63 protein-coding genes, 1 tRNA gene and 2 pseudogenes are annotated in these 40,550 nt (G+C 64.6%); 14 read left to right on the top strand and 52 right to left on the bottom strand.

All coding sequences use genetic code 11. The features are described from left to right. The 50 genes and pseudogenes from DW029_RS09420 to DW029_RS09195 form a co-directional block, all read right to left on the bottom strand. A partial coding sequence (locus DW029_RS09420; RefSeq protein ID WP_118345923.1) for a BppU family phage baseplate upper protein occupies positions 1 to 325 on the bottom strand: 325 nt, incomplete at its 3' end. Between the two features lie 2 nt (positions 326 to 327). Continuing rightward, positions 328 to 720 (bottom strand): hypothetical protein, encoded by a 393-nt coding sequence (locus tag DW029_RS09415; protein ID WP_118345922.1) that lies wholly within the window; start codon positions 718 to 720, stop codon positions 328 to 330. 16 nt (positions 721 to 736) lie between these two features. After that, entirely contained in the window at positions 737 to 2,998 is a 2,262-nt protein-coding gene (locus DW029_RS11725) for a hypothetical protein (protein ID WP_233543850.1), read from the bottom strand. A gap of 118 nt (positions 2,999 to 3,116) precedes the next feature. Continuing rightward, positions 3,117 to 3,767: pseudogene (locus DW029_RS11900) on the bottom strand (phage tail spike protein); the annotation flags it as partial. A gap of 186 nt (positions 3,768 to 3,953) precedes the next feature. Next, on the bottom strand, positions 3,954 to 4,652 hold the full coding sequence (locus DW029_RS09405) for a distal tail protein Dit (protein WP_118345920.1): 699 nt from the start codon (positions 4,650 to 4,652) through the stop codon (positions 3,954 to 3,956). Next, positions 4,649 to 7,000, bottom strand: a complete 2,352-nt coding sequence (locus DW029_RS09400; protein WP_118345919.1) for a hypothetical protein — start codon at positions 6,998 to 7,000, stop codon at positions 4,649 to 4,651. The genes DW029_RS09405 and DW029_RS09400 overlap by 4 nt, the downstream gene beginning before the upstream one ends. Beyond that, positions 6,990 to 7,223 (bottom strand): hypothetical protein, encoded by a 234-nt coding sequence (locus DW029_RS09395; RefSeq protein WP_118345918.1) that lies wholly within the window; start codon positions 7,221 to 7,223, stop codon positions 6,990 to 6,992. The genes DW029_RS09400 and DW029_RS09395 overlap by 11 nt, the downstream gene beginning before the upstream one ends. A gap of 116 nt (positions 7,224 to 7,339) precedes the next feature. Beyond that, complete coding sequence (locus tag DW029_RS09390; RefSeq protein ID WP_118345917.1) at positions 7,340 to 7,633, bottom strand: hypothetical protein; 294 nt, start codon at positions 7,631 to 7,633, stop codon at positions 7,340 to 7,342. Beyond that, a complete protein-coding gene (locus tag DW029_RS09385) occupies positions 7,633 to 8,235 on the bottom strand; it encodes a hypothetical protein (RefSeq protein ID WP_118345916.1) in 603 nt (200 codons plus the stop codon). Before DW029_RS09385 ends, DW029_RS09390 begins: the two co-directional genes overlap by 1 nt. A gap of 9 nt (positions 8,236 to 8,244) precedes the next feature. Beyond that, the gene (locus tag DW029_RS09380) at positions 8,245 to 8,571 is read right to left on the bottom strand and encodes a hypothetical protein (RefSeq protein WP_147351913.1); all 327 of its coding nucleotides are present in this window, start codon (positions 8,569 to 8,571) and stop codon (positions 8,245 to 8,247) included. A gap of 14 nt (positions 8,572 to 8,585) precedes the next feature. Then, on the bottom strand, positions 8,586 to 8,876 hold the full coding sequence (locus DW029_RS09375) for a hypothetical protein (protein WP_118345914.1): 291 nt from the start codon (positions 8,874 to 8,876) through the stop codon (positions 8,586 to 8,588). Further along, positions 8,869 to 9,210: a hypothetical protein gene (locus tag DW029_RS09370; RefSeq protein ID WP_118345913.1), complete on the bottom strand. Its 342-nt coding sequence runs from the start codon at positions 9,208 to 9,210 to the stop codon at positions 8,869 to 8,871. The genes DW029_RS09375 and DW029_RS09370 overlap by 8 nt, the downstream gene beginning before the upstream one ends. Beyond that, positions 9,207 to 9,602, bottom strand: coding sequence for a Gp19/Gp15/Gp42 family protein (locus DW029_RS09365; RefSeq protein ID WP_118345912.1), 396 nt, complete (start codon positions 9,600 to 9,602; stop codon positions 9,207 to 9,209). The genes DW029_RS09370 and DW029_RS09365 overlap by 4 nt, the downstream gene beginning before the upstream one ends. A gap of 2 nt (positions 9,603 to 9,604) precedes the next feature. Further along, a complete protein-coding gene (locus DW029_RS09360; protein ID WP_118345911.1) occupies positions 9,605 to 9,802 on the bottom strand; it encodes a hypothetical protein in 198 nt (65 codons plus the stop codon). 11 nt (positions 9,803 to 9,813) lie between these two features. After that, the gene (locus DW029_RS09355) at positions 9,814 to 10,701 is read right to left on the bottom strand and encodes a phage major capsid protein (protein ID WP_118345910.1); all 888 of its coding nucleotides are present in this window, start codon (positions 10,699 to 10,701) and stop codon (positions 9,814 to 9,816) included. A 25-nt stretch (positions 10,702 to 10,726) separates the two neighbouring features. Next, positions 10,727 to 11,182 carry a hypothetical protein gene (locus DW029_RS09350; protein WP_118345909.1) on the bottom strand — a complete coding sequence of 152 codons (456 nt, stop codon included), beginning with the start codon at positions 11,180 to 11,182 and terminating at the stop codon, positions 10,727 to 10,729. A gap of 180 nt (positions 11,183 to 11,362) precedes the next feature. Next, positions 11,363 to 11,524, bottom strand: coding sequence for a hypothetical protein (locus tag DW029_RS11350; protein ID WP_158572658.1), 162 nt, complete (start codon positions 11,522 to 11,524; stop codon positions 11,363 to 11,365). 10 nt (positions 11,525 to 11,534) lie between these two features. Next, positions 11,535 to 12,623 carry a DUF6883 domain-containing protein gene (locus DW029_RS09345; protein ID WP_147351912.1) on the bottom strand — a complete coding sequence of 363 codons (1,089 nt, stop codon included), beginning with the start codon at positions 12,621 to 12,623 and terminating at the stop codon, positions 11,535 to 11,537. Then, positions 12,595 to 14,016: a phage portal protein gene (locus DW029_RS09340; RefSeq protein WP_158572657.1), complete on the bottom strand. Its 1,422-nt coding sequence runs from the start codon at positions 14,014 to 14,016 to the stop codon at positions 12,595 to 12,597. The genes DW029_RS09345 and DW029_RS09340 overlap by 29 nt, the downstream gene beginning before the upstream one ends. Further along, complete coding sequence (locus DW029_RS09335) at positions 14,016 to 15,440, bottom strand: terminase large subunit (protein ID WP_118345906.1); 1,425 nt, start codon at positions 15,438 to 15,440, stop codon at positions 14,016 to 14,018. Before DW029_RS09335 ends, DW029_RS09340 begins: the two co-directional genes overlap by 1 nt. Further along, positions 15,437 to 15,868, bottom strand: a complete 432-nt coding sequence (locus DW029_RS09330) for a P27 family phage terminase small subunit (protein WP_118345905.1) — start codon at positions 15,866 to 15,868, stop codon at positions 15,437 to 15,439. Before DW029_RS09330 ends, DW029_RS09335 begins: the two co-directional genes overlap by 4 nt. 249 nt (positions 15,869 to 16,117) lie before the next feature. Then, the gene (locus DW029_RS09325; RefSeq protein WP_118345904.1) at positions 16,118 to 16,399 is read right to left on the bottom strand and encodes an HNH endonuclease; all 282 of its coding nucleotides are present in this window, start codon (positions 16,397 to 16,399) and stop codon (positions 16,118 to 16,120) included. Then, positions 16,396 to 16,596 carry a hypothetical protein gene (locus DW029_RS09320; RefSeq protein WP_118345903.1) on the bottom strand — a complete coding sequence of 67 codons (201 nt, stop codon included), beginning with the start codon at positions 16,594 to 16,596 and terminating at the stop codon, positions 16,396 to 16,398. The genes DW029_RS09325 and DW029_RS09320 overlap by 4 nt, the downstream gene beginning before the upstream one ends. After that, positions 16,593 to 16,715, bottom strand: a complete 123-nt coding sequence (locus DW029_RS11815) for a hypothetical protein (RefSeq protein ID WP_255413800.1) — start codon at positions 16,713 to 16,715, stop codon at positions 16,593 to 16,595. The genes DW029_RS09320 and DW029_RS11815 overlap by 4 nt, the downstream gene beginning before the upstream one ends. Positions 16,716 to 16,828: 113 nt before the next feature. Then, complete coding sequence (locus tag DW029_RS09315) at positions 16,829 to 17,113, bottom strand: hypothetical protein (protein ID WP_118345902.1); 285 nt, start codon at positions 17,111 to 17,113, stop codon at positions 16,829 to 16,831. Next, positions 17,113 to 17,334 (bottom strand): hypothetical protein, encoded by a 222-nt coding sequence (locus tag DW029_RS09310; protein WP_118345901.1) that lies wholly within the window; start codon positions 17,332 to 17,334, stop codon positions 17,113 to 17,115. The genes DW029_RS09315 and DW029_RS09310 overlap by 1 nt, the downstream gene beginning before the upstream one ends. Then, complete coding sequence (locus DW029_RS09305) at positions 17,331 to 17,573, bottom strand: helix-turn-helix domain-containing protein (protein ID WP_118345900.1); 243 nt, start codon at positions 17,571 to 17,573, stop codon at positions 17,331 to 17,333. The genes DW029_RS09310 and DW029_RS09305 overlap by 4 nt, the downstream gene beginning before the upstream one ends. A gap of 4 nt (positions 17,574 to 17,577) precedes the next feature. Then, the gene (locus DW029_RS11345; protein ID WP_158572656.1) at positions 17,578 to 17,754 is read right to left on the bottom strand and encodes a hypothetical protein; all 177 of its coding nucleotides are present in this window, start codon (positions 17,752 to 17,754) and stop codon (positions 17,578 to 17,580) included. A gap of 2 nt (positions 17,755 to 17,756) precedes the next feature. Next, positions 17,757 to 18,095, bottom strand: a complete 339-nt coding sequence (locus DW029_RS09300; protein ID WP_118345899.1) for a hypothetical protein — start codon at positions 18,093 to 18,095, stop codon at positions 17,757 to 17,759. Beyond that, positions 18,092 to 18,316, bottom strand: coding sequence for a Lar family restriction alleviation protein (locus DW029_RS11895; protein WP_118345898.1), 225 nt, complete (start codon positions 18,314 to 18,316; stop codon positions 18,092 to 18,094). The genes DW029_RS09300 and DW029_RS11895 overlap by 4 nt, the downstream gene beginning before the upstream one ends. Beyond that, positions 18,316 to 18,753 (bottom strand): hypothetical protein, encoded by a 438-nt coding sequence (locus tag DW029_RS09290; protein ID WP_118345897.1) that lies wholly within the window; start codon positions 18,751 to 18,753, stop codon positions 18,316 to 18,318. Before DW029_RS09290 ends, DW029_RS11895 begins: the two co-directional genes overlap by 1 nt. Beyond that, entirely contained in the window at positions 18,741 to 19,016 is a 276-nt protein-coding gene (locus tag DW029_RS09285) for a hypothetical protein (protein WP_118345896.1), read from the bottom strand. The genes DW029_RS09290 and DW029_RS09285 overlap by 13 nt, the downstream gene beginning before the upstream one ends. After that, positions 19,016 to 19,231, bottom strand: a complete 216-nt coding sequence (locus tag DW029_RS09280; protein ID WP_147351911.1) for a hypothetical protein — start codon at positions 19,229 to 19,231, stop codon at positions 19,016 to 19,018. Before DW029_RS09280 ends, DW029_RS09285 begins: the two co-directional genes overlap by 1 nt. Next, positions 19,228 to 19,458, bottom strand: a complete 231-nt coding sequence (locus DW029_RS09275; RefSeq protein WP_118345894.1) for a hypothetical protein — start codon at positions 19,456 to 19,458, stop codon at positions 19,228 to 19,230. Before DW029_RS09275 ends, DW029_RS09280 begins: the two co-directional genes overlap by 4 nt. After that, positions 19,458 to 19,736, bottom strand: a complete 279-nt coding sequence (locus DW029_RS09270; RefSeq protein ID WP_118345893.1) for a hypothetical protein — start codon at positions 19,734 to 19,736, stop codon at positions 19,458 to 19,460. Before DW029_RS09270 ends, DW029_RS09275 begins: the two co-directional genes overlap by 1 nt. A gap of 213 nt (positions 19,737 to 19,949) precedes the next feature. Beyond that, positions 19,950 to 20,360, bottom strand: a complete 411-nt coding sequence (locus tag DW029_RS09260; protein WP_118345891.1) for a YkgJ family cysteine cluster protein — start codon at positions 20,358 to 20,360, stop codon at positions 19,950 to 19,952. Next, entirely contained in the window at positions 20,353 to 20,553 is a 201-nt protein-coding gene (locus DW029_RS09255; RefSeq protein ID WP_118345890.1) for a hypothetical protein, read from the bottom strand. Before DW029_RS09255 ends, DW029_RS09260 begins: the two co-directional genes overlap by 8 nt. Then, entirely contained in the window at positions 20,544 to 21,008 is a 465-nt protein-coding gene (locus DW029_RS09250; protein ID WP_118345889.1) for a hypothetical protein, read from the bottom strand. Before DW029_RS09250 ends, DW029_RS09255 begins: the two co-directional genes overlap by 10 nt. Then, complete coding sequence (locus tag DW029_RS09245; RefSeq protein ID WP_118345888.1) at positions 21,005 to 21,862, bottom strand: hypothetical protein; 858 nt, start codon at positions 21,860 to 21,862, stop codon at positions 21,005 to 21,007. Before DW029_RS09245 ends, DW029_RS09250 begins: the two co-directional genes overlap by 4 nt. Positions 21,863 to 21,971: 109 nt before the next feature. Continuing rightward, complete coding sequence (gene ssb, locus DW029_RS09240) at positions 21,972 to 22,559, bottom strand: single-stranded DNA-binding protein (protein WP_118345887.1); 588 nt, start codon at positions 22,557 to 22,559, stop codon at positions 21,972 to 21,974. Beyond that, complete coding sequence (locus DW029_RS09235) at positions 22,556 to 22,903, bottom strand: hypothetical protein (protein WP_118205802.1); 348 nt, start codon at positions 22,901 to 22,903, stop codon at positions 22,556 to 22,558. Before DW029_RS09235 ends, ssb begins: the two co-directional genes overlap by 4 nt. Before the next feature lie 3 nt (positions 22,904 to 22,906). Next, positions 22,907 to 23,464: an ERF family protein gene (locus DW029_RS09230; RefSeq protein WP_118205803.1), complete on the bottom strand. Its 558-nt coding sequence runs from the start codon at positions 23,462 to 23,464 to the stop codon at positions 22,907 to 22,909. Then, positions 23,465 to 24,358, bottom strand: coding sequence for a DUF1351 domain-containing protein (locus DW029_RS09225; protein WP_118345886.1), 894 nt, complete (start codon positions 24,356 to 24,358; stop codon positions 23,465 to 23,467). After that, positions 24,358 to 24,570 (bottom strand): hypothetical protein, encoded by a 213-nt coding sequence (locus DW029_RS09220; RefSeq protein WP_118345885.1) that lies wholly within the window; start codon positions 24,568 to 24,570, stop codon positions 24,358 to 24,360. Before DW029_RS09220 ends, DW029_RS09225 begins: the two co-directional genes overlap by 1 nt. A gap of 2 nt (positions 24,571 to 24,572) precedes the next feature. After that, positions 24,573 to 24,941, bottom strand: a complete 369-nt coding sequence (locus tag DW029_RS09215; protein ID WP_118345884.1) for an NERD domain-containing protein — start codon at positions 24,939 to 24,941, stop codon at positions 24,573 to 24,575. Continuing rightward, positions 24,934 to 25,272 carry a hypothetical protein gene (locus tag DW029_RS09210; RefSeq protein ID WP_118345883.1) on the bottom strand — a complete coding sequence of 113 codons (339 nt, stop codon included), beginning with the start codon at positions 25,270 to 25,272 and terminating at the stop codon, positions 24,934 to 24,936. Before DW029_RS09210 ends, DW029_RS09215 begins: the two co-directional genes overlap by 8 nt. Next, positions 25,265 to 25,390, bottom strand: coding sequence for a hypothetical protein (locus DW029_RS11810; RefSeq protein WP_255413799.1), 126 nt, complete (start codon positions 25,388 to 25,390; stop codon positions 25,265 to 25,267). The genes DW029_RS09210 and DW029_RS11810 overlap by 8 nt, the downstream gene beginning before the upstream one ends. A 212-nt stretch (positions 25,391 to 25,602) precedes the next feature. Then, a complete protein-coding gene (locus tag DW029_RS09200; RefSeq protein WP_158572655.1) occupies positions 25,603 to 25,986 on the bottom strand; it encodes a hypothetical protein in 384 nt (127 codons plus the stop codon). Then, positions 25,953 to 26,078 (bottom strand): hypothetical protein, encoded by a 126-nt coding sequence (locus DW029_RS11805; RefSeq protein WP_255413798.1) that lies wholly within the window; start codon positions 26,076 to 26,078, stop codon positions 25,953 to 25,955. Before DW029_RS11805 ends, DW029_RS09200 begins: the two co-directional genes overlap by 34 nt. Next, positions 26,079 to 26,303, bottom strand: coding sequence for a helix-turn-helix domain-containing protein (locus tag DW029_RS09195; protein WP_118345880.1), 225 nt, complete (start codon positions 26,301 to 26,303; stop codon positions 26,079 to 26,081). It abuts the gene before it with no gap. A gap of 134 nt (positions 26,304 to 26,437) precedes the next feature. Here DW029_RS09195 and DW029_RS09190 point away from each other — a divergent pair, with 134 nt between their 5' ends. The 3 genes and pseudogenes from DW029_RS09190 to DW029_RS11890 all read left to right on the top strand — a co-directional run. Further along, positions 26,438 to 26,770 (top strand): helix-turn-helix transcriptional regulator, encoded by a 333-nt coding sequence (locus tag DW029_RS09190; protein ID WP_118345879.1) that lies wholly within the window; start codon positions 26,438 to 26,440, stop codon positions 26,768 to 26,770. A gap of 12 nt (positions 26,771 to 26,782) precedes the next feature. Further along, the gene (locus DW029_RS09185) at positions 26,783 to 27,082 is read left to right on the top strand and encodes a helix-turn-helix domain-containing protein (RefSeq protein WP_233543848.1); all 300 of its coding nucleotides are present in this window, start codon (positions 26,783 to 26,785) and stop codon (positions 27,080 to 27,082) included. A gap of 102 nt (positions 27,083 to 27,184) precedes the next feature. Then, a pseudogene (locus DW029_RS11890) lies at positions 27,185 to 27,925 on the top strand (recombinase family protein); the annotation flags it as partial. Between the two features lie 143 nt (positions 27,926 to 28,068). Here the strand turns inward: DW029_RS11890 and DW029_RS11180 are convergent. Together DW029_RS11180 and DW029_RS09175 are read right to left on the bottom strand one after the other, a co-directional pair. Beyond that, a complete protein-coding gene (locus DW029_RS11180) occupies positions 28,069 to 28,512 on the bottom strand; it encodes a hypothetical protein (protein WP_147351909.1) in 444 nt (147 codons plus the stop codon). 67 nt (positions 28,513 to 28,579) lie between these two features. Beyond that, a tRNA-Arg gene (locus DW029_RS09175) sits at positions 28,580 to 28,656 on the bottom strand. A 204-nt stretch (positions 28,657 to 28,860) separates the two neighbouring features. Between DW029_RS09175 and aroF the strand changes: the two genes are divergently transcribed. From aroF to glf, 11 genes are all read left to right on the top strand, one after another. Continuing rightward, positions 28,861 to 29,883, top strand: coding sequence for a 3-deoxy-7-phosphoheptulonate synthase (gene aroF, locus DW029_RS09170; RefSeq protein ID WP_118345877.1), 1,023 nt, complete (start codon positions 28,861 to 28,863; stop codon positions 29,881 to 29,883). Positions 29,884 to 29,886: 3 nt separating this feature from the next. Then, positions 29,887 to 30,801 (top strand): prephenate dehydrogenase/arogenate dehydrogenase family protein, encoded by a 915-nt coding sequence (locus DW029_RS09165; protein WP_118345876.1) that lies wholly within the window; start codon positions 29,887 to 29,889, stop codon positions 30,799 to 30,801. A 36-nt stretch (positions 30,802 to 30,837) separates the two neighbouring features. Then, positions 30,838 to 31,944, top strand: coding sequence for a 3-dehydroquinate synthase (aroB, locus tag DW029_RS09160; protein WP_118345875.1), 1,107 nt, complete (start codon positions 30,838 to 30,840; stop codon positions 31,942 to 31,944). Beyond that, on the top strand, positions 31,938 to 33,257 hold the full coding sequence (gene aroA, locus DW029_RS09155) for a 3-phosphoshikimate 1-carboxyvinyltransferase (protein ID WP_118345874.1): 1,320 nt from the start codon (positions 31,938 to 31,940) through the stop codon (positions 33,255 to 33,257). Before aroB ends, aroA begins: the two co-directional genes overlap by 7 nt. Position 33,258: 1 nt before the next feature. Further along, positions 33,259 to 34,356, top strand: coding sequence for a chorismate synthase (gene aroC, locus DW029_RS09150; protein WP_118345873.1), 1,098 nt, complete (start codon positions 33,259 to 33,261; stop codon positions 34,354 to 34,356). Positions 34,357 to 34,524: 168 nt separating this feature from the next. Then, positions 34,525 to 35,670, top strand: coding sequence for a prephenate dehydratase (gene pheA / locus DW029_RS09145; protein WP_118345872.1), 1,146 nt, complete (start codon positions 34,525 to 34,527; stop codon positions 35,668 to 35,670). Further along, the gene (locus DW029_RS09140; RefSeq protein ID WP_118345871.1) at positions 35,671 to 36,921 is read left to right on the top strand and encodes a shikimate kinase; all 1,251 of its coding nucleotides are present in this window, start codon (positions 35,671 to 35,673) and stop codon (positions 36,919 to 36,921) included. It begins immediately after the preceding gene. Positions 36,922 to 37,007: 86 nt separating this feature from the next. Then, positions 37,008 to 37,445, top strand: coding sequence for a type II 3-dehydroquinate dehydratase (gene aroQ, locus DW029_RS09135; protein WP_118345870.1), 438 nt, complete (start codon positions 37,008 to 37,010; stop codon positions 37,443 to 37,445). A gap of 130 nt (positions 37,446 to 37,575) precedes the next feature. Further along, complete coding sequence (locus DW029_RS09130) at positions 37,576 to 38,025, top strand: DUF4869 domain-containing protein (RefSeq protein ID WP_118345869.1); 450 nt, start codon at positions 37,576 to 37,578, stop codon at positions 38,023 to 38,025. Then, entirely contained in the window at positions 38,025 to 39,026 is a 1,002-nt protein-coding gene (locus tag DW029_RS09125) for a translation initiation factor 2 (protein ID WP_118345868.1), read from the top strand. The genes DW029_RS09130 and DW029_RS09125 overlap by 1 nt, the downstream gene beginning before the upstream one ends. A 153-nt stretch (positions 39,027 to 39,179) precedes the next feature. Beyond that, a complete protein-coding gene (gene glf, locus DW029_RS09120; RefSeq protein WP_118345867.1) occupies positions 39,180 to 40,304 on the top strand; it encodes a UDP-galactopyranose mutase in 1,125 nt (374 codons plus the stop codon). Positions 40,305 to 40,550 lie beyond the last annotated feature (246 nt).

Below are 40,550 nucleotides of genomic sequence, written 5' to 3'. Positions count from 1 at the left end.
GCAGCATGATTCCTCTCAATTCCGTGTCCGAAATCTTGACACAGGTCATGCCGGCGGCCGAGCACATCGCCTCCGGCAGCGTCATGCGCGCCGAGCCCGAGGCCGCGTCGACTATGTCGAGCGGGTACGGGCCGACGAGCTTGCCGTCCGCCGTCGTTCCGACGAGGCACGCCGTCTTGCCCGAGAGGTCGTACGGCTCGCCGCGGGCCGTCACCGCCACGGACAGGGTGACGTTCCCGCGCTCGCCCCGTCGCAGCGGTGCGATCTCTACGCCCCCGCACGGCTCGGCGCGCTTGCCGACGTCGAGCCTGATGGATTGCTCCATGCCTACTCCCTCCCATCTTCCTCGAGCGCCCTGAGCGCGGCGAGGGCCGACCTGAACGTCTCGACGGGGTCGGCCTGCTGGGCGGCCTCACCGGACTCGTCCGCCGTCGCCGGCTGCGGGTCGATGATCGCTGCCACGGCGTCGAAGACGGCGACCGTGGCCTTCGTGCGCTCATCGACGTACTCGGGTTTCGCCACGGTGAAGTACTGGTTCTGCTGCTTCGGCTCGCTCACGTCGGCGGCCTTCACGAGCCTGCGCTCGCCGTCGTCCATGACGGCGATGAAGACCATGCCGTTCTTCTCGGCCTCCTCGAGGCGGACGGGGTCATAGTCCCCGAGCTGGCCCTCGACGTTGCCGACGGGGTCGTGGATGAGGTAATCGACGATTTGAGACACTTCTTGATCCTTTCCATCAAGTTCCTACGAGGCCGACCGACGTGATCAGCCCGTTTATCACGCCCAGATTGAAGTTGCCGTACGTCCAGCTGATGCTGTTGCCGTTGTCGCGCACGGACGACACTATCTGCTGCGAGATCGTCCCGGTGCGACCGGTGGTGGTCGTGACGCTCGTGCTGGATGTCGCCGCCGTCGAGACGCTCGGGGACGAGATGCGGATGCTGCCCTGCGCCTGCATCTGGATGCCGTAGTAGGTCCTCTTGTCGACGTTGTTGTACGTCGAAGAGGTGAAGTCGATGTAGGCTACCTTGCTGGCGGGCTGCGAGCTCGGGTCTGCGGTCGACCCGCTCGTCGTCGGCCTGTAGCCGGCCATCTGCCCGGTGGAGTTGAGCATCGTGTAGTAGTTGCTGCTGCCGCAGCGGAACGTGCCCGTGGCCGTGACGTTGTTCGCGGTCATGTAGTTGGTCGTCAGCACGCCGGTCTTGAGGTTCCAGCTGTTGCGGCCCTTTGCGTCTGCGATGGTGCCGGCGGACATGTAGCTCGCGTTGATGTAGAGCTTTCCGCTCTCCATGTAGACGCCCTGCGTCGCGCCGTTGTTGGTCAAGCGGTTGAAGATCTCCTGCTGCCCGAGCTGCTCGTCGTAGGCGCTCAGGATGCCGTCGGCATAGTCCTTGGCACCCTTCTGCTCGATTGCGTGCTGCGCTGCCGTCGCGGCGGAGGCGTACTCCTTCACGGCCGTCGAGTAGGCGCTGTAGGCGGTGTCGTACTCGAGCATCGCCGTCTCGAGCTCCCCGGCGGTCTTGCACTTGAGCACGTCGTTGACGCGGTCGCAGTACTCTCCGTACGTGCCCCCCTCGGCAGTCGAGCCGAATGCCGCCGTGTATTTCGGCGTGAGGACTTTAGATACGTACTGCGAATTAAGCGCGCTGTTCGCCTTGAGCGTCCTGTACTGGTCGCCCGCCTCCTCGCGCTCCTTGTCGACGTCCTGCATGGCCTTCTTCACCGCCGCCTTCTCGGCCTCGGTGACGATACCGTCCCTCGTCGCGTCCTTGATCGTGCCGTCGAGGTCCCCGAGCGAGCTCTGCACGTCGTGCGAGGCCTGGCACGCCTTGTTGTACGCGCTTTCGAGCACCGGCGTGGAGTAGCGCACTGAGCCGTCGCCCATGGTGACGCGCTCCATCGACCAGATGAAGTAGCCGTCGCTCCATTCCGGCAGCTGCTCAGACCAGCCATACTCGGGGTTCCATGCGTTAGTCGGCGGCACCGTGTCGCTCATGTTCTTGGCATACAGCTTGACGACCGACTTGATGGCGCTTCCGGCCATCTGGTTCGCCCCGTTGACCGCATTGGCCAGGCATGGCGCGGTATAGCTCACGGTGCCGTCCGTCCACGCGATCTTGCTGCGCGTCCAGATGTACTTGCCCTTGCCCCACGCCGGCTGCTGGGAGCTCCAGCTGCCGTTGACCTGGGCCGTGTTGCTGGTCGACAGGTAGTACTGCTCGAAGATGGCGGTGATGCCCCTGCCCGAGGCGCCCTGTTGGCCGTCCGCCCCGCTGATGCAGACTGGGTCTGAGTACGTCGCGTCGCCCGACTGCATGACGGTCTTCGTGCGCGTCCAGATGTATTTGCCGTCCGCCCAATCCGGGGCATCTGTCCCCCAGCCTGCAGTCGGCGCCATGGTGCGGGATTCGCCCTGCGCGTACTCGACGTCGACGGACTTTATGACGGCGTCAGTTGTTGCGATGTCCTTGCCGCCGAGTTGGGCGCCAGGTGCGAGGTGGAAGTCCCCTGTGTCGAGGTTCCAGTAGTTGCGGCCGGTCCTGTCCTGGATGGTGCCGGCCTTGATGAGGTCGCCCATCAGCGTGCCGACGGTGATCAGGTCGGCGGTGAAGCCGTCGCCGGTGCCGAAGGTGCGCCAGTCCCACGAGCCGTCGGCCTTGCAGCCGGGGGCGATGCGGAAGCCCTGCGAGCACAGCTGCATGGCGCTCCCCTTGCCCGTGGTCGAGCGGCCGCTGGCATCGAGCGGTACGGAGGCGTAGATGGTCCCCTGCTCGAAGCTGGTGAACGTGTAGCTGTTGCCGTTGAGGTTGAACTGGGCGTTGAGCCCGTCGACAACCTGCTGGAGGTATGCGGGCGGCGTCGACGCGGCGACGTCCCAGCCCGATGAGCGCTTGGACAGGCTCGAGACCTTCTGCTGCTGGGCGAGCCAGATGTCGGTCATGGTCTCGGTGATGTTGCCGAGCGTCACGCGCACCGTGCCGGCGAGCTCGTCGGTCACGAGCTTGGTGACGCGGCCGGAGCATCGCAGCGACGGCGACGCCCTCCCAGCCGCGCCCGAACTGGACGAGGTCGACGGCGTCGGCCTCGTAGGTAAGGCCCGGCTCCTTGTGCGCGTCGAGGTAGGCCGTCGTCTCCGACAGGAGCGTGGCGGCGTCCTCGCAGTCCGAGTCCTCGAACTGGCCGAACACGTGCGCTCGGCCGCCCTTTCCGTCCGGGCGGCCGTAGAGCTTGAGCGCTGCGGCGTCCTCGACGTAGTTCTTCCCGTTGTTGATGTCGCCGAACGTCAGCTTGCGGCCGTAGCCGCCGGCATCGGTCTCGACGCCCTTGCCGTAGCCGTAGCAGGCGGTGATGGCGCCGTAGTGCTCGGTGCGAGAGACCGACACCAGGTCCTTCGTGTAGCTGAACCGGCGGTGTCCGCCCTTCTCGCCTCGGTGCGAGCGGATGCAGACCTTGCGGGATACGACCCTGCCGCCGGAGACGGCGATCTCGGTCTCCAGCTCGCCGCCACACTTCAGGATTGACTGGAGCGCCTCGCGCGAGGATGTGTGGTAGAAGGTCAGGCCCGCGTCCACGGTGCCGGGCTGGTCGACGGCGCCCGCCTCCCAGCGCGTCGGCTCCAGGCAGACGTTGAGGGCCTGGAGGAAGCCGTATCCGTGCGGCCGCTTGTCCTCGATGTAATCGCCGTACAGCTCGCAGACCGAGTCGAGCGCGGTGTCCGTATAGATCGTCTCGCCGCCCGCGTGGAGCCCCTTCGGGTCTTGGCACACGTGCTCGTGCGCCTTGCCGAGGCGGTCCGACCACACGAGGCGGTATCCCTGGCGCAGCGGGAACGTCGTGGCGATGTCCACGGAGTCCTCGCCGTTGAGCTCGTCCGTGTGGACGAGGGAGAGCAGCTCGTCGGCGCCGATGGTCGACACGTAGGCGTCCTGCCACGTGTACACGTCAATACGCACCTAGAGCCACCTCTCCTCCCATTCGAGCGTGGCGGTGCCGCCGCTCGTCTTGATGTTCTGTGTCCCGGCCAGGGCGAAGAAGTCGCTCTCGACCGTGACGGGCCAGTCGGCCCCGTTTACCGTGCAGCGCTCCGACCGCATGTCGAGCACGACGGTCTGGGAGCCGCTGAACGGCGCCTCGACCCGGACGTACCGCCCGGTCGTGACGTTCGTCAGCGTCCAGCTGGAGCCCGCTGGCGGCCTACAGGTCACAGTCGGGCGCGCCCTGTAGTTGCCGCCGGCGGACACCGGCCTCTGCGTCGCAGTCACCTGCTCGGTGCGGTGCCGTCCGTACGCCGCCGGGTCTGCACAGTAGAACTCAAGCGTGAGACCCGGCATGTGCGCGTTGCGCGACTGCTCCGAGCCGCCCTTGTACCTGGCCATGACGTAGCGGCCCGGGGCGTCGTCGAGCACCAGCTTCCGCTCGCCGCCGCACAGAGCCGCGGCGATGGCGTCCCTGGCGGCGGCGACATCGGCGACGGTGCCGCCGATGATGTTGCAGTCGACCGAGATCTCGACCGGCTCGAGGCCCGAGTCGCGGACGTGGGCGCCGTCCATGCCGGGCACCGCGGTCTCGTCGAGTCTCACCTTCGGGGCGAGCGGCCTCGTCACCGCGGTCACGGTCAGGTACTCACCAAGGTCGATTCCTCCGAATATCATGCGAGCCCCCTCCCTGCGAGCGTGTGCCTGCCGCGCATGGCCATGGCGGAGGACAGGCGCTCGGAGTCGATGTACACGTTCCCGTCCTTGTCGCGGATCTGCTCGAGGACGGCCAGGATGCCGTCGAGCGCGTCGCCGCGGCCATCCTCCGGACTCGCAGCGGCGTACGACGCGACCGGGGCGACGGTGAGGCCGGTCGAGAGCATCGTCTGCGCGGTGTCCATGGCCGCGCTGATTGCGGAAGCAACGGAACCCGTGCCGGAGCCGATGCCCTGTGCCCAGCCCTGCATGAGGGCCTTGCCCGAGAAGGTTGTGTAGCCGTGGCCGGAGAAGGGGCCGACCTTAGCCGGCGAGAACGGGAAGTACGAGCGAATCTTGGAGACCGCGCCGGACACCGCCGACGTGACGGAGCCGATTGCGGACTCGATGCCGCTCTTGAGGCCGTTGAGGATTGCCTTGCCGGAGCTGACGAGCCACGAGCCGGCACCGGAGAAGAAGCCCACGATCTTGTCCTTGATCCCCGTCACCGTCGTGTATACGGAGTTGATTCCACTGGACGCGGCCGACTTGATGCCCTCCCAGATGGACGAGCAGGCGCTCTTGATGCTCTCCCACATGCTCGACCACGTCGAGCTGATGCCGTTGAGCACGGAGCTGATCACGCCATTCACCTGGTTGATCGCAGACGTCACCGTGAACTTGATCTTGCCCCAGACAACCTCGGCGAGGTCGAAGATAGCGTTCCAGACGGCATCCCAATCGCCGTTGATTGCCGCGGTGACCGTTGTTATAACGGCCTGCACGACGGCCATGGCGACCTGCACCGCGGTGGAGATCGCGGTCATCACTCCGGTGAGCACGCTTTCGATGGCCGGCCAGACGGCATCCCATACGGCCGAGATTATGCCCATCGCCACCTGGATGGCGCCCTGGATGAGCGGCATCGCCGCCAGTACCGCAGACAGCACGGACTGCACGGCGGGCATGGCAATGGCGACGAGCTGCGAGACGGTCGCCACCACGTCCGCGATGGCAGTGACCAGAAAGCCGATGACCGGAGACAGCGCCTGCACGATGCCGAGCACCACCTGGATGCCCGTGGAGAGCACCGGCAGGACCGTCTGCGCGAGGTTGAGCAGCGCCGCGCCGATGGGGGCGATGAGCGGTGCGATAAACTCGATTGCCGCCCTGATGCCGTTGCCGACGGACGTGGCCACGCCCAGGATGGCCTGCAGCGCCGAGCATATCTGCGAGGAGTCGACCTTCGGCAGCTTGATCCCGATGCCCTCGAGCGCCCCGACGGCGATGTTCCACGCCGTGGCGAGAGCCTCGGACACGATTGGCGTGAGCACCGACGCGATGCCGGAGAGCGCCGCGGGGAAGGCCTCGATGATGCCCTGCCCGATCTGCGCGACGCGCGGCGCGATGTTCTTGGCGACCGCGCCGACGGACGTGAGCAGCTGCTCGGTGAGGACCGAGAAGTCCACGTCGTCTCGTCCCAGGCCGGTGAGGAAGTTCTCCCAGGCGGCCTTGGCCATGCCGATGGAGCCGGAGATGGTCGTCGCGGCCTCATTGGAGGTCGTGCCGGTGATGCCCATCTCCTCCTGCACCGTGTGGATGGCCTCGACCACGTCGGCGTAGCTGTCGATGGTGAGGTCGGCGTTCTTGCCCTGGGCCGCGCGCAGCTTGTTGGCGTCCGCGATGAGTCGCTCCATCTCGGACTTCGTGCCGCCGTAGCCGAGCTTCAGGTTGTCGAGCATGGTGTAATTTTGCTTTGCGAAGCCCTGGTAGGCGTTCTGGACGTCAGCCATGTCCGAGCCCATCTTGTTGACGTTGTCCGCCATGTCGCCCATGGCGGTGTTGGCGGACTCGGCGGCCTTGGCCACGTCGCCGCCGCACGAGCTCACGAGCGATGCGGCGAAGCTCGTCGCCTGCTCCATGTACTGGTTGGCAGACATGCCGCACGTCCTGTAGGCTTCGGCCGCGTAGCCCTGCAGCGTGCCGGAGGCCGACCCGAAGAGCGTGTCGACGCCGCCGACCAGCTGCTCGTAGTCGGCATAGGCGGAGAGTGCCGCGCCGCCGATTGCGGTCACGGCGGTCGTGAGCGCACCCATGCCCGCCGCGGCGACGGTGCCCACGCCCCTGGCGACGGTGCCGAGCCCGCCCAGAAGGCCGCTGGAGCGCTTGACCCCGCCGTCCATGCCGGATGCCATCGAGTCGCCGAATGACTTGCCGGCCTTCGATCCGGTGCTTCCAAATTCAGAGCAAATCTTGCCGGCGAAGCCGTCCATGGACGGCATGAGCGTGATGCACGCCGAGCCTACGCTGGTAGCGCCCTTAGTCGCCATCCCGTCCTCCTAACCCTAGAATCTCGTCGATTTCCGCCCTGTTCGCGAGGGCGTTGCGCTGATGCCTCTTGAGCTCGGCGAGCTCGCCGGGCGTCTTCAGCGGCTGCGGCTCCTGCGGGGAGCGGTGCTTCTTGTCGCTCAGGCCCCACGCGAGGCTGCGCAGCTGGTGCTCGATGCGCCAGAGCATGTACATCTCGTTGCTCCACTTGAGCTCGGGGCACATGCGCCTGGCGCACCTGGACTCCTCCGGCAGTTGCTCCCACAGGAGGGCGGCGCGCCGGAGGTCGTCCGGTCCGCCCTCGAGCGGCAGGTCGATGCCGTAGTACTGGCGGAAGTCCGCTACGACTTCTGCGCGGTGCCCTTCGAGCTCGAGGACGAAGCCGGGGAGTTTTTTGCCTTCGCCGCCTCGAACGCGGCCCGCATCAGCGTGCCGGTGGACTCGACGGAGCCGCCGAGGCGCTCCATGTACTCCTCGTCATGTCCGGCAAACACGCGCTCGAATGCATCAAACATGCCGGCGGGCTCTGTCTCGCTCTTGGCGAACTGCTTGTTGGTCTTGTAGGAGGTGAGCTCGTCGTAGTCCGCGGTGAACTCCCCCTCGATGCCCGGAATGGTGAATGTGAGCTCGGTCATTACTTGTCCTCCGCAGTCTCGGCGGCATTGGCTGTCGCGGTCTCGGTGGACTGGATGTAGTCGTAGCAGGTGTTGCCGTTCTCGTCGGTGAGGTACTTGACAGTGATGGCGCGCGCGGCGAGCTCGCCCACGGCGAGGGTGAGGTCGTCCAGCTCGGAGGACTGGGCGAGCGGCACGACCTTGCGCCAGCGGCGTCCGTCCTTCAGGACGAGCTCGAGCACGGCCGGCCACGTCTCGTCGGAGTTGCCGTTGTGCTTGACGGTGATCATGCCGTCCTCGTCGGTGACGTTGTCGGAGCCGTACATGACCTTGAGGGTCGCGGCCTTAATCTCGGCGAACGTGAGCTGCGCGCTCTCGACGCGGGAGGTCTGGGGCGAGGCGATAAGGTCACCGTTCATGTCCTTGATGTCCTCGGAGTCGGTGTCGAGCGTCTCGACGTAGCCGTCCTCGCTGAGGTATCCGAGGCATTTCCACGCCGCGGGCAGCGCGGTCTTGTAGTCGTTCGGCAGCGCCGTCCCCGCGAGGGCGGTGAAGATGTAGCCGCCCTTGACTCCCTTGGCGCTGGAGACGTTGGCGACGTTGTTGGTGTTGCTTTCTGCCATGATTGCTCCTTATTCGCAGATGGTCAGGTTGATGTTCGTCTGGTATCTGGGAGTCCCCGTGTCGGGGTCGTCCCACCGGTAGGTGCCGTCGGGCACGGCGGAGAACACGTTCGGCTCGTCCTCGATGGCGGCGCACGCCCGCTCGACGGCTTCCGCTATCTCGCGTGCGCGCCTGCGGGTCTTCGCCCACGACGTGGCGAGCACTCGCGGCGACTGGATGAAGCGCGTGGCACCCGTGGCGGCGAGGGTGACCTGGACGAACTCGTCGGGTCTCTCGCGCTGAACGTCCAGCACGCACTTGATTCCGGTCGCGTCCATGAGTCGCTTGGCGACCACCCTCTCGATGTCCATCAGTCACCTCCGAAGATTGCCTGCAGGCGGTTGTGCCTGCGCTCGCTTGCGCGCGCGTGCTTGCTCACCGCGTATATGAGTCGGCCCTTCGCGAGCTTTCCGCCGATGGTCTCGGCCCCGTAGCCGTCCCCGCCGTACTTCTGCGGCAGCGATGCGTTGGCGGACGCGACCGCGGCGTCGGCCTTCTGGTCGAGCATGCCCTGCACTCCCCCGCCGTTCATGACCTCGGCGTATCCGCCGCGGTTCCACTTGAAGTCCTTGATCTTGACCTCGCACTTCGCCTTAGCCATCGGTTCGGGTCACCTCGCAGGTGAGGTCCCAGGGGCCGGGCGTGTTGGCCGCGGTGTATCGCTTGGGGTCTCCGACCACCTTGTAGTCGGTGCCGCGCACCGTGACGGTCGCGTCCTTCAGGGACACGTCCGCGCCCTTCGGAAAGCACAGCGTGTAGGCGACCGTCACGCCGTTCGGGCGCGTCGAGTCGAGGTCGGCGGTCGCGCCGGGGCAGACCACGACGTTGTCGACCGCTACCTCGGTCACCGTCTCGCCGGTAGGCTCGCCCAGCTCGTCGAGCGACCGGACCGCATTGCGCACGGTCACGGTCTCGCCGGAGATGAGGCACATCATTCGGCCACTCCTCCCCTCTCCAGAGGCGTGAGCGCCCCGAGCGCCTGACCCGTGAGCCCGAGGCGCCTCAGGTCGCTCTTGCCCAGGTACATCTCGCCGAGCGCCGAGCCGTAGGTCACCGATGCGGTGTAGCCTCCGGCCCCCTGGCTGTACTGCGTGGCGCCCGCCATCGCGGACGGTGCCGAGAGCACGCGGTTGACGAGCAGGCAGCACACGGCGGGGGCGGCGCGGTCGAATGCCGGGCACGCCCCCTCGATGTAGTCGCCGATTCGGTCCTCGTATGCCGCGAGCATCAGGTCGGATGCGTCCTGCAGCAGCACCCCGGTGCGGGCCTCGTCCGCGGGCTCGCCGTAGCGGGCCTTGTAGTCGTCGACGCTGGCGAGCGCGGCCATGGCTACTGGGCCTCCATGATCCCGGCGTCGACGAGGGCCTGCACGACCTTCGCGACGGTCGGGCTGGCGCCGGGGTTGGCGACCTTCTTGGGCAGCACGAGCGCCTCCCCCTCGGGGGACACGAGCGCCACGTGCTGCGGGAGGATGCTGGACGCCTTGCACGCGTCCTCCACGATGAATTTCTGGACTAGCTGAGCCATCTCGGTACCCCCTAGGCGCTCTTGAGGACGGCGAAGGCCTTCGGGTCGAGTACCGCGTATGCCAGGACAGCCTCGGTGCGGTAGGCGATCTGGTTGTAGCCCTTCAGGTCCTGGCCGGTGTTGTCGGGATCGCCGTACTCGATGACCTCGGCGGTGATGTCGCGGACCATGCCCCACTTGATGGCGGAGAAGTCGCCCATGATGGCGGAGACCTTGGTCGGGGTCTTGGCGAGGCGGCCGTTCACGGTGCCGGACACGGCGGCGGGGATGCCGTCGAGGTTGCCGACGTTGAGGGACAGCGGCACCTCGGGGTACAGGCGCTGTCCAGTGGCCGGGACGCGCAGCTTGCGCAACTCGGAGGCGAACTGGCGGCTCATGGCGATGCCGTTGATGCCGTAGTCGAGCAGCGCGTCGGAGAGGGAGTCGATGTCGTCGACCGGGGAGTCGGTCTTGGTGACGCTATGGACGCTCTCGTCCGCGGTCAGGGCGGTGTAGCCGTTGAGCGCGAGGCCGGTCTTGGGGTTGATGGCGTGGTAGAGGATGTAGTCCAGGGCGCGGCCCGCGGCGGCGGTCTGGTCGGCGATGATATTGGAGATGATCTCCAGCTGGTTGTCCTCGTCGGCCCACTTCAGCTCGTCGGAGACGCGCGTGGTCGTGACGATCTTGGCGCGCTTTGCGACCACGGGGTCGGTGGAGATCTCGGAGCCGGACTTCCTGCCGCCCTCGGCGACGACCTCGGCCTCTGCGGTCGGGTTGAACACGAGGTAGGTCGTGTCTGCGAACTTCTGCGGCGTGCTGGGGCTCAGCGTGGCGATGGTGGAGGTGTCCTTCACCTTGCCGATGATGGTGGAGACCACGCTGGACGGCAGCGTGATTTTCTTGGTGTCGTTTGCAGCCATTTCTGTGCCTTTCTTCGGGTTTGGCTTACTTCAGGAGGCGCTTGGCGAAGTCTCGCAGCGCCTCGTCCCCGCCCTTGCCGCCCTTGTCGAAGCTGCCGGGCTTCTCCACTCGCGGCGCGGGCTTTGTCTTGAATGCGGCGAGCATCTTGTCGCACCATGCGGCCATGCTCTCCTCGTCCTCGCCGACGATGAGCTCGGCGGGGACTCCCTTCTCCTGCGCGACCTTGGCGGCGGTCTTGGCTCGCGACTCGGCCTTCTCCTTGGCGTCGAGTCGCTTCTCGAGCTCCGCGATCTTCTCGTCGGCGCTCTTCTTCGCCTCGGTCGCCTCGTTCAGGGCCGTCGCGGCCCCCTTGTTGGCCTTGGCCTGCTTCTCCCACTTGCGGGAGTGCGCCTTCTCGGCCTCGTAGAGCGCCTTGTAGTCGGGCTCCTCCGTCTCGGTCGTCTCGTCGACCTCGGCGGTGCCGGTCTGTTCCTCTGCCATGTCGCGTCCTTTCCCGGACCGTGCGGCCCGTTGGGCAGGCCGTGCGGCCAAACCCGGTAGATGTGCGTTTCGGGGCCGTGCGGCCCCTGTCCCGGGAAGTGTCCGACAGGCGTGAGATTTGGCTTGTTTGGCGTTTTTCGGCATGAAAAAAGCCGCCCGTGGGCGGCTTTGCTGCTGTCGTTAGTCTGTTGGCGTTATGTCTTCGGCCTCGAAGAACTCGTCGTCATACTTATCCGGACCGTCGGGCGTCTCGAACTCGACCAGACAGTCACCGTTCTCGAATATCTCGATGATGTGTCCCCTGCGGCCATCCGGAACGATGACCTCGTCGTACTCCCTCATGACCGCCTCCCTATTCATCGACAAATATCGTCGTCAGTCTCATCTTAACCGCTCCGTCTTCCTTTATCCAGCCGACCTTCACATCGGCGCTCTTCCCGTCCTTGCCCGCCATCCTCATCCTCGTGGTGTACCTGTCCCCGTGAGGGGTAGTGTCCCTGTACTCGGGAGGGTTCGATGCGACGTGCTCATAAACCAGCGCCCCGACGACCGCGGCGTCCCTGTCGGTGTATCCGAGATAGCCCTCGAAGGCCCTCGCCTTGTTCGCGTCGCCGCTCTGCGATAGCGCATACCTCTCGAGTTTGGGCGCTGCTATGCTGTGCGTCTCAACGGAGCGCAAGACCTTCTCATAGTCGATGCGCTTGTCCGCGTACGCTATTTTCAGCACCCTCCTGTCGAACTCCGAGACCGGTTTCCCGTCCGCCCCCCTCATCCCGTCGATCTGCTCGAACTTATTCCACCTGTCGAGCAGCTCGTCGGGGTCGTAGCCCTCGACCTTGGTCTCTCGGCCCCTCTTGTCGAACTGCGGCACGACCTTGCAGCGGCAGTGCGCGTGGAAGTGGTTCCCCTCGCCGGCGGTCTTCGCGCTCTTGTAGACGAAGCCTCGGCTGGCGAGCATGATGCAGAAGGTGCACGTCTCGCCGCCCATTGGCACGCGCGCGTAGCGCAGGCCGTCGCGCTTGGCATTGCGGCGCATGGTCTCGTTGGCGCGGCGGGATACCTGATCGGTCGCCTTCGCGGCGGCGGCGTCGGCGAACTCTACGCCCTTTCCGGCGATGAGCTTGCCCGCCTGGTAGCGCACCTCGTTCTCGATATATTTGGAAACGTCCGAGGTGTCGAGAATGGCCGGCGGCAGCTTCGCCCCCGACGCCTCGGCCATCTCGTCGTAGAGGTCGGCGGCGCATGTAGCGGCCGCGTCCCCGTAGACCGAGACGGCGTATGAGACGGACTCGATGGTGAAGTCGCGCACCCTCTCGACGGATGAGCCGGGGAACCTCTTCATGAATTGGGTCACGCGCCTGTACACCGTGTCGTACGCGGCGTCGCCCAGCTTCTGGATGCGCGCGTCGTACTCACTGAGCGCCTGCCTGGTCAGTACCATCCTCGCCTCCGCCCACCATGGCGTTGACGATCTGGCGCGCCTCCGACTTGCGGGCGTCCGACTCGATGCGCTGGATCTGCTCGTCCGTGTAGTCGAGCATCTCGTAGGCGACCGTTGAGTTGGCGAGCTTCGGGAGCGCCTGCACCTGCTTGAGCAGCGCGTCGGAAAGGCTCACCGTGGACGGGTATGCCGGGCTGAGGAACCGCGGGTTGATCTCGTGGCCCGCGTCGCGCTCGGTGGCGAAGTCGGTGCCGTTCGCCACGGCGAGCGCCATGTAGGCCACGTTGCGCAGCGCCGTGCCGTTGTCGCGGTTGAGGTTCTTCGCGTCGATGACCAGGGGCTCGAGGGACGCGGCGATGGCGTCCGAGGAGGACGGGTTGTCGTTGGACACGCCGAAGAAGCTCACCGGCACGTTGGTCACGGCCGACATCTGGCAGGCGAGCTGGCGCAGGTACTCCGTGAGCGGGGCCATCTGCAGCTGCGCGGACTGCCAGACCGTGGGCTTGTCGCCGTCGGGGTCTTTGGTGATCTCGTTGACCGCGCCCATCGAGGCGTCGTACTTGTTGCCGTCGTTGAGCATCTTCTTGTAGGTGCCCAGCAGCCACGTCTGCGGCAGGGTCGCGGCCTCGGCGGCGACCTCCATGCGGGCGCGCTGGCGGATGGCATCGTCGGTGATGCTCATCACGGAGCGGCTGATGCGCGATGTGCCGAAGGGGCGCTCGAGAGTCGCGCCGTGCGCCATCGGCTCCATGAGGCAGCGCCCCATCGAGTGCTCGCGGTACTCGGCTGCCCACGAGCCGCCGTCGCGCGTGAGCACCACGAGGCTGTCGTCGGTGAGCAGGTGCACCACGGTCGGCACGCGCTCGGTGTCGCCGGGCATCTTCTTGGACTCCGCCACGACGATGCCCGCCCTGATGGCCTTGCGCGCGTCGTCCCAGAGCGCCGCCGCCGCGGTGGCTGGGTACGCCGAGATGACCGGGAAGCCGCCGCCGTCCGTCACGGTCCAGAAGCCGCAGCAGTGCTTCAGCTCCCCGATGAGGTTCTTGCGGTAGAGGCGCTCCAGCTGGTTCGACTCGCAGATGGCGCGGAGCGCCCTGCCGGTCTGCTCGTCGTTGCAGGTGAAGCCGTTGAAGATGGAGCGGTCCGCCAGGGCGTGCACGGCCTTGCGGGGCCAGTCCACGCGCGGGTTGATCTTCTTGGCGAGGCTCGCCGGCATGGCGATGCCGAGGTCCTTAACCGACACGTGCCCGAGGTAGTAGTCCTCGCGCTCGAGGTTGCTGGCGCGGTGCTCGCGCCATACGGTCATGAGCTCGCGGACGAGCGCCGCATCGCCCGGCTCCAAGCCTGCGGCGGATGCTACCTGCCCCGCCAGTTCCATGTTCACTGCTGCCATCAGAAGCTGGCCTCCTGTTCCCTTCGCGGGTCTCGTTTCGTGGTTCTCGCCGCCCATAGGGCGAGAGATGCGGACTCGATGGGGGCGGCGATGGAGTCGGGGCCGTCCGCGAAGCCCCAGCCGTCCCTGCCTATGTCGCGCTTGAGCGACTTGCGCGCCGAGTCGTCGAGCGCCGGCGACTCGATATGCGAGAGCGTGCCCGAATCGACCTCGTCTTTGAGCATTGACGCCGCGGCCTGCACGATTGCCGGGGTTCCCATCTCGAGTGCGCACTTGCTGAAGCCGCCGTCGAGCATCCGCCGCTTGAGCGCGTCCGCTCCGGACTTGCCGTCGATGCAGACGCACGCGATCTCATCTCGGTTGCGCAGGAGCATGTCCGAGATCGCGGCCGTTCCGCCCGAAGCGCCCATCACGTCGTACAGCTCGACGTAGGACGGTCCGTCCCTATCGGCGAGCGCCCAGGACACCGCGGCGCGGGAGCCGTCAACGGAGAACTTCACGCCGAAGGCGAGCTTTCCGCCAGTGGGCGCTGCCTCGCATGCGCACCCGTCCCATTTCTCGGAGGACAGCGCGTAAAGGTACGAGCCACCGGTCTTCGCCCACCATCCGAGGCGCTCGCGCGCGAACACGTCCGGCTGCATCTGCTCGGACTCGCCCTTGACTGCCTCGTAGTTGAGCACGGTGCCCATGGACGGGTTGTACTCGTACCATCTCGACTCATCGTGGACGTCGCCTATCTCATCAGCGCCCCACTCGACCCAGGCCATATCGGACTCGCCGTCGTGGACGCTGTCGTGGAGATCGCGGAACACCGTGCCGACGTTGTCGGGGCATGGCGGCGTTCCGAGGTAGATGGTCTGAGGGTTGTGCATCGCGCTCGCCGAGATTGCGGGCAGGGACGCTGCCTGCTGGGTGTCCGTGAGCTCCTGCGCCTCGTCGTAGATGAGCACGTCGTAGGTCTTGCCTCGCGCCAGCGAGTTGGTGCGGGTGGTGAAGCGGATGAGTCCGCCGTTCTTGAGGCTGATGGCCTGCTGCCCGTTCGTCTTGCGCACGGCGAGCAGGAGGTCGTGCAGCTCGGTCTCGTCCTCGTCCTCGAATGGCTGGGACAGCTCCTTGAACATCTGGTCGGAGGTGTCGCCGTGCTGGCAGGTGTACAGGATCTTCTCGCCGTTGAGCGCGCCGTAGAAGCACCTGGCGCGCACGACCCAGCTCTTTCCGTTCTGGCGCGGGATGGAGATGCCCAGCGTGCGCAGCAGGTACTTGTCGCGCGCGTCGCGGGCGAGCATCGCGTCGAGCAGGTGCGGCTGCCACGGGAGAGGGTCGCCGAAGTAGGCGGTCGCGAGCTCGCAGGCCATCTCGCCGTCGCCGCTGAGGTCCTCCGGGACGTTCGCCTCGTATGTCGGGGTCTGCCTCGGCTCCATCATGCGCCGGCCGCCTTGGCCTTGCGCTCGCGGTCGGCGAACATGAGGCTCAACACCCTAGCGCCGTCGCTCTGTGGACGCGCCTGCGGCACCTGGATGGGCACTGCCTTGCGCGAAAGGCCGAGCAGCTCGTTGAGCGCGCGAATCTCGGCGGTCGCCTGCTTGAGCACGGAAACGGCGGGGTGCGGTCGCTCCATGATGGCATGCCGCCCGTTCTTCGCCTTGATGGGCTTGTAGCCGACTGGGTCGAGCACCTTCACGGACTTGCCCTTGCTCATGGCATCCTCCGCGGCCTTAGCCACGGCGTGCCAGTAGCACAGCAGCGCGAGGTTCGGCGCGTCCTCGTCTGAGAAGCGCCCCGATGCGGTGACGCTCGCCCAGATCTGCGATTGATAGTCGTCGGCTGCGACCGATTCCGGCATCTCCGGCATCACGGCCTCCTTTCTCGTGCCCGCATTGTGCGATGCGGGTGAGATTCGCGGCCTACCCCCGCCCTGGGGTCAAGGGGCGGGGGGAAATCGGCACTTCGGCATGTGGGTGTCCGCACACCCCCGGGGAGGGGCGATACCCCCCCGCCATCGGCGGCTCAGCGCCCCAGAAAAGCAGCGAGGCGCAGCCGTGCCGACGACCGCGCCTCCAGTTAGGCTTCTCAGCCTCGCCTATTCAGTTGTCCCTAACGCTCAGAACAGCCTCGTGCGCCTTATCTCGACTGGCCTCGCGTCGCCCGGCATGTGCTTGCCCTTCCTCTGGTTGCAGACGCGGTGCGCCGCGTCGAGGTTCGCATAGTCCAGCACCGCGCCGCCCCTCGCCCTCGGCACAACGTGGTCGGCCTCGAAGCTCCACGGCGTGCCGGGCGGCAGGCTGTAGTCTATGGGCTGGCCGCATATGTGGCACGGCCTGCCCTCGGCGCGGAGCCTCGCCTTGAGCTTGCGCTCGGCGTTGCCGTTGGAGCTCCACGTCATGCCAGGCGCTTCCTCGCGAGGTAGTCCTTCTTCACCGACCGGGTCGGGGTCTCGTCGGTTCTCCCTATCTTGATGGTGATCGCGAGGGGCGGCAGCACGAACCTCTCGTCGATGTCCCCCGCCACGTCGTCCGCCATGGACTCCAGCAGCGCCGCGGCGTCGCGGAGCTGCTGCGCAACCCTCTCGCCGGCGCTCATGCGACCATCCCCGCGAGCACCCGCCAGCACCACACGACGGCGGCGGCGCACAGCAGCACGAGCGCGGCCATGATGAGGCACCCGATGAGCTTGCCGATCAGCTTGCCGATCTCTTCCATTCAATCCTCCTATCTCACCCGCACGCCATGCGCACGGAAACGATCAAAACCACGGCGAGTGCCCATGCGGGCCTCGCCGCCCACGCCAGCAGCGCCGAGCGCCGCCAACGGCATCAGCCGCAGAACATGTCGCACGCCGCCTCCTGCATGTCCCTCATGTGGTTCGGTATCCAGTCGAGCGCCCACGCGGCGACGAACGCCGGTTCCTCCTCGGCCTCGCCGTCCTCGACGAAGGCGCGGTCGAACTCGAGCCCGCAGACCCCGTAGTCGCAGCAGCACTCGACCATGTGCCTGCACTCGGCGCACTTCGGGCCGCGCTCCCCGAAGTGCCTGTCGATGTCGCCATCGAAGCATCCCGGCGGCAGGTTGTAGTCGCTATTCGGCTCATAGCCCATCATCACATTCGCCTCGCTATCGTCCGTCGTCCGTGTTCCCCCGCGGCAGTCCAAAACCCCTCAAACTGCCACGGATTGATTGAGACTGAGACCTGGCACGGGTCGGGCGGGAACTGGCAGTCCTTCCAGCCGTTCTCGCGGCGCGGGTTGTCTCCGCCGCAAGACTCGGCGGCATAGCACGCCCTGCAGCGCTCGGGAATCTCGCTGCCCTCCACGCCGGTCACCGCCCTTCCGCCTTCTCGTTCGCCCTGTCTTTCGGCCTCACGATGTCCCGCGGGTCTTCGCCCATCGCCTCAGCGAGGTTGAGCAGGAAGTTCATCTTGACCTCCCGGCCCTCCCTGATCGCGTGGCTCAGGCTGCTGAGGTTGACGCCGGCCTCACGCGCCAGCTGCTTGAGCGGGACGTGGTTGTCGACTCTCCAGTGGGCGATTCTGTCTGCGTCCAGAACGTATTCGGTCGCCATCGCGTCACGCCCTCTCGAATCGGTTTTGGTCGAGCCACCAGCTCGGGCACTGCTCGAGGCCCTTCCACACGCGGTAGTGCATCCAGTCCTTCTGGCGGTCGGCGTTGGCGCACCCGTTGAAGCGGTAGTACAGGCATGTTGTGCAGTCCTCGGGCACGTCCTTCTTTTCGATTACGAGCATCTCTACATCCCCTTCCTGCTATTGCGCTTGCCATTCATCGAGATCGCCACCCCGCAGCTATGGCAGTAGTTCGGCACGCCGTACTCGCCGATTTCCGCACCGCATTGAGGACAAAACACGTAGCCCTCCATTGCGTTTGGTATGACGGGTCTATATATCGGACGGTCGATTAGGTCGGCAAGCACATCCACGTCGTATGCATTGGAGAGATCTGGAATATCGGCGCACCCGACTCCAAGAACGTCCAAGATTTCTGAATCTAAAACCCCGATGTTATGGCATCCATCAGTGAGCCTGCGCAGCTCATCGGCTACCTCGCGGCGCTGCTCGTCGGTAATCACTGGTCCCTCCTGTTCCACACGTCAACGGCAACCCTTCTGCACCTATCTTCCGAGCCGGGGAATCTGTACCCGCCGACTATCGGCCCCCTGGCCCCGCAGCTGCCGCACCTGACGAAATAGAACGGGTAGAGCGTTTCCCCGTACTCGCCCCTGCGTGAGCATCTTGTCGCCGCATTGGTGCCGCCGCAGAACGGGCAGGGCTTCAATTTGGTTCCGTCCATCAATCGTCACCACTCAGCTTGCGGATACGGGATACAACGTCTTCGAGCATTTGGTGCGTGCAATTTCTGACGTATTTATTCCAGAACTTGCAGTCGCCGCACATTTCGCCGCCGTGATTCATATAAGCGCACGCCATCGACTGGAAAAAAGACTCATCACCGGCATCACCGTTTTCGACCGCTCTGTCCAGGTCTTCCTCCAACCTCTCCCAGCTGTCGGGCGTAGTGAGGTAAAGGCTGTCTGCCGGGAGCATTCCGTCTTTCTCTCCCGTAATATCCTGGCTGAACACTTTCCACTGCGACCAAAGGCCGTGGACATCGCATCTGTACGTGAAGCTGGTGATGTGCACCTTTTTGCCGTTGGCGTCATACATCGCCTCGGTGTCCAGCGGAATCTCGCGCCCCTCGGCGTCCTTCGGCAACTCTACGCAAGCCATGGCGCGTCCAACCTCCCCCTGTCCCTGTTGCGCTTGAGGCAGCGCAGCATCGCGTTGTCCACGTCCTGCTGCGTGAGGCCCATCCACGCCATCATGTTTGCGCACGCCTGGATGCAGTCGGCGAGCTCGTCGACCACGTCCTCGTCGCAGCGGTTCTGCCACGCACCGAACACCTCGGCGGCCTCCTCGAGCGGCTTGAGCGCCTTGGCCTTCGGCCCGTCGCCGATGTCGAACGTCTGCGTGCAGATCGAATAGTTAGCCATTAGTCCTCCCCGGTCTCGCAGCTCGCGTCGGCCCAGTAGTTGCATACGGCCTCCGCCTGTGTCCTGTGCACGAACTCGGGCCTGCGCTCGCACTCGGACTCGATGCGCTCGGTCCCGTAGACGCTGCGGAACACGGTCGTCCTGACATGGCAGCAGTTGGCGCAGCGCTCCTCCCGGAGCCCGTCCGCGTAAATGTCCGGTCTCTCGCCCTTCACCTGCATATCTCTCCCTTCGATTGGTTGCCGGCGCTCAACGCCGGCCTCACCGTTGGCGCCAGGCCCGCCTTCTTGGCGCACGCCCTGTGGTAGCCGGAGGGCGAGAGCGTGTAGCCCCCGCACTCCGGGCAGACCGACGCGTACCCGCAGCGGGCGCGGGACTCCCACCATTGGCGGTTCCTGCGCTCGCGCAGCTGCTCATCGGTGAATCGCCTCTTGCCGCCCATCACCGGCACCTCCCGATTCTCTTCAGGTACAGGTTGTTGCGGCGCGAGCGGGCGAGGGCGCGACGGCGGCGGCGCTGCCACTTCGAGTCGAGCGCCTTCGCGAGCTTCCTCATGAGACGGCGGGCGTCTCGGAACACGCGGGAGATGCTCTCCCACAGCATCTCGGCGACGGCCTCCGCGGCGTCGCCGATTGCCTCCAGCAACCGCGTCGCCGCCCAGCTAAGCGTCCCTGGGTAGGGCTCCTCGGTCGTCTCGTCGGTCTTCTTGGCCTCGGTCATCGGTATCCTCTCTTCCCGTACCTTCCGTCGTTCACCATGTTCCTGACGTGGCGCCGCATGTCCCGCGTCGCCTGGTCCCCCTCGGGCGGCAGCTTCCGCCCGCTCGCGCACTCGACGCAGTGGACGCGCCATCCGCCGCGGTAGCGCTCGAAGTGCCCGAACCCGGGAGGCGTCCACCTGCCGCACTCGCGGCAGTAGCCGCCGTAGACGTTCCTAGCCATTCCCCTGCTCCATCCTGTAGACATCGCTGGCCATTGATTCCGCGAGCTCGCGCATGTCGGTCACCTCGGCGCACTCCGCGCCGAAGAACATGCCCAGCTCGCCCCTCTTATGCCTGTCGCACCGGTACGCCCGGCAGATCTCGGGCCTCGCGGCGTAGACCGCGCACTCGCGCCCGTCCGTGAGGTACGGGCACAGCAGGTCGTACTCCGCCCTGGGCTCGGCGGGCTCGATTCCGTTCCGGCGCACGTATACCTCGAGGCGCACCCGGTCGAACGGGCTCACGGGCAGGAACCGCGAGCAGCACTCGCCGCAGCCCCTGCAGTCCCCCGTGTAGAGGTCGGTCACCTCGTTGCCCTGGAGCGAGGCGTGGATGGCCGCGGCGACGGCCCTCTCGTCATTCATCGCCGCTCACCCGCAGGGTCTCGTAGTACCGGTTCACGTCGGCGAGCGCCGTTCCGAACGGGTCTCTCCCTGCGGCCCTGCACCTCTCCAGCTCGGCGTCGAGCTCATCTGCCCTGCGCTTCGCCGCGTCGCGCTCGGCGCGTACCCTCTCCAGCTCGGCGAGCACGTACTGCTCGCATGTCCTTATCTCCATGGGCCTGAGCCCTCCCTGATCATCTCGTTGCCGTATCTGTCGGTTATCAGCCAGTAGCCGAACATGTAGAGGTCGGGGCTGTGCGGCGGGTACTCCCTGAGCAGTGTGCCGGACCACCATGCCTCCTCGGCCGCCCCGGTGCGCCATACCCACTCGGCCCTGAGGCCGCCGTCGTGGAACTTCCCGTGGCACCCGGTCGTGCCGGAGCCGCATAGGGCGAACAGCGGGCTGCGCAGCTCCCACACCCCGTTGGGCGTGACGAGCCTGAACGTCTTCCCCCACGACCTGCGGGCGACGTGGTGGCAGTTGGAGGCGCGCCTTCCGCACACCGCGCACCGGGCCTGCGTCGGCTCATATGCCGTGTCGTGCGTGTACCTCGCCCCGAGGTGGGGCTTGCCGTACAGCTCGGCGCGCTCCTTCGGCCATCCCCTCAGCAGGCCCGCGTCGAGGATCATGAGAACCTCCCCTCGCACGCGGCGCGGGCGGCCAGCAGCCTCTGCGCGTCCTGGTACAGCCCGAACTGGTCCCTGCTCGCGGTCGTGCCCCGCGGGGCCTCGACCTTGCCCGGGTCGATGCCCGGGTGCTCGGCGGCCCACCGGCGCTCCTGCTCGGCCAGCGCCTCCTCGGGCGTCCTCGCGGGCCTGAACGTCGCGGCCTCGACCTCCGAGGCGGTCGGCTTGCCCCTCGCACGGTCGTCGGCGTCGATGCGCTTCTGGCGCCTGGACCAGTCGAGTGCCAGGGCGCCCCAGTTGCTCACCGGCTGGCCGTTGCTCTTGACCCAGCCCTGCGACTCGAAAAAGGCCCAGAAGGCGTCCGGGTCGCCGTTCAGGCAGTTGGCGCCGAAGTAACCGCGGGCCTCCTCCAGCGACGGCGGCTCGAACTCGGGCGGCGCGGCTGGGGCATCGCCCTCATCACAGACCAGTTCAGTACAGGACAGGCTAGGGTAGGTTAGGTTAGGGTTTTCACTTTCGGAAACCTGCGTTTCAGGTTTGTCGGAAACTGGTTTCACGTTTGGAAAACCTAGGTTTTCACTTTCGGAAACCTGCGATTCGGGTTTGTCGACAGTCGGTTTCTTGCGTGGTCGGCCGCCCTTCCCGCCCCTGCCGCGCGCGTCCTTAGAGTTGTCGATGGCGTTCTTCATGGCCTTGAACACGCGGCGCAGGTGCTTCGGGAGGTCGGGTTCGACTCCGTGCAGGCCGTACATCATGATCGCGTCGGCGAGCACCGCGCGGTCGCGCATGTCCTCGGTGTCGCTCTCGTCGAAGTCGTCGTAGACCTCGGCGAAGCTGTCGAACACGGTGAATGCCATCAGAACCACCCCCAGAGAAGCGAAGAGAAGAATAGGAAACCCGCGGAGAAGGAGGCGGCGAACAGGGCCGCCTCCCAGTGGTCGCGGATGATGTCGGGTACGCGCCCCATCAGAACGGGATGTCCTCGTCGTACACGTCCAGCTGCTGCTGGGCGGGTGCCGGCTGCGAGGCGGCCTGCGGTGCCTGCTGGGGCCGCTGCGGTGTCGCCTGCGGGGCCTGCTGGTAGGCCTGCTGGGCGTTCCATTGCGGCGCGGGCTGCTGGCGCGCCGGCTGGGGGGTATATGCCTGCGGAGCGGGCTGCGGCGGGTACGCCTGCTGCTGGTAGCCCTGCGGCGCATACTGCGGCGCCTGCTGGCCGTTGGGGTTCTGGCTCATGAGGACGACCTCGTCTGGGATGATCTCGACCTTCGAGCGCCTGCCGCCCCCGTTCTTGTCCTCCCAGGAGCTGTAGCGCAGCTTCCCCTCGATGGCGACCTTCATGCCCTTGCGCAGAATGCGCGAGAGCGCCTCGGCGCGGTTGCCGAACATGGTGCAGTCGATGAAGTTGGGGTAGTCCTCCCACTCCCCCGTCTGCTGGTTGCGGCGGCGGTCGTTGACGGCCACGCCGAAGCCCAGCACCTGCGTGCCGCCCGGCGTGACGCGTAGCTCGGGGTCTCGGGTCAGATTGCCCGACACCACCACTCTGTTGATGCTCATCTGTATGTCTCCTCTCCGCCGCTCGTCCATGTCCTCTGGATGTCGGCGTCTACGGTCTTGATTCGCAGCTTGAGGGCCATGATCGCCTCGCTCGATGCCTTGTAGAGAGCTTCGGCGCAGTCGCGCAGCTGCTTCTTCTCGGCTATCTCCTCGCGCCCCCGGCACAGGTCGCCGATGATGGTCACCGGCGTGCCCTTGGAGCGCTCCTCGAGGATGGCGATGCGCAGGGCCTTGCGGTAGTCGGCCTCGTTCTCGGCGTACTGCTGGCCCGTCCGCCTGAGCGTGTCCAGCTCCGCCATGAGGCGCTCGAACAGCTCCTCGCGCTGCGCGTACATGTCCTGCATGGCCTACAGGACGCGCCACGTCGGCGTGGCGCAGCAGCCGGGGTGCTTCTTGAACTCCTCGTACTGCTCTTTCGACTCGAAGGTGTAGGCCGTGCCGCAGGCCTTGCACTTCGCTGTGAACCCGCCGCTCTCGGGCGGCTCCTTCTCGGGCTTGTCCGAGAGCGCGTCCGGATCGCTCTGCCCGTCGATGGCGAACAGCCCGCAGAGCGCGTACTTGCGCGCGTAGCTCGACGCCATCCCGGTCACCTGCGCGTCGTCGGAGCCGCTCTTGTGCTCCGCCTCGCGGGCGTAGGCCTTGAACTCCCTCGTATCGCCGTGCCCGTCCTCGAAGAACAGCGTGCACGTCGCCTCGACGTAGTAGCGGTCGCCCACCTTGCAGATGCCGTCCTGGAGCGTGAACGCCACGCCAGCCTCCTTGCAGGGCTCCTTGAGCGCGGCGACGATGTCCTCGAACGAGCGGTAGCTGAACTTCCCGAATGCGTTGTAGCGCGCCTTGGGGACTGTCACGGAGCGCTGCACCTTTGCTATCGCCTGGGAGAGCGTCATCTCCTCGTCGGCCATCTAGCACACCCCCTTGCACTTGATGGTGCCGGTGATGCCGCGCTCGCGCAGCGCCGCGGCGAGCAGCTCCATCTGCGAGCGGGTCGCGGACGGGATCTCGACCGTCCACGCGCAGTGCAGCTCGGGGCGCGCCGCGGCGGCGGGTTCCGCCTGGCGCCTCGTCGCGGGACGCGGCGCGGGCTCGGGCTCGACCGCCTCGCGCATGGCGGCGATGCGGGCGTCCTCCTCGTCGGCGGCGCGGGCGGCGTTGAGCGCCGAGCCAAGGTCGAGCGTGCGGAACAGCTCGCGCTCGGCGACCTCGTAGTGGGCCATGGAGTCGCGCTGGGCCTTGAGCGTGTCCCAGTCGCGCGCGACGGCTGAGACCTTGTCCTCGAGGGCCTTCTTGGCCTTCGCCTCGCCGAATGACTTGTTGAGCCATCTGTCGTCGTGCAGGCGCTCGTAGGGCACGACCGGCGAGAGGAGCTCCGCGAACTCCCTGTAGTGGGCCTCGAGTGCGGCCCTCGCGCCCGCCTTGCGCCTCTCCTCCGCCTCGTCGAGCTGCGCCTTGATGCCGTCCGACGCGCCGTCGATGATGGATATGATCTCCTTGCAGCGCTTCTCGAAGGCGGCGAGCGGCTTGTTGTACTCGCGCTTCACGGCCTTTCGGCGCTCCTCTATCTCGGACTTGAGCCCGTTGAGGTAGGAGCGGTCGTGCTTCGCCTCCTTGATGGAGTCGTCCTTGGTCAGGTCGTACTTGGCGCCCTCGTAGTCCGCGACCTTCGCGCGGACGTGGGCCTCCATCGCGTCGAAGTTGGCGCTGATGACGGACGGCGAGTACGTGACGACGAGGTCGGACGCCCCCTGCTCCTCGATGACCTCGGCGACGACCTCCTCGGCCCCGTTCTTCTCGGACATCACTCGGTCACCTCCCCGTCGTGGCTCACGAACAGGATCTGGGGCTGCTTGCTCTGGATGGACAGCCAGACCTCCTCGCCGCTCTTGCGGATGGCGTCGAACGCCGCTCTGTCACAGGTGTCGACCTCGAACTGCAGGACGGCGACGCCGCCCTTCACGGTGGTCTGCTTGAACTTGGCCTCGATCTCCACCGGTATGTTTGTGCTCTCCATTGCTATTCCTCCCTGTCTGCGCCCGCGAGCATCGCCGCGAACGTCTCCAATGTCATGGTCACGAACTGCTCGCCGGGGATAGCGGTCCCGCGGCGCTTCCAGACGACCACGCCGTAGTCGGCCCCGCGGTTCCTGCGCTCGGTCTCCGCCTCGCGCAGCCACTTGGGCAGCTCGTGCCTACCCTGGTAGTCCTTGCACTCGATTGCGATGCCCCGCCCGGCCACCGACACGCCGCGGATGTCGCCCGTGTCCTTGGAACCGGTCTTAACCTGCCTGTCGATGTCGGCCCCCAGCCTCCCGGCCAGGTAGTCGGCGACCAGTCGCTCGAACCTCGTGCCCGCGTCCCTGGCGGTTCTCCTGCTCCTACTCATCGACGAACCCGTCGCTCTTGGAGCGGTGCTTGTTGAATGCGTGCCTCAGGTGCGGGTAGCGCGCCTCCATGATGCGGGCGAGGCTCGGCGCGAGGCCGTTCTTCACGCCGACGTGCAGCTCGTTGCGCACCATGTGGATGAGGTAGTTGATCGAGACGTAGCCCTTGCGGTTGAGGCGGGGGGCCTGCTCGACCATGAAGTCCCACGCCCGCGGGTGCTCGCCTATCCATGTGCGCGCCTCGGCCATGTCCTGCTCGCCGTCCGCGCCGAGGCCGAATATCTCGAGCTGGCTGCTCATCGGCTTCTGGCGGTATCTCTCGTCGTTACGCATTGACGGCCCCCGCAGCGCATGCGGCCTTGGCCGCCTGGACCGCGCCGTCCATCGTCGGGAGGACGAAGACGGTCAGGATCGCCGCGAACAGGACCGCGGCGGCGATGAAGCCGACCATGGCCCCCGCCCTGAACGCATCGGAGTCGAGCTGCTCGCGGGCGGACGGTCGGTATGACTTGGGTGCTATGATGGTCTGAGCCTCATGTCTGGGGCTGTTTCGGCGAGTGCTCACAAGTTGGTAGCTGGGGGCGCTCGCTTCTTTGTATGTGTACATCTTGTGTTCCATTCTGATGTTTCCGCAGGTAGATGCAGGTGTGGCTTTTAGGGTGGCTATTTTGGGACTTTTTTGGCGCGGCTCTTGGCGCTGTAGCACCTCTGCCGCTCGCGGTCGTTCCGCTTGGCCCTCGCCGCCTCCTCGCGCATCGCGTTTGCCTGCTCCCTGAGGTCTGCCACGTGGCCCTCCTTCGTGCACTCCGCGCACCAGCCGTTCGCCTTGTTCAGCGGCTTGAACGTCGTGCGCCCGCACTTGGGACACATCCAGCGCTGGCGGAGCGATATTCCGCATCTGCGCGCCTGCCACTTGACCGCGTCGGTGCTGCGGCCCAGCGCCTTGGCTATCTCCTTGGCTCCGTCGCCGGCGTGCTCCCTCAGGTACCGAATCTCACGTGTCGACCATTGCCTCACTGTCTCTTGCTCCCCTCCTTCCTCTCCCATTCCCGGTACGCCGCCCGAAGCGTCGAGCACATGGTGTCGAGCGCTATCTCGCGCGGGGTCTTGGGCTTCTCATCGTGTTCTTTGGCGTCCATTTAGGCGACCATGCCTTTTGATGTGCGTTCATCCACGAGGCCTGCAAGATAGTCAACAGAGCATCCGTAGAGCTTTGCCAGATTGATGGCGTCTGGCACGAGGGATGGGGAACTTTCGCCTCGTTCCCATTTGCCGATTACGTACTCGGAGCGATGAATCTTCTCGCCAACTTCTTCTCTAGTCAGACCCGCCCGCTTACGCTCGGACACAAGATTGTTGAGCATCATTTCCTCCTTCACACTAGTTTCTTGTGCCTGACTGGCACTATATACAAGTTTCTTGTATCTGTAAACCCTGAAAGTTTGCCATTTGTACAAGTTTCTTGTATGCTGCAACTATCCTAAGTTAGGGGTGAGAAATGAGTCTTAAAGACCTTCGGCAGCGTTCTGGGTTGACGCAAAAAGAGGCCGCGAACGTGTTCGGCCTCAAATACCGGACCTACCAAAACTATGAGCTTGGAAACACTAGCCCAGACATGGACACGGCGGCTGAGTTTGCTCGTTATTTCAAATGCACCATCGGAGAACTGTTTGACCTTGAAGAAGGTGACGGTGAACAAATTGGCGGACCTGATCGCGAGCTTTTGAATCTATTTAACTCAATGAGTAAAGACGGCCAAAATGCCTTAATGGCCACTGCAAAAGGCCTCGCCGAGACTTTTCCATTAGAAAAAGAGAGCGGGGTGCGTTAAGTGCAGACCCGATTGAAGGAAGTTAGGAAGGCAGCAGGCTTTAACCAGCAGACCGCCGCTGAAGAGCTTGGCGTTTCCTTAAGCACCTATAGAAATTGGGAGCAGGGACGCGTGGTCATGAACGGAGGCCAGCTGATTTCCGCAGCGCAAGCCTTCAATACGACCGTTGATTACATCCTTATGGTTGATGCAGACACGCCACTCGTGACGCAGCAGCAGGAGGAGCTTGATTCGATTTTCCAGGACTTAAACGACTCATGCAGAGCCGTCCTTATTGAGGTTGCCAGATCATTGGCTACCCACATGCAATAAAAAAAGAGCCCCGTCGGCAGCGCCTGTACCGCTATAGCCGACGGGGCATCCAACCAGTGCACCCATGCAAACTCAACTTGAAGGAAGGGTGACATCCACATTATGCCAAAGAAGGCAGTGATATACGCGAGATTCTCGTGCAACAGGCAGCGCGAGGCCTCGATCGAGGACCAGCTGCGCGTCTGCCGCGAGTGGTGCGCGCGCGAGGGCTACGAGGTCGCGGCGGAGTACTGCGACCGCGCCGTGTCGGGGCGCACCGACGACCGCCCCGAGTTCCAGCGGATGATAGCCAACGCCGGCGAGAGCGAGATCGTCCTCGTCTACATGATGGACCGCTTCAGCCGCGGCGAGTACGACGCGCCGATATACAAGCGCGAGCTCGCCACGCACGGCGTCAAGCTGGTCTCGGCGCTCGAGCAGATACCCGACAGCCCGGAGGGCATCATCTACGAGAAGCTGCTCGAGGGGCTCGCCGCCTGCGAGTCGAGGAAGACCGCCATCAGGACCAAGCGCGGAATGGAGGGCAACGCCCTCAAGTGCAAGACCAACGGCGTGCGCATCTTCGGATACCGCAGGAACGGGGACGACGAGTACGAGGTCGACGAGGCGCAGGCGGCGTGGGTGCGCGAGGCCTTCGCGCTGAGGCTTAAGCGCATGTCCATGAACGCGATAGCGCGCGAGTTCGCTCGGCGCGGCCTCAGGACGCGCAAGGGCAACCCGTGCGGGCAGGCGATGGTGCAGCAGATGCTGCGCGACCGCAGGTACACGGGAAGGTACGAGTGGGGAGGCATCGTCCGCGAGGGCGGGATGCCGCAGATAGTGGACGAGGTGACGTTCATGGAGGTCCAGGGGATCAAGTGCCGCAAGCAGCGCTCGAGCGAGAACTGGGGCGACTTCGCCCTCGCGGGGACGGCGCTGTGCGCGGAATGCGGCAGGAACCTGCAGGGCGTGAGCGGCAGGGGCCGCAACAACGTGAAGTACGAGTACTACAGCTGCCCGGGGTCGTGCGTCCGCAACATCAGGCGCGAGGAGCTCGAGGGCTCCATAGCCTCGGCGCTGCGCGGGCTGCTGGGCGACCGCGGCGAGGCGCTGCAGATAGCCAACATGGTAGCGGAGCGCGCGGACACGGCCGAGGTGCGGGCTCGCCGCAGGCAGGCCGAGGACTCGCTCATGGCCGCGGAGAGGGGCCTGAGGAACATCCTCAACGCCATCGAGCAGGGCGTGATAGCGCCGGGCGTGAACGAGCGCATAGCCGAGCTCGAGGAGCAGCAGGCGCGCGCGAGGTACGACCTCGAGGCCATCACGGACGAGCGGATAGACCCGGAGCGCTTCGCCGACTTCCTGCAGTGCGGGACGGCGCTCGACGACGCGACGCTGCTGAAGGCATTCGTGTGGCAGGCGGTCGTCTCGGAGGACGAGATACTGGTCACGCTGAACTACGACAAAAAGGGCGAACCCGCCAGATTGGACATCCAGCGGGTTCGAGCAAAATTGGAATGGTGCCCCATGTTGGATTCGAACCAACGGCCTTCTGCTCCGGAGGCAGACGCTCTAATCCCCTGAGCTAATAGGGCCAACGGTTGGCATTATACCCAAGTGCACCACGGGCTATCAAAATAAAAGAAAAAGCTTTGCAATTCCGAGGAAGACGAGCCGCAACGGCCCACTTTAGAAGGCAAAAGCGAGTCAGATAGTATAAACTCTCATGCACCATATATACACGGCTCGCGATGCGGGCCGTTTTTGCAAAAGTTATCCATCGAGGTGAGAGGCACACCATGATTGCAATTTTAAAGCAGAGCGCCAGCGACGAGGCCGTAAGCCATATCGTCAGCTGGATTGAGAAAAAGGGTCTGAAGACCGATGTCTCGCGCGGCGAGAACGAGACGATCATCGGCCTGGTGGGCGATACGACCAAGATCGACCCGTTCCTGCTCGAGTCCATGGATGTCGTCGAGCGCGTGCAGCGCGTCTCCGAGCCTTTTAAGCGCGCCAACCGCAAGTTCCACCCCGAGGACTCCGTCATCGACTGCGGCCACGGCGTCAAGATCGGCGGCGACCAGTTCCAGGTCATCGCCGGTCCCTGCTCCGTCGAGGGCGAGAACCTCATCCGCATCGCACGCCGCGTGAAGGCCGCCGGTGCCACGATGCTGCGCGGTGGCGCCTACAAGCCCCGCACCTCCCCCTACGCCTACCAGGGCATGGGCCCTGCCGGCCTCGACCTGCTGTGCGAGGCGTCTGCCGAGCTCGACATGCCGATCGTCACCGAGATCATGGACCCACGCGACGTGCAGGTCTTCTTGGACAAGAAGATTGACGTCATGCAGATCGGCGCCCGCAACGCCCAGAACTTCCCCCTGCTCAAGGAGGTCGGCAAGACCCAGACTCCGATCTTGCTTAAGCGCGGCATGTCCGGCACGATCGATGAGCTGCTTATGGCAGCCGAGTACATCATGAGCGAGGGCAATGACAACGTCATCCTGTGCGAGCGCGGCATCCGCACCTTCGAGACCCGCACCCGCAACACCTTCGACCTCAACGCCGTGCCGGTGCTGCACCACCTGTCGCACCTGCCCGTCGTCGCCGACCCCAGCCACGCCACCGGTTACACCCGCTACGTTGAGCCCATGGCGCTCGCCGCGACCGCCTGCGGTGCCAACGGCCTGGAGATCGAGGTCCACGACGAGCCGAGCCGAGCCTGGTCCGACGGCGCCCAGGCCCTCACCCCCGATCAGTTCGACGACACCATGCGCCGCATCCGAGCCATCCGCGAAGTTGTCCGCCAAGAGACCATGGAGTAGCCCATGGGCACGGTGAGAAACGCGCGTGTTAACCAGGGCGGCCCCAAGTGCGCCGGTATCGTCGGCCTGGGCCTCATCGGCGGTAGCTTTGCCCGCGGCTATGCACAGGCGGGCGTCCGCGTGCTGGCCTGGGACCCCGATGACGATGTCATGACGGCCGCCAGCATGGGCACTGTCGTCGGAGAGCTCAACGACAAGACACTCGGCGAATGCGACATCATCGTCCTGGCCTGCTACCCCGAGGCCTGCATCGAGTGGCTCGAGGAGCATGCCCAGGCACTCGCCGACGCCACCGACACCGAGGCCATTATGGGCCCCGTGGTGATCGACACGGTGGGCGTCAAGGGCATCGTGTGCGAGCGCGCCTTTGAGCTTGCCCGCGAGCACGGCTTTTACTTTGTGGGCGCGCACCCCATGGCGGGCACGCAGTACTCGGGCTATGCGCACTCCCGCGCCGACCTGTTCCAGGGCGCGCCGCTCGTGCTCGTGCCGCCTGCGGTGGACGATGCACTCAAACTGGAGCTTTTGGGCCAGGTGCGCGAGATGGTGCGCCCCTTGGGCTTTGGCAAGTTCAGCGTGACCAGCGCCGCCGAGCACGACCGCGTCATCGCCTTCACGAGCCAGCTTGCGCACGTGGTATCCAACGCCTACGTCAAGAGCCCGACCGCTCAGGTCCACCACGGCTTTTCGGCCGGCAGCTACCGCGACCTCACCCGCGTGGCGCACCTCAATCCGCAGATGTGGTCCGAGCTCATGATCGACGACGCCGATGCTCTCGCCTTCGAGATCGACCACCTGATCGACTCGCTCGGCGCCTACAGCCGTGCGCTCAAGGACCGCGACCAGCGCTATCTGGAGAATCTCCTTGCCGAGGGCGACCGCATCAAGCGTGTACTCGACGACGAGGCCTCCCACTAGACCACCTATCACGCCAGGTCGAAAGGACCGAAGCTTATGGCGATTACCATCGATATCGACACTGCACGCCCCTACCAGGTGCATGTTGGCACGTTTTTGCTGGAGCAGGCGGGGCCGCTCGTGCGCGCCACCGCCGGCGGCACCAAGGCCGTCATCGTGACGGACACCAACGTCGGCCCGCTCTACCAGATGCCCGTTAAGCAGAGCCTGGAGGCATCAGGCTACGAAGTGAGTATCTGCACCTTCGAGGCCGGCGAGGCACACAAGCGCGCCGAGACCTACGTTGCCATTTTGGAGTTTGTGGCCGAGCACGAGCTTTCGCGCTCCGATGTGATCGTGGCGCTTGGCGGCGGCGTCGTGGGCGACGTTGCCGGCTTTGTGGCCGCCACCTACATGCGAGGCTGCAAGTTTGTGCAGATCCCCACGAGTCTGCTCGCTATGGTGGATTCGTCGGTGGGCGGCAAGACTGCCATCGACCTGGCTGCCGGCAAGAACTTGGCCGGCGCCTTTTGGCAGCCGAGCGTGGTTATCGCCGACGTGGGGTGCCTGGCCACCCTCACGCCCGAGCAGTTCGCCGACGGCTGCGGCGAGGTCGTCAAGCACGCCGTGATCGCCGATCCGGAGCTTTTCGCCGAGCTGGAGAAGACCCCGCTCACGCTGGAGCTGCTCAACCGCGATGTGGCCCGCGTAGCGCTCATCATCGCCCGCAATATCGACATCAAGCGCGCCGTGGTCGTCGCCGACGAGCGCGAAACCAACCAGCGCAAGCTCCTCAACTTTGGACACAGCGCCGGACATGCCGTTGAGGCCTGCGAGCACTTTGAGCTCGGACACGGCAACTGCGTGTCGATCGGCATGGGCATCATCACGCGCGCCGCGGCCCTGCACGGCGTTTGCGATGCTGCACTGCCCGGTCGTATTGAGGAACTCTGCGCCCGCCATGGCCTCAAGACCCGCTGCGACCTAGATGCCGATGCCATCTTTGCCGAGGCGCTCCACGACAAGAAGCGCGCGGGCGACACCATCGACCTGGTGATTCCGCACGGCATTGGCCGCTGCAGCATCGACCGCACGCCGCTTTCCACTTTCCACGATTTAATTGCCGAGGGCCTCGGCCAGAAGGGAGACGCATCCGCATGCTAGCCCGCATCACCCCGTCCCCGCTTAAGGGCACCGTTCCTGCCATCGCGTCCAAGTCGATGGCGCATCGCCTGATCATCTGCGCTGCACTTGCCAACGGCGAGACACACGTCACCTGCAACACCACCTGCGCCGACATCGAGGCCACGGTGCGTTGCCTTACGGCCCTGGGCGCTCACATCGAGACCGTCGAGGACGGCTTCCAGGTCCACCCCACCATGAAGAGTATTGAGTTTGGCCTGCTCAAAGCACTTGCCGGCGGCACGCTCGACTGCGGCGAGAGTGGCTCCACGCTGCGCTTTATGTTGCCCGTCGCCTGCGCGCTGGGCGCAGAAGCAACTTTTGTGGGCCAGGGACGCTTAGGCGCCCGCCCGCTGTCCCCGCTCTCGGACGAGATTATCGCCGCCGGCTGCGACCTGCAGGGCTTGGGCGGTTTTCCGCTCAAGACGAGCGGACGCATGCGCCCGGGCACCTTTGTGCTGCCGGGCAACGTAAGCTCGCAGTATATCTCCGGCCTGCTGTTGGCAGCCCCGTTGCTCGCCCAGCCCTCCTGCGTGCAGGTGACCGGCCTCATTGAGAGCCGCCCCTACATCAACCTGACGATCCAGGCCATGAAGGCCTTTGGCGTCGAGGTCAACGTCGAGCGTATTCCCGCTAGGGACGGCCAGCCCGAAGTCACAAACTTCCGCGTGAGCAGTGGCTCGTATCGCACGCCCGGCAGCGTTGCTGTCGAAGGCGACTGGTCCAACGCTGCCTTTTGGCTGTGTGCCGGCGCCATCGGTACCGACCCCATCACCGTCGAGGGCGTGTCGCTGAGCTCTGCACAGGGCGACCGCAACGTGCTCGCCGCGCTTTCGCGCTTTGGGGCCCGCATCGTGCGCTCAACCAACGCCGCCACCGTGCAGTCCGACAAACTCGCCGGCTTTGAGATGAGCGCCCACGACATTCCCGACCTCGTGCCCGTTATCTCGGCCGTGGCCTCACTGGCACAGGGCCGCACCTTTATCCGCGATTGCGCCCGTCTGCGCATCAAGGAATCCGACCGTCTGGCCACCACCACCCGCGAGCTCACCGCGCTGGGCGCGCAGGTGCGCATTGCCGGCGATGACCTCATCATCAAGGGCGTCGATGCCTTCACCGGCGGCGAGGTCGATTCGCACAACGACCACCGCATCGCCATGATGGCCGCCATCGCCGCGAGCCGCGCCACCGGCGAGGTCGTGATCCACGGCGCCGAGGCCGTCAACAAGTCCTATCCCGATTTCTTTGACCACTACCGCCTGCTGGGCGGCAAGGTCACGCTCGAGGAGGAATAGCATGTCCTCGACCTTTGGCAACGTCTTGCATCTGAGCATTTTCGGCCAGTCGCACTCCCCCGCCATCGGCTGCTCGCTCGATGGCATTCCGGCAGGTATCGCCGTTGACCAGGAGCAGCTGCAAGCGTTTTTGGACCGTCGCGCCCCCGGCCGCGATGAGACCGCGACCAAGCGCCGCGAGGCCGACGCCGCGCACATTATCGCCGGCGTGGTCGATGGGCACACCACCGGTGCGCCTATCGCCGCGATCATCGAGAACACCAACACGCGCTCCAAAGACTACTCCGAGCTGCGCCGTAAGCCCCGCCCGGGCCATGCGGATTTCCCCGCGCGCGTGAAGTACCACAACATGCACGACGTCGCCGGCGGCGGACACTTCTCCGGCCGCTTGACGGCGCCCCTGTGCATCGCCGGCGGCATCGCGCTGCAAGCGCTCGAAGCCCGCGGCATCAAGGTGATGGCGCACGTGGCCCAGATCGGCGGCATCTCCGACCTGCCCATGGACGACATGGTCTATCGCGAGTCCGACCGCAAGGCGATTCTTTCGAACGACCTGCCGTGCATCGACGCGGCGGCTGCCGGCCGCATGCGCGAGGAGATTCTGGCCGCGCGCGATGAGCTCGACAGCATCGGCGGCATCGTGGAGTGCGGCATCTACGGCCTGCCCGCGGGCATCGGCGACCCCATGTTCGACGGTATCGAGAACCGCATCGCGCAGATCGCCTTTGGCATTCCCGCCGTTAAGGGCGTGGAGTTTGGCATGGGCTTTGCCGTCGCCGCCATGCGTGGCAGCGAGAACAACGACCTGTATCGCATCGATGCCGAGACCGGCGAGATCGAGGTTGAGTCCAACAACGCCGGCGGCATCCTGGGTGGCATTTCGACTGGCGCGCCCGTCATGTGGCGTATGGCCGTAAAGCCGACGCCCTCCATCGGCCGCGAGCAGCAGACGGTGGACATGGACGCCATGGAAAATGCCGAGCTCTCGGTCCACGGCCGCCACGATCCCTGCATCGTCCCCCGAGCTGTCCCCGTAGCCGAGGCAGCCGCCGCCCTTGCCATCTGGGACGCGCTCCTAGAAGACGCCGCCCAGCGCTAACCCGCCCACCCCAAGGGTAGTTAATTTGGGACGGGGCTTTTTTAGCTACCCCATGTGCCAGTTGATATTTGCCCTAGCACCCATCGATTCGTCGACAGCCAAAGGGTAGCTAAAAAAGCCCCGTCCCAAATTAACTACCCCAGGCAACGATTTACGAAAGGGGCCTCCATGGACCTTGCCGACATCCGCCAGGCCATCGATGGCATCGACACCACGCTTCTCAGCAGCTTTGTCGAACGCATGGACATTGCCACCGAAGTCGCCAAATCAAAAATCGAGATGGGCAAGGCCGTCTTCGACCCCGCCCGCGAGCGCTCCAAGCTCAACAACCTCGCCAGCCGCGCACCCGAGCGCTACGAGGCCCAGACCATCACCCTGTTCCGCCTCCTCATGAGCATGAGCAAGGCCGAGCAGCAGCGCTACATCAACGAGCTCAAGGGCATCACGGTGTCGCAAAAGGCCCATGCCACTGCCGAGGCCTTCGACACGCCCTTCCCTCAAACGGCCTCCGTCGCCTGCCAGGGCGTCGAGGGCGCCTACAGCCAGATAGCCGCGTGCAAGCTCTTCGACGTGCCCGAGATCGCCTTCTTTGAGACCTTTGAGGGCGTCATGCGCGCCGTGCGCGACGGCTTTTGCGAGTTTGGCGTGCTGCCCATCGAAAACTCCACCGCAGGCTCGGTCAACGCCGTCTACGACTTGCTCGCCCAATTCGATTTCCATATCGTGCGCTCGCTGCGCCTCAAGATCGATCACAACCTGCTCGTCAAACCCGGCACCAAACTCGCCGACGTGCGCGAGGTCTACAGCCACGGCCAAGCCATTGCCCAGTGCGCCGGCTTTATCGAGGGCCACGGCCTGCATGCCACCAAGTACCCCAACACCGCCATGTCGGCCGAGATGGTCGCCAACTCCAAGCGCACCGACGTCGCCGCCATCGCCTCGCGCAGCTGTGCCGCGCTGTATGGCCTCGAGGTACTGGAGCCCAACATCCAGGACTCGGACAACAACTACACACGCTTCGTCGTCATCAGTCGCGAACCGCGCGTCTATCCCGGTGCCAACCGCACCTCGCTCATGATCACTACGGCCAACGAGCCGGGCGCCCTCTACCGCGTGCTTGAGCGATTCTACGCGCTCAACATCAACCTCATCAAGCTCGAGAGCCGTCCCATCCCCGGTCGTGACTTTGAGTTTATGTTCTACTTTGACCTGGACTGCCCCTTTGGCAGCAAGGCCCTCGACGACTTGCTCGATTCGATCGACGACGTGTGCGAGAGCTTCACCTACTTTGGCAGCTACACGGAGGTGCTCTAGATGACCGATACCGCCGCAACCCGCCCCTACGGCGTCCTGGGCCGTGTGCTGGGCCACAGCTACACCCCGACCATCTACAAGGAGCTCGCAGGCCTGGAGTACGTGCGTTTTGAGCGCGAGCCCGAGGACCTCCAGGCCTTTATGACCGGCGACGAATGGGAGGGCACCAACGTGACCATCCCCTACAAGCGCGCCGTCATGGAATACCTGGACGAGTTGAGTCCGCTCGCCGAGCGCATGGGCAACGTCAACACCATCACGCGCCTGCCCGACGGCCGCCTGCGCGGCGACAACACCGACTACTTTGGTTTTCAGTGCCTGGTCGAGGAGCTAGGCGTAGAGGTTGCCGGTAAGAAGGTCCTCGTGCTCGGCGCCACCGGCGGCGCAGGCACCACGGCCAGTGTGGTGCTCGACGACCTGGGCGCCATCGTCGTACCCGTGGGTCGCACGAGCGAGGTCAATTACGACAACATCGCGCAGCAATCCGATGCCGCGCTGCTCGTCAACTGCACGCCCGCCGGCATGTCCCCCCACTGCCCCGACGCTCCCTGCACACTCGAAGGACTCGATGCGCTCGAGGGCGTCATCGACATTGTCTACAACCCCGCCCGTACGGGTCTGATGCTCGAGGCCGAGCGCCGATGCATCCCCTGCATCGGCGGCCTACTCATGCTTGTTGCCCAGGCGGCACAGGCTGTCGAGCGCTACACCGGCCAGGTTACGCCGCGCGAGCGCATCCTGGATGTGACGGAGCGTCTGTCCCGCCGCGAGCAGAACATCGCGCTGATTGGCATGCCGGGTTCGGGCAAGACCCGCGTGGGCGAGCAGATCGCCCAGCTCACGGGCCGCGAGCACATCGACTTGGACACCGCGCTTGAGGAGCGCCTGGGGATGCCCTGCGCCGACTTTATCGTCGAGCGCGGCGAGGCAGCCTTCCGCGAGCAGGAGACGGCGGAGCTGGCCGACATCTCCAAGCGCAGCGGCTTGGTGCTTTCCACGGGCGGCGGCGTGATCACACGCGACGAGAACTACCCGCTGCTGCACCAGAACAGCCAGATTGTGATGCTCAACCGCAAGCTCGAAGAGCTCGCCCATAAGGGTCGCCCCATCACCGCCCGCGATGGCATCGATAAGCTCGCCGAGCAGCGCATGCCGCGCTACCGCGCCTGGGCCGCCTACATCATCGACTCACGCGACTGCGCCGCCAACACCGCCCGCGCCGTCCTCGACACCCTCCCACCCGCTCTCTAACAAAAACCACCACAAAGGGGACAGGCACCTTTGTGGTGGTTTTTCATTCCGCCTTGCCAAATCGACCAACTACAAAGGAAGCAGCCATGAAAGCACTCGTCATCAACGGCCCCAACCTCAACATGCTCGGCATTCGCGAGCCGGGCATCTACGGCAGCGACAACTACGACCGCCTGGTCCAGATCTGCCAGGAGGCAGGCGCCGCGCAGGGCTTTGACGAGGTCGAGGTCTTCCAGTCCAACCACGAGGGCAGCATCGTCGACAAGATCCAAGAGGCCTATGGCAAGGTCGACGGCATCGTCATCAACCCGGCTGCCTACACGCATACGAGCGTGGCGATCCTCGATGCCCTCAAGGCCGTCGCCATCCCCGCCGTTGAGGTCCACATCAGCGCCGTCGAAACGCGCGAGGACTTCCGCCAGGTGAGCTACGCCCGCCTGGCCTGCTTCGTCACCATCACCGGCGAAGGCCTCCAGGGCTACGCCCACGCGCTGGAGCTGCTGAGGGAGCGTCTCGAAAAGTAGCCTCGCGAGCAAATCCATCAACGCGATTAACACGCTAATAATGCCAGTGCCGCCAGCAGCAACCTCGCTACTGGCGGCACTTTATTACTGGCATATAATCATTGCAGTCACACAACGTCTGGAGACGCGCATGTTAATCATCCATCTGGGAGATTACCCCGGTTCCATCTACGATACCGAGACCTATTTTAGGAACTCATACTTGGACTCATGGTTCGAAGACCCTATGGCCGCACAGATCATTAAAAGCGTGGACGGATCAGAGCTCATCGGCCCCCACAACATCGTAAGCAAGCAGCTGGGCTCGATCACCCCACTCGAACTGTCCGGCGGCGTCAAGACGCTGCTGCTGGTACGCAATCTCCCAAATATGGTGTTCAATGCATCTACCTGCGGAGACAACTGTGCCCGCTGGCTGCTCAAGATCGGCAAAGAGCAGGATGTGCTGGTGACCCTTTACCACATCATGAAATTCCCCTGGAAGAACTTTGAAATCCGCATCAATAATGATGGCCGCATCGTCAGGAACATGCAGGAGTTCGTCGGTGCTACAAATGACTTTTTGGATGTTGATGAGTAATGAAGGGAACGCATACCGTTGTCGTAGAGCGGGCAAAGGTCAAATACACACTCACGTTTAAGCGCAATATTTCCTTTATACGCGGCAACAGCGGCACGGGCAAAACGACGCTCATCTCGATGATTCGCGACTACAACGACCGAGGACAGGAAAGCGGCGTTACACTCAGCTGCGACGTGCCTTGCGAAACGCTTTCCGGCAGACGTTGGGAGCGCGAGCTGTCGATCATCGAAGATTCAATCGTCTTTCTAGATGAGGGTAACGAGTTTATCTACTCAAAGGACTTCGCCAAAGCCGTCAGCGGATCGTCCAACTATTTTGTTCTGATATCTCGCCGTGATGCCAATGAACTCCCCTACAGCGTCGACGAAATCCTAAAACTGGTCAACACGACGAGCAAAGTAATTAACGGCCGTAAAAGCGACAAGCGTTTTTACTCGGTGACCAAACCGCTTTATACCCACACGGCAAACATGCTGTATCAGGACCTTAACGTAGGTTTCGACAATCCCGATGCCGTGATTGTCGAGGATAGCAAGTCTGGCTATCAATTTTACGGCGCCCTTTGCAACCGACTGGGAATCCCCTGCTACACCGCTACCGGCGTAGCAAACCTAAAACGAACGATTCACGAATGTCCCGAGCAAAACATCCTTGCCATAGGAGACGGCGCAGCGTTTGGTCCATACATCGAAAAGGTGCTGGGGCAGCGCGTTTACAAAAAAGTTCGCTTGTTCCTCCCGGAATCATTTGAGTGGACACTTTTGCGATCTGGCCTCATCCCCAACAACGACATTCCAAAAATCCTCAAGGACCCTTCGAGCTATATCGAAAGCCGCGACTACCTGAGCTGGGAGCGGTTCTTCACCGATGTGTTGGTCAAATACTCGGCAGACACTCGTTATGCTTACAAAAAGGCGAAGCTCAACGAGCAATACCTGAAGCCGCAAGCAATGGATGCAGTCGGGAGCGTCTTACCCGAGTGCCTACGGGCAGAATAGCGAGTCCTTAAGATCATTTGGAAACCAGGCTATGCCCATGCGCTGGAGCTGCTGAAAGTGCATCTGCTACACTAATCTATGGAGCAAATGAGTCAGTGGCGTTTGTCCCGAATCATTTGTAACTGTCCAATTGACACACAAAGGAGCATATCCATGTCCCAGTACGATTACCTCGTCGTCGGTGCCGGCCTTTCGGGCGCCGTCTTTGCCAACGCGGCCAAGCGCGCCGGCAAGTCGGTCCTGGTCATCGACCGCCGCGACCACATCGCCGGCAACATCTACACCGAGGACGTCGAGGGCATCCAGGTCCACCGCTACGGCGCGCACATATTCCACACCTCCATGAAGGACGTCTGGGACTACGTCAACCGCTTCGCCGAGTTCAACAACTACGTCAACTCGCCGGTCGCGAACTTCCACGGCAGCATGTACAACATGCCCTTCAACATGAACACCTTCGCCAAGATGTGGCCGGGCGTCGTCACGCCGGCAGACGCCAAGGCCAAGATCGCCGAGCAGGTGGCCGCCGAGAACATCGGCGAGCCCGCAAACCTGGAGGAGCAGGCGCTGTCGCTCGTGGGCCGCGACATCTTTGAGACGCTCGTGAAGGGCTACACTGAGAAGCAGTGGGGCCGCGACTGCCGCGACCTGCCCGCGAGCATCATCAAGCGACTCCCCTGCCGCTTCACCTACGACAACAACTACTTCAACGACCGCTACCAGGGCATCCCCATGGGCGGCTACACCAAGATGGTCGCCAACATGCTCGAGGGCGTCGAGGTGCGCTGCGGCGTGGAGTACAAGGAGCTGGTCGCCGCCGAGCCCGGCATCGCCGCCAGGACGATCTACTGCGGCCCTATCGACGCGTTCTACGACTTCAAGCTGGGCACGCTCGAGTACCGCAGCCTGCGCTTCGAGACCGAGACGCTCGACGAGGCCGACCACCAGGGCGTGGCCGTGGTCAACTACACCGAGCGCGAGGTCCCCTACACGCGCATCATCGAGCACAAGCATTTTGAGTTCGGCACGCAGGACAAGACCGTCATCACACGTGAGTACCCGGCCGACTGGAAGCCCGGCGACGAGCCCTACTACCCCATCAACGACGCCAAGAACGAGGCCCTCTACAAGCAGTACGAGGAGCTGGCGGCGCAGGAAGGCGACGTGATCTTTGCCGGACGCCTGGGCGGCTACAAGTACTACGACATGGACAAGGCCATCGCCGCGGCATTTGAGCTGGTGCGAAACGAGCTCGGTATGGAGCCGACGGAGGAGTAGACAAAGCGGGTTATCGCAAACAAGAGCAAATCGAACAGGGCGATTCACGGCATGTTACCGTGAATCGCCCTTAATCGTTGTACATTTAATCTCGAATACTTAATCTGGAGCTCCGGAGCTCTAATACCTCGATAGAATCTCATCCCTGCTTCGTTTATATAGCTTTATAAATAGTTATATAGCTATATAAAACTTTCTGACAGTCTAGGAAACGGGTGATGGATTCGCTACGTCGAGCTGCGGAAA

The sequence above is a fragment of the Collinsella sp. AF38-3AC genome, assembly GCF_003474365.1.
Classification (GTDB): Bacteria; Actinomycetota; Coriobacteriia; order Coriobacteriales; family Coriobacteriaceae; genus Collinsella.
This window is presented reverse-complemented; position numbering and strand designations above follow the sequence as displayed.

Bases quoted from the DNA above. Each gene is read 5' to 3' on its own strand.
- DW029_RS09220 (WP_118345885.1), bottom strand. From the start codon at position 24,570: ATGGAGAGCACAAACATACCGGTGGAGATCGAGGCCAAGTTCAAGCAG.
- DW029_RS09360 (WP_118345911.1), bottom strand. From the start codon at position 9,802: ATGGCTCAGCTAGTCCAGAAATTCATCGTGGAGGACGCGTGCAAGGCG.
- DW029_RS09245 (WP_118345888.1), bottom strand. From the start codon at position 21,862: ATGGCATTCACCGTGTTCGACAGCTTCGCCGAGGTCTACGACGACTTC.
- DW029_RS09130 (WP_118345869.1), top strand. From the start codon at position 37,576: ATGTTAATCATCCATCTGGGAGATTACCCCGGTTCCATCTACGATACC.
- DW029_RS09270 (WP_118345893.1), bottom strand. From the start codon at position 19,736: ATGACCGAGGCCAAGAAGACCGACGAGACGACCGAGGAGCCCTACCCA.
- aroB (WP_118345875.1), top strand. From the start codon at position 30,838: ATGGCGATTACCATCGATATCGACACTGCACGCCCCTACCAGGTGCAT.
- DW029_RS09355 (WP_118345910.1), bottom strand. From the start codon at position 10,701: ATGGCTGCAAACGACACCAAGAAAATCACGCTGCCGTCCAGCGTGGTC.
- aroF (WP_118345877.1), top strand. From the start codon at position 28,861: ATGATTGCAATTTTAAAGCAGAGCGCCAGCGACGAGGCCGTAAGCCAT.
- aroA (WP_118345874.1), top strand. From the start codon at position 31,938: ATGCTAGCCCGCATCACCCCGTCCCCGCTTAAGGGCACCGTTCCTGCC.
- DW029_RS09350 (WP_118345909.1), bottom strand. From the start codon at position 11,182: ATGGCAGAGGAACAGACCGGCACCGCCGAGGTCGACGAGACGACCGAG.
- DW029_RS09195 (WP_118345880.1), bottom strand. From the start codon at position 26,303: ATGCTCAACAATCTTGTGTCCGAGCGTAAGCGGGCGGGTCTGACTAGA.
- DW029_RS09315 (WP_118345902.1), bottom strand. From the start codon at position 17,113: ATGATGGGCTATGAGCCGAATAGCGACTACAACCTGCCGCCGGGATGC.
- DW029_RS09190 (WP_118345879.1), top strand. From the start codon at position 26,438: ATGAGTCTTAAAGACCTTCGGCAGCGTTCTGGGTTGACGCAAAAAGAG.
- DW029_RS09250 (WP_118345889.1), bottom strand. From the start codon at position 21,008: ATGATCCTCGACGCGGGCCTGCTGAGGGGATGGCCGAAGGAGCGCGCC.
- DW029_RS09390 (WP_118345917.1), bottom strand. From the start codon at position 7,633: ATGACCGAGCTCACATTCACCATTCCGGGCATCGAGGGGGAGTTCACC.
- DW029_RS09210 (WP_118345883.1), bottom strand. From the start codon at position 25,272: ATGCGTAACGACGAGAGATACCGCCAGAAGCCGATGAGCAGCCAGCTC.
- DW029_RS09365 (WP_118345912.1), bottom strand. From the start codon at position 9,602: ATGGCCGCGCTCGCCAGCGTCGACGACTACAAGGCCCGCTACGGCGAG.
- DW029_RS09400 (WP_118345919.1), bottom strand. From the start codon at position 7,000: ATGGCGACTAAGGGCGCTACCAGCGTAGGCTCGGCGTGCATCACGCTC.
- DW029_RS11805 (WP_255413798.1), bottom strand. From the start codon at position 26,078: ATGGACGCCAAAGAACACGATGAGAAGCCCAAGACCCCGCGCGAGATA.
- ssb (WP_118345887.1), bottom strand. From the start codon at position 22,559: ATGAGCATCAACAGAGTGGTGGTGTCGGGCAATCTGACCCGAGACCCC.
- DW029_RS09320 (WP_118345903.1), bottom strand. From the start codon at position 16,596: ATGAGCGCCGGCGAGAGGGTTGCGCAGCAGCTCCGCGACGCCGCGGCG.
- DW029_RS11810 (WP_255413799.1), bottom strand. From the start codon at position 25,390: ATGGTCGGCTTCATCGCCGCCGCGGTCCTGTTCGCGGCGATCCTGACC.
- DW029_RS09405 (WP_118345920.1), bottom strand. From the start codon at position 4,652: ATGATATTCGGAGGAATCGACCTTGGTGAGTACCTGACCGTGACCGCG.
- DW029_RS09305 (WP_118345900.1), bottom strand. From the start codon at position 17,573: ATGGCGACCGAATACGTTCTGGACGCAGACAGAATCGCCCACTGGAGA.
- DW029_RS11350 (WP_158572658.1), bottom strand. From the start codon at position 11,524: ATGAGGGAGTACGACGAGGTCATCGTTCCGGATGGCCGCAGGGGACAC.
- DW029_RS09140 (WP_118345871.1), top strand. From the start codon at position 35,671: ATGACCGATACCGCCGCAACCCGCCCCTACGGCGTCCTGGGCCGTGTG.
- DW029_RS09345 (WP_147351912.1), bottom strand. From the start codon at position 12,623: ATGGTACTGACCAGGCAGGCGCTCAGTGAGTACGACGCGCGCATCCAG.
- DW029_RS09255 (WP_118345890.1), bottom strand. From the start codon at position 20,553: ATGGAGATAAGGACATGCGAGCAGTACGTGCTCGCCGAGCTGGAGAGG.
- DW029_RS09330 (WP_118345905.1), bottom strand. From the start codon at position 15,868: ATGCCGGAGATGCCGGAATCGGTCGCAGCCGACGACTATCAATCGCAG.
- DW029_RS09260 (WP_118345891.1), bottom strand. From the start codon at position 20,360: ATGAATGACGAGAGGGCCGTCGCCGCGGCCATCCACGCCTCGCTCCAG.
- DW029_RS09375 (WP_118345914.1), bottom strand. From the start codon at position 8,876: ATGGCTAAGGCGAAGTGCGAGGTCAAGATCAAGGACTTCAAGTGGAAC.
- DW029_RS09370 (WP_118345913.1), bottom strand. From the start codon at position 9,210: ATGATGTGCCTCATCTCCGGCGAGACCGTGACCGTGCGCAATGCGGTC.
- DW029_RS11815 (WP_255413800.1), bottom strand. From the start codon at position 16,715: ATGGAAGAGATCGGCAAGCTGATCGGCAAGCTCATCGGGTGCCTCATC.
- DW029_RS09290 (WP_118345897.1), bottom strand. From the start codon at position 18,753: ATGGCTTGCGTAGAGTTGCCGAAGGACGCCGAGGGGCGCGAGATTCCG.
- DW029_RS09340 (WP_158572657.1), bottom strand. From the start codon at position 14,016: ATGGCAGCAGTGAACATGGAACTGGCGGGGCAGGTAGCATCCGCCGCA.
- DW029_RS09165 (WP_118345876.1), top strand. From the start codon at position 29,887: ATGGGCACGGTGAGAAACGCGCGTGTTAACCAGGGCGGCCCCAAGTGC.
- DW029_RS09125 (WP_118345868.1), top strand. From the start codon at position 38,025: ATGAAGGGAACGCATACCGTTGTCGTAGAGCGGGCAAAGGTCAAATAC.
- aroQ (WP_118345870.1), top strand. From the start codon at position 37,008: ATGAAAGCACTCGTCATCAACGGCCCCAACCTCAACATGCTCGGCATT.
- DW029_RS09230 (WP_118205803.1), bottom strand. From the start codon at position 23,464: ATGGCCGACGAGGAGATGACGCTCTCCCAGGCGATAGCAAAGGTGCAG.
- DW029_RS09335 (WP_118345906.1), bottom strand. From the start codon at position 15,440: ATGATGGAGCCGAGGCAGACCCCGACATACGAGGCGAACGTCCCGGAG.
- DW029_RS09200 (WP_158572655.1), bottom strand. From the start codon at position 25,986: ATGGGAGAGGAAGGAGGGGAGCAAGAGACAGTGAGGCAATGGTCGACA.
- DW029_RS11895 (WP_118345898.1), bottom strand. From the start codon at position 18,316: ATGGACGGAACCAAATTGAAGCCCTGCCCGTTCTGCGGCGGCACCAAT.
- DW029_RS09235 (WP_118205802.1), bottom strand. From the start codon at position 22,903: ATGCAGGACATGTACGCGCAGCGCGAGGAGCTGTTCGAGCGCCTCATG.
- DW029_RS09275 (WP_118345894.1), bottom strand. From the start codon at position 19,458: ATGGGCGGCAAGAGGCGATTCACCGATGAGCAGCTGCGCGAGCGCAGG.
- aroC (WP_118345873.1), top strand. From the start codon at position 33,259: ATGTCCTCGACCTTTGGCAACGTCTTGCATCTGAGCATTTTCGGCCAG.
- DW029_RS09285 (WP_118345896.1), bottom strand. From the start codon at position 19,016: ATGGCTAACTATTCGATCTGCACGCAGACGTTCGACATCGGCGACGGG.
- glf (WP_118345867.1), top strand. From the start codon at position 39,180: ATGTCCCAGTACGATTACCTCGTCGTCGGTGCCGGCCTTTCGGGCGCC.
- DW029_RS09395 (WP_118345918.1), bottom strand. From the start codon at position 7,223: ATGTGCCCCGAGCTCAAGTGGAGCAACGAGATGTACATGCTCTGGCGC.
- pheA (WP_118345872.1), top strand. From the start codon at position 34,525: ATGGACCTTGCCGACATCCGCCAGGCCATCGATGGCATCGACACCACG.
- DW029_RS09225 (WP_118345886.1), bottom strand. From the start codon at position 24,358: ATGTCCGAGAAGAACGGGGCCGAGGAGGTCGTCGCCGAGGTCATCGAG.
- DW029_RS11345 (WP_158572656.1), bottom strand. From the start codon at position 17,754: ATGCTCGTAATCGAAAAGAAGGACGTGCCCGAGGACTGCACAACATGC.
- DW029_RS09385 (WP_118345916.1), bottom strand. From the start codon at position 8,235: ATGGCAGAAAGCAACACCAACAACGTCGCCAACGTCTCCAGCGCCAAG.
- DW029_RS09325 (WP_118345904.1), bottom strand. From the start codon at position 16,399: ATGACGTGGAGCTCCAACGGCAACGCCGAGCGCAAGCTCAAGGCGAGG.
- DW029_RS09215 (WP_118345884.1), bottom strand. From the start codon at position 24,941: ATGAGTAGGAGCAGGAGAACCGCCAGGGACGCGGGCACGAGGTTCGAG.